Annotated in this window: 55 protein-coding genes and 1 tRNA gene; 38 read left to right on the forward strand and 18 right to left on the reverse strand. The window is 71.3% G+C overall.

Annotated elements, in window-relative coordinates; all coding sequences use genetic code 11:
* Window positions 1-73: 73 nt before the first annotated feature.
* Window positions 74-898 (reverse strand): IclR family transcriptional regulator, encoded by an 825-nt coding sequence (locus L2C96_RS37210; RefSeq protein ID WP_020417745.1) that lies wholly within the window; start codon window positions 896-898, stop codon window positions 74-76.
* A gap of 149 nt (window positions 899-1,047) precedes the next feature.
* On the opposite strand from L2C96_RS37210, the gene ligD reads away from it, so the two are divergent.
* The 3 genes from ligD to L2C96_RS37225 are packed head-to-tail and all read left to right on the forward strand — an operon-like array spanning window position 1,048 to window position 2,625.
* Complete coding sequence (gene ligD, locus L2C96_RS37215; protein WP_237339532.1) at window positions 1,048-1,977, forward strand: non-homologous end-joining DNA ligase; 930 nt, start codon at window positions 1,048-1,050, stop codon at window positions 1,975-1,977.
* 10 nt (window positions 1,978-1,987) lie between these two features.
* Window positions 1,988-2,344 carry a YidH family protein gene (locus tag L2C96_RS37220; RefSeq protein WP_020417747.1) on the forward strand — a complete coding sequence of 119 codons (357 nt, stop codon included), beginning with the start codon at window positions 1,988-1,990 and terminating at the stop codon, window positions 2,342-2,344.
* Window positions 2,341-2,625: a DUF202 domain-containing protein gene (locus tag L2C96_RS37225; protein ID WP_237339533.1), complete on the forward strand. Its 285-nt coding sequence runs from the start codon at window positions 2,341-2,343 to the stop codon at window positions 2,623-2,625. The genes L2C96_RS37220 and L2C96_RS37225 overlap by 4 nt, the downstream gene beginning before the upstream one ends.
* Here L2C96_RS37225 and pdxR (L2C96_RS37230) read toward each other — a convergent pair.
* The gene (gene pdxR / locus L2C96_RS37230; protein WP_237339534.1) at window positions 2,594-3,997 is read right to left on the reverse strand and encodes a MocR-like pyridoxine biosynthesis transcription factor PdxR; all 1,404 of its coding nucleotides are present in this window, start codon (window positions 3,995-3,997) and stop codon (window positions 2,594-2,596) included. The genes L2C96_RS37225 and pdxR (L2C96_RS37230) overlap by 32 nt on opposite strands.
* An 80-nt stretch (window positions 3,998-4,077) precedes the next feature.
* On the opposite strand from pdxR (L2C96_RS37230), the gene L2C96_RS37235 reads away from it, so the two are divergent.
* From L2C96_RS37235 to fdhA, 4 genes are read left to right on the forward strand one after another with little or no spacing between them, the layout of a single operon-like run.
* Window positions 4,078-4,692, forward strand: coding sequence for a mycothiol-dependent nitroreductase Rv2466c family protein (locus tag L2C96_RS37235; RefSeq protein ID WP_237339535.1), 615 nt, complete (start codon window positions 4,078-4,080; stop codon window positions 4,690-4,692).
* Entirely contained in the window at window positions 4,689-5,033 is a 345-nt protein-coding gene (locus tag L2C96_RS37240) for a hypothetical protein (protein ID WP_237339536.1), read from the forward strand. Before L2C96_RS37235 ends, L2C96_RS37240 begins: the two co-directional genes overlap by 4 nt.
* A complete protein-coding gene (locus tag L2C96_RS37245) occupies window positions 5,030-6,238 on the forward strand; it encodes an MFS transporter (protein ID WP_237339537.1) in 1,209 nt (402 codons plus the stop codon). Before L2C96_RS37240 ends, L2C96_RS37245 begins: the two co-directional genes overlap by 4 nt.
* Window positions 6,239-6,277: 39 nt before the next feature.
* Entirely contained in the window at window positions 6,278-7,498 is a 1,221-nt protein-coding gene (fdhA, locus tag L2C96_RS37250) for a formaldehyde dehydrogenase, glutathione-independent (RefSeq protein WP_020417753.1), read from the forward strand.
* A 42-nt stretch (window positions 7,499-7,540) separates the two neighbouring features.
* Here fdhA and L2C96_RS37255 read toward each other — a convergent pair whose 3' ends face one another.
* Window positions 7,541-8,155, reverse strand: coding sequence for a TetR/AcrR family transcriptional regulator C-terminal domain-containing protein (locus L2C96_RS37255; protein ID WP_020417754.1), 615 nt, complete (start codon window positions 8,153-8,155; stop codon window positions 7,541-7,543).
* Window positions 8,156-8,220: 65 nt separating this feature from the next.
* Here L2C96_RS37255 and L2C96_RS37260 point away from each other — a divergent pair, with 65 nt between their 5' ends.
* Both L2C96_RS37260 and L2C96_RS37265 read left to right on the forward strand, forming a co-directional pair.
* Window positions 8,221-9,603 carry a DHA2 family efflux MFS transporter permease subunit gene (locus L2C96_RS37260; RefSeq protein WP_020417755.1) on the forward strand — a complete coding sequence of 461 codons (1,383 nt, stop codon included), beginning with the start codon at window positions 8,221-8,223 and terminating at the stop codon, window positions 9,601-9,603.
* Window positions 9,600-10,409, forward strand: a complete 810-nt coding sequence (locus L2C96_RS37265) for an SDR family NAD(P)-dependent oxidoreductase (protein WP_237339538.1) — start codon at window positions 9,600-9,602, stop codon at window positions 10,407-10,409. Before L2C96_RS37260 ends, L2C96_RS37265 begins: the two co-directional genes overlap by 4 nt.
* Here the strand turns inward: L2C96_RS37265 and L2C96_RS37270 are convergent.
* Entirely contained in the window at window positions 10,369-11,046 is a 678-nt protein-coding gene (locus L2C96_RS37270) for a B3/B4 domain-containing protein (RefSeq protein WP_237339539.1), read from the reverse strand. The two genes, L2C96_RS37265 and L2C96_RS37270, sit on opposite strands and share 41 nt — an antisense overlap.
* Window positions 11,043-11,642 (reverse strand): LysE family translocator, encoded by a 600-nt coding sequence (locus L2C96_RS37275; RefSeq protein ID WP_237339540.1) that lies wholly within the window; start codon window positions 11,640-11,642, stop codon window positions 11,043-11,045. The genes L2C96_RS37270 and L2C96_RS37275 overlap by 4 nt, the downstream gene beginning before the upstream one ends.
* Window positions 11,643-11,670: 28 nt before the next feature.
* Here L2C96_RS37275 and pdxR (L2C96_RS37280) point away from each other — a divergent pair, with 28 nt between their 5' ends.
* Genes pdxR (L2C96_RS37280) through L2C96_RS37285 form a run of 3 tightly spaced genes read left to right on the forward strand, consistent with a single transcriptional unit; the run spans window position 11,671 to window position 14,299 of the window.
* The gene (gene pdxR, locus L2C96_RS37280; protein WP_237339541.1) at window positions 11,671-13,131 is read left to right on the forward strand and encodes a MocR-like pyridoxine biosynthesis transcription factor PdxR; all 1,461 of its coding nucleotides are present in this window, start codon (window positions 11,671-11,673) and stop codon (window positions 13,129-13,131) included.
* Window positions 13,128-13,250, forward strand: a complete 123-nt coding sequence (locus tag L2C96_RS44860) for a hypothetical protein (RefSeq protein ID WP_272883812.1) — start codon at window positions 13,128-13,130, stop codon at window positions 13,248-13,250. Before pdxR (L2C96_RS37280) ends, L2C96_RS44860 begins: the two co-directional genes overlap by 4 nt.
* Complete coding sequence (locus L2C96_RS37285) at window positions 13,247-14,299, forward strand: C45 family autoproteolytic acyltransferase/hydrolase (protein ID WP_237339542.1); 1,053 nt, start codon at window positions 13,247-13,249, stop codon at window positions 14,297-14,299. The genes L2C96_RS44860 and L2C96_RS37285 overlap by 4 nt, the downstream gene beginning before the upstream one ends.
* A 45-nt stretch (window positions 14,300-14,344) precedes the next feature.
* On the opposite strand, the gene L2C96_RS37290 is transcribed toward L2C96_RS37285, so the two are convergent.
* From L2C96_RS37290 to L2C96_RS37300, 3 genes are read right to left on the reverse strand one after another with little or no spacing between them, the layout of a single operon-like run.
* Window positions 14,345-14,791: a substrate-binding domain-containing protein gene (locus L2C96_RS37290; RefSeq protein ID WP_237339543.1), complete on the reverse strand. Its 447-nt coding sequence runs from the start codon at window positions 14,789-14,791 to the stop codon at window positions 14,345-14,347.
* Between the two features lie 44 nt (window positions 14,792-14,835).
* Window positions 14,836-14,952 (reverse strand): LacI family DNA-binding transcriptional regulator, encoded by a 117-nt coding sequence (locus L2C96_RS37295; RefSeq protein ID WP_237339544.1) that lies wholly within the window; start codon window positions 14,950-14,952, stop codon window positions 14,836-14,838.
* A 25-nt stretch (window positions 14,953-14,977) separates the two neighbouring features.
* Window positions 14,978-15,520 (reverse strand): hypothetical protein, encoded by a 543-nt coding sequence (locus tag L2C96_RS37300; protein ID WP_237339545.1) that lies wholly within the window; start codon window positions 15,518-15,520, stop codon window positions 14,978-14,980.
* A gap of 323 nt (window positions 15,521-15,843) precedes the next feature.
* Between L2C96_RS37300 and L2C96_RS37305 the strand changes: the two genes are divergently transcribed.
* A complete protein-coding gene (locus L2C96_RS37305) occupies window positions 15,844-16,749 on the forward strand; it encodes an NADP-dependent oxidoreductase (protein WP_237339546.1) in 906 nt (301 codons plus the stop codon).
* Window positions 16,750-16,911: 162 nt separating this feature from the next.
* Here the strand turns inward: L2C96_RS37305 and L2C96_RS37310 are convergent, their stop codons facing one another.
* Window positions 16,912-17,313 (reverse strand): VOC family protein, encoded by a 402-nt coding sequence (locus tag L2C96_RS37310; RefSeq protein WP_020417766.1) that lies wholly within the window; start codon window positions 17,311-17,313, stop codon window positions 16,912-16,914.
* A 55-nt stretch (window positions 17,314-17,368) separates the two neighbouring features.
* A complete protein-coding gene (locus tag L2C96_RS37315) occupies window positions 17,369-17,821 on the reverse strand; it encodes an iron chaperone (RefSeq protein ID WP_123683647.1) in 453 nt (150 codons plus the stop codon).
* 106 nt (window positions 17,822-17,927) lie between these two features.
* On the opposite strand from L2C96_RS37315, the gene L2C96_RS37320 reads away from it, so the two are divergent.
* A complete protein-coding gene (locus L2C96_RS37320; protein ID WP_237339547.1) occupies window positions 17,928-18,530 on the forward strand; it encodes a TetR/AcrR family transcriptional regulator in 603 nt (200 codons plus the stop codon).
* 349 nt (window positions 18,531-18,879) lie between these two features.
* On the opposite strand, the gene L2C96_RS37325 is transcribed toward L2C96_RS37320, so the two are convergent.
* Window positions 18,880-18,952 (reverse strand) — tRNA-Arg (locus tag L2C96_RS37325).
* A 189-nt stretch (window positions 18,953-19,141) separates the two neighbouring features.
* On the opposite strand from L2C96_RS37325, the gene L2C96_RS37330 reads away from it, so the two are divergent.
* Window positions 19,142-20,059, forward strand: coding sequence for a cation diffusion facilitator family transporter (locus L2C96_RS37330; protein WP_237339548.1), 918 nt, complete (start codon window positions 19,142-19,144; stop codon window positions 20,057-20,059).
* Window positions 20,060-20,959: 900 nt separating this feature from the next.
* On the opposite strand, the gene L2C96_RS37335 is transcribed toward L2C96_RS37330, so the two are convergent.
* Entirely contained in the window at window positions 20,960-21,667 is a 708-nt protein-coding gene (locus L2C96_RS37335; protein WP_237339549.1) for a DUF305 domain-containing protein, read from the reverse strand.
* A 5-nt stretch (window positions 21,668-21,672) separates the two neighbouring features.
* Window positions 21,673-22,467, reverse strand: coding sequence for a thioredoxin-like domain-containing protein (locus L2C96_RS37340; protein ID WP_020417772.1), 795 nt, complete (start codon window positions 22,465-22,467; stop codon window positions 21,673-21,675).
* 102 nt (window positions 22,468-22,569) lie between these two features.
* Here L2C96_RS37340 and argS point away from each other — a divergent pair, with 102 nt between their 5' ends.
* The 6 genes from argS (at window position 22,570) to rho (ending at window position 31,280) form a co-directional block, all read left to right on the forward strand.
* Complete coding sequence (gene argS, locus L2C96_RS37345; RefSeq protein WP_237339550.1) at window positions 22,570-24,225, forward strand: arginine--tRNA ligase; 1,656 nt, start codon at window positions 22,570-22,572, stop codon at window positions 24,223-24,225.
* Between the two features lie 6 nt (window positions 24,226-24,231).
* Entirely contained in the window at window positions 24,232-25,668 is a 1,437-nt protein-coding gene (gene lysA, locus L2C96_RS37350; protein ID WP_020417774.1) for a diaminopimelate decarboxylase, read from the forward strand.
* 5 nt (window positions 25,669-25,673) lie between these two features.
* Window positions 25,674-26,981 (forward strand): homoserine dehydrogenase, encoded by a 1,308-nt coding sequence (locus tag L2C96_RS37355; RefSeq protein ID WP_020417775.1) that lies wholly within the window; start codon window positions 25,674-25,676, stop codon window positions 26,979-26,981.
* The gene (thrC, locus tag L2C96_RS37360) at window positions 26,978-28,042 is read left to right on the forward strand and encodes a threonine synthase (RefSeq protein WP_123683642.1); all 1,065 of its coding nucleotides are present in this window, start codon (window positions 26,978-26,980) and stop codon (window positions 28,040-28,042) included. Before L2C96_RS37355 ends, thrC begins: the two co-directional genes overlap by 4 nt.
* A complete protein-coding gene (gene thrB / locus L2C96_RS37365) occupies window positions 28,039-28,920 on the forward strand; it encodes a homoserine kinase (RefSeq protein ID WP_237339551.1) in 882 nt (293 codons plus the stop codon). The genes thrC and thrB overlap by 4 nt, the downstream gene beginning before the upstream one ends.
* 392 nt (window positions 28,921-29,312) lie before the next feature.
* On the forward strand, window positions 29,313-31,280 hold the full coding sequence (gene rho / locus L2C96_RS37370) for a transcription termination factor Rho (RefSeq protein WP_237339552.1): 1,968 nt from the start codon (window positions 29,313-29,315) through the stop codon (window positions 31,278-31,280).
* 62 nt (window positions 31,281-31,342) lie between these two features.
* Here rho and L2C96_RS37375 read toward each other — a convergent pair whose 3' ends face one another.
* A complete protein-coding gene (locus L2C96_RS37375) occupies window positions 31,343-31,843 on the reverse strand; it encodes a CHAP domain-containing protein (RefSeq protein ID WP_237339553.1) in 501 nt (166 codons plus the stop codon).
* A 220-nt stretch (window positions 31,844-32,063) separates the two neighbouring features.
* On the opposite strand from L2C96_RS37375, the gene rpmE reads away from it, so the two are divergent.
* On the forward strand, window positions 32,064-32,294 hold the full coding sequence (gene rpmE, locus L2C96_RS37380; RefSeq protein WP_017987296.1) for a 50S ribosomal protein L31: 231 nt from the start codon (window positions 32,064-32,066) through the stop codon (window positions 32,292-32,294).
* 82 nt (window positions 32,295-32,376) lie between these two features.
* A complete protein-coding gene (prfA, locus tag L2C96_RS37385) occupies window positions 32,377-33,456 on the forward strand; it encodes a peptide chain release factor 1 (RefSeq protein ID WP_020417780.1) in 1,080 nt (359 codons plus the stop codon).
* A 3-nt stretch (window positions 33,457-33,459) separates the two neighbouring features.
* Here prfA and L2C96_RS37390 read toward each other — a convergent pair whose 3' ends face one another.
* Window positions 33,460-34,221, reverse strand: coding sequence for an alpha/beta fold hydrolase (locus L2C96_RS37390; RefSeq protein WP_237339554.1), 762 nt, complete (start codon window positions 34,219-34,221; stop codon window positions 33,460-33,462).
* A 59-nt stretch (window positions 34,222-34,280) separates the two neighbouring features.
* Here L2C96_RS37390 and L2C96_RS37395 point away from each other — a divergent pair, with 59 nt between their 5' ends.
* The 14 genes from L2C96_RS37395 to L2C96_RS37460 all read left to right on the forward strand — a co-directional run bounded on the left by L2C96_RS37395 (window position 34,281) and on the right by L2C96_RS37460 (window position 45,868).
* Entirely contained in the window at window positions 34,281-34,628 is a 348-nt protein-coding gene (locus tag L2C96_RS37395; RefSeq protein WP_237339555.1) for a MerR family transcriptional regulator, read from the forward strand.
* Between the two features lie 22 nt (window positions 34,629-34,650).
* Window positions 34,651-35,514, forward strand: coding sequence for a peptide chain release factor N(5)-glutamine methyltransferase (gene prmC, locus L2C96_RS37400; RefSeq protein WP_020417783.1), 864 nt, complete (start codon window positions 34,651-34,653; stop codon window positions 35,512-35,514).
* Between the two features lie 213 nt (window positions 35,515-35,727).
* The gene (locus L2C96_RS37405) at window positions 35,728-36,378 is read left to right on the forward strand and encodes an L-threonylcarbamoyladenylate synthase (RefSeq protein ID WP_237339556.1); all 651 of its coding nucleotides are present in this window, start codon (window positions 35,728-35,730) and stop codon (window positions 36,376-36,378) included.
* Window positions 36,378-37,538, forward strand: a complete 1,161-nt coding sequence (locus L2C96_RS37410) for a glycosyltransferase family 4 protein (RefSeq protein WP_020417785.1) — start codon at window positions 36,378-36,380, stop codon at window positions 37,536-37,538. Before L2C96_RS37405 ends, L2C96_RS37410 begins: the two co-directional genes overlap by 1 nt.
* A complete protein-coding gene (locus L2C96_RS37415) occupies window positions 37,535-37,966 on the forward strand; it encodes a Cg1360 family ATP-synthase-associated protein (RefSeq protein ID WP_020417786.1) in 432 nt (143 codons plus the stop codon). Before L2C96_RS37410 ends, L2C96_RS37415 begins: the two co-directional genes overlap by 4 nt.
* A gap of 371 nt (window positions 37,967-38,337) precedes the next feature.
* Window positions 38,338-39,120 carry a F0F1 ATP synthase subunit A gene (atpB, locus tag L2C96_RS37420; RefSeq protein ID WP_027935824.1) on the forward strand — a complete coding sequence of 261 codons (783 nt, stop codon included), beginning with the start codon at window positions 38,338-38,340 and terminating at the stop codon, window positions 39,118-39,120.
* A 63-nt stretch (window positions 39,121-39,183) separates the two neighbouring features.
* Entirely contained in the window at window positions 39,184-39,441 is a 258-nt protein-coding gene (locus L2C96_RS37425) for an ATP synthase subunit C-like protein (protein ID WP_020417788.1), read from the forward strand.
* A gap of 29 nt (window positions 39,442-39,470) precedes the next feature.
* Window positions 39,471-40,025: a F0F1 ATP synthase subunit B gene (locus tag L2C96_RS37430; RefSeq protein WP_017987306.1), complete on the forward strand. Its 555-nt coding sequence runs from the start codon at window positions 39,471-39,473 to the stop codon at window positions 40,023-40,025.
* Window positions 40,026-40,036: 11 nt separating this feature from the next.
* Window positions 40,037-40,855, forward strand: coding sequence for a F0F1 ATP synthase subunit delta (locus tag L2C96_RS37435; protein ID WP_027935825.1), 819 nt, complete (start codon window positions 40,037-40,039; stop codon window positions 40,853-40,855).
* Window positions 40,856-40,904: 49 nt separating this feature from the next.
* Entirely contained in the window at window positions 40,905-42,548 is a 1,644-nt protein-coding gene (gene atpA / locus L2C96_RS37440) for a F0F1 ATP synthase subunit alpha (RefSeq protein WP_020417790.1), read from the forward strand.
* Window positions 42,549-42,556: 8 nt separating this feature from the next.
* Window positions 42,557-43,504 carry a F0F1 ATP synthase subunit gamma gene (locus L2C96_RS37445; protein ID WP_237339559.1) on the forward strand — a complete coding sequence of 316 codons (948 nt, stop codon included), beginning with the start codon at window positions 42,557-42,559 and terminating at the stop codon, window positions 43,502-43,504.
* Window positions 43,505-44,929, forward strand: a complete 1,425-nt coding sequence (atpD, locus tag L2C96_RS37450; protein ID WP_017987310.1) for a F0F1 ATP synthase subunit beta — start codon at window positions 43,505-43,507, stop codon at window positions 44,927-44,929.
* A gap of 114 nt (window positions 44,930-45,043) precedes the next feature.
* Window positions 45,044-45,409 carry a F0F1 ATP synthase subunit epsilon gene (locus L2C96_RS37455; protein ID WP_027935827.1) on the forward strand — a complete coding sequence of 122 codons (366 nt, stop codon included), beginning with the start codon at window positions 45,044-45,046 and terminating at the stop codon, window positions 45,407-45,409.
* Between the two features lie 24 nt (window positions 45,410-45,433).
* Window positions 45,434-45,868, forward strand: coding sequence for a DUF2550 domain-containing protein (locus L2C96_RS37460; RefSeq protein ID WP_020417793.1), 435 nt, complete (start codon window positions 45,434-45,436; stop codon window positions 45,866-45,868).
* A gap of 1 nt (window position 45,869) precedes the next feature.
* Here L2C96_RS37460 and L2C96_RS37465 read toward each other — a convergent pair whose 3' ends face one another.
* From L2C96_RS37465 to L2C96_RS37475, 3 genes are all read right to left on the reverse strand, one after another.
* Window positions 45,870-46,316 (reverse strand): protein-tyrosine phosphatase family protein, encoded by a 447-nt coding sequence (locus tag L2C96_RS37465; RefSeq protein ID WP_020417794.1) that lies wholly within the window; start codon window positions 46,314-46,316, stop codon window positions 45,870-45,872.
* 71 nt (window positions 46,317-46,387) lie between these two features.
* Complete coding sequence (locus L2C96_RS37470) at window positions 46,388-46,960, reverse strand: cob(I)yrinic acid a,c-diamide adenosyltransferase (RefSeq protein ID WP_017987314.1); 573 nt, start codon at window positions 46,958-46,960, stop codon at window positions 46,388-46,390.
* 10 nt (window positions 46,961-46,970) lie between these two features.
* Window positions 46,971-48,476, reverse strand: coding sequence for a M16 family metallopeptidase (locus L2C96_RS37475; protein WP_237339557.1), 1,506 nt, complete (start codon window positions 48,474-48,476; stop codon window positions 46,971-46,973).
* Between the two features lie 153 nt (window positions 48,477-48,629).
* Between L2C96_RS37475 and murA the strand changes: the two genes are divergently transcribed.
* Window positions 48,630-49,904, forward strand: coding sequence for a UDP-N-acetylglucosamine 1-carboxyvinyltransferase (murA, locus tag L2C96_RS37480; protein ID WP_237339558.1), 1,275 nt, complete (start codon window positions 48,630-48,632; stop codon window positions 49,902-49,904).
* The last annotated feature ends 235 nt before the right edge of the window (window positions 49,905-50,139 follow it).

The raw sequence follows: 50,139 nt of genomic DNA on the forward strand, positions 1-50,139 counted from the left end.
TGGCTCAAGGTGATCGTTGCGTGTCAGGCGACGGGATGACCACCCAGCTTCGTTTTGTGTTCAGGGCGTTGCGCTACGCGCTGCCTGCTTCGCTGTCGCGCAGCCAGGTCCAGTTGTCCCGGATTTCTTCCGATGCTGCGCGGATCAGGGCCCGATAGCGGTCGATCGCCTCTGGCGTGAAGCGGTATTGCGGGCCGCAAATGCTGATCGAGCCGTGGACCTCGCCGTCGGGGCCGAACAGGGGGGCGGCGACCGAACCGGCTCCGGCTTGGCGTTCGCCGAGGGAGACCGCCACGCCTTCCCTCGCGGTTTCGGCCAGTGCGGTGCGCAGGGTGTCGACGTCGGTGATCGTCTTGTCCGTCAGCGGTTCCAGCGTTCGCCGCAGCACCGACTCCTGACGGTCCTCCGGCAGGAAGGCCAGGATGACCTTGCCCGACGAGCCCGCGTGCAGGGGAAAACGACGGCCGATCTCCACCGTCATCTTGATCTCGCGCGGGCTCTCGAACTGGTCCAGGTACACCCGCTCGTCGCCGACCAGGCCGGACAGCGTGGTGGTCTCGCCGGTTTCGTCCCGCAGCCGGCGCAGTATGGGCGTCGCGACCGTGCGGGCGTCGAACCGGCGCAGGGCGCTCGCGCCGAGCGCTGCCGCGGCCTGGCCCAGCCGGTAGCCGTTCACGCCAGGATCGGTCGCCAGCAGCTCCCGCGACACGAGCGACTGCAGGATCCGGAAGACGACGGCCTTCGACAGTCCCAGCTCGCGGCTGATCGCGCTCACCCCCAGGTAACGGGGACCGCCGGCGAAGAGCAGGAGCACGTCGGCGACCCGGGCCGCGGCCTCGGTGCCGGTGTTGTCGTTGGCCGGTGCGAGCTTGCGTCCGGCGGTACTCTTGGTGGTCAAAGCCGATGGTCCTCGGGGTAGCGTTCCGGTGAGAGGAACGGTATCGGTGCAGCTACTCCCATACTGTACCGGTTCCGAGCAAGATCTGTTCCGGCCAGCGAGACAATGCGCGGGATGCACGGCGCGCGACGCTGGGGCAGGCTGGGGGCATGGCCGAGGACAGGGTGACGGTGCAGGTCGACGGGCGCCGGCTGTCGTTGTCCAACCTGGACAAGGTGCTCTACCCCGAAGCCGGGTTCACCAAGGGGCAGGTGATCGACTACTACGCCCGCGTCGCCCCGGTGATCCTGCCGCACCTGCGCGACCGGGCGCTCACCTTCCGACGCTGGCCGGGCGGGGTGCAGTCGAACCCGTTCTACGAGAAGGACGCTGGACGGCACGCCCCCGACTGGGTGAAGACCGCGAAGATCGCGAGCGGCGGGCGCGGGCAGAGCTCGGACGTGAACGCGTATCCGCTGGTCAACGACGTGCCGACGTTGATATGGGCGGCCAACCTCGCCGCGTTGGAACTGCACGTGCCGCAGTGGACCGTCGGCCCGCGTGGCGCCCGGCGCAACCCCGACCTGCTGGTGTTCGACCTCGACCCGGGCGAGCCTGCGACGATCGTCGAGTGCTGCCGCGTCGCCGAGCGGCTGCGCGACCTGCTGGCGGCGGACGGGCTCCGGCTCTACCCGAAGACCAGCGGCTCGAAGGGCATGCAGCTGTACGCGGCGGTGAAGACCGCGACATCGGAGGACACCTCGGCCTACGCCAAGGCCGCCGCGAAGAAGCTCGCCGCCGAGACGCCGGGGGAGGTCACCGCGGCCATGACGAAGAGCCTGCGGCCCGGCAAGGTGTTCATCGACTGGAGCCAGAACAACCCGCACAAGACGACCGTCGCGCCGTACTCGCTGCGCGGCCGCCCGGAACCGACCGTGTCCACCCCGGTCACCTGGGACGAGGTCGAGGCGTGCCGCCGACCCGCGCAGTTGAAGTTCCTCAGCGACGACGTCCTCGACCGGGTCGAGGAGGTCGGCGACCTGTTCGAGGACCTGCACGACGACCCGGTCAAACTGCCCCGCGCCCGCGCCGGACAGTAACGTCACCCGCATGAGCCCACGCTGGTACGAAGAGGGGGAGGAGCCCGACTACCGCTTCACCCTGGCCAACGAGCGCACCTTCCTGGCGTGGCTGCGGACCGCGCTCGCGCTCATCGCCGGCGCCGTGGCGCTCATGCAGTTCGTCCCGCAGTTCTCGATCGCCGGGTTGCGTGGCGTCCTCGCCGCGCTGCTCGCCGTCACCGGCACCCTGCTCGCGGCGTTCGCCTACCGGCGCTGGGCCCGGGTGCAGCGCGCGATGCGCAACAAGCGGCCGCTGCCGATGACGTGGCTGCCGGTCGTCGTCGGGTGGGCGGCCGCGCTCGCCGGGACGGTCGTCCTCGTGGTCGCGCTGGCCACCATCCGATGAGGGACCCCGGGCTCCAGCCCGAGCGGACCGCGCTGGCCTGGCAGCGCACCGCCCTCGCCGCCGCCGTCGCGGCCGTTCTCCTGCTGCGCAGCGGCCTGGTCCGCGGCGCCCCGCTGGAGATCGCCGCCGCGGGGTGCGCCGCCGCGGTCGTGGTGCTGTGGTTCATCGCCGTGCGGCGCCCGCCGACGACCGGCAGCGCGCGGCACGTCCTCGGCGCGGCGACCATCGCGGTCGTTCTGGCCGGTCTCCTCACCGCGGTCCAGGTCGTCCTGCTGCCCTGAACGCGTCGCGCAGCAGGCGGAGACCGGCCACGATCCCGTCCGGCGACACGGCCCCGTAGCCGAGCGCGAGCCCCTGCTCGGGCGGCGAATCGGCGTAGTAGGTGTGCAGCCGGTCGAACGCGACTCCCGGCGCGTGCAGGGCCGACGTGTCGACCACCGACCTGGCGCACACGTGCAGGCCCGCGGCCGAGGGCACGAGCCGGAGCCAGTCGCCGAACTCCCGCTCCAGGGTGCGCACGATCAGCTCGTGCCGGGCCGCGTACTCGCGAGTGGCCTTCCGGACGTGCCGGGTCAGCAGGCCCTCGTCCAGGAACCGGGCGAGCGCGGCCTGCGTGGTGAGGTCACCGTGCCAGTCGGTGAGCTGTTTGGCCTTGAGCAGCGCGGGCCGCAGCGCGGCGGGGGCGATCAGGAAACCCAGCCGCAGCATCGGCAGCAGCGTCTTGGAGAACGACCCCACGTAGATGACCCGCCCGGCGCGGTCCAGGCTCTGCAACGGGTCGAGCGGCCGCCCGGCAAAGCGGAACTCGCTGTCGTAGTCGTCCTCGACGATCACCGCGTCCCGCCGCCCGGCCCACTCGAGCAGGGCGGCCCGGCGCGCCGGCGACATCGGTGTGCCCAGCGGGAACTGGTGCGACGGCGTCACGTACACCAACCGGGCGGTGTTCGGGATCCGGTCCACGACGATCCCCTCGCCGTCCACCGGCACTCCGGTGACCCGCGCGCCGAGCGATGCGAGCAGCCGCCGCGCCGGGGGATAACCGGGTTCCTCGACCGCGACGCACGCCCCCGGTTCGACCAGCACCCGGCCGACGAGGTCGAGCGCCTGCTGCGCGCCCTGCGTGACCAGCACGTCCTCGGCCGCCGCCCGCACCGACCGCGCGATGCCGAGGTGGCGCGCGATCGCCGCGCGCAGTTCACTGTGGCCGGACGGATCGCCGTAGCCGGCCGGGATCTCGTGGCTCCGCAGGCTCTGCGAGACCAGCCGCCGCCAGGTCTGCAGCGGGAACAGGCTCGCATCCGGGGCGCCGACGCGGAAGTCGTAGCGCACCGGCGGCGCCTCGACGGGGTCCGGCAGCGTGTCCCAGAACGGCCGCGCGGCCAGCACGCCCCGGGGCGCCCGGCGGGGCTGCCGCGGTGCGGTGCCCGCGACGAACGTCCCGGCCCCGACGCGGCCGGTCAGCAAACCCTCGGCGGTGAGCCGGTCGTAGGCGGCGGCGACCGTGTTGCGGGAGACGGCGAGGGTCCGCGCGAGCTCCCGCGACGGCGGCAGTCGCTCGCCTGGCCGGAGGCGTCCGTCGGCGATCGCGTCGCGGACCTGGCGGTAGATCTGCGCGACGAGGTCACCGCCGGTCAGGCTGATGTGCAGGTCCACCACGGCTCCGGAAATGGCCCAAACAAGCGGGTAGGAATTGGAGCTTACCCCAGGCCAATCGGCTGTCTAGCGTTTCCGCCATGACGACAGCCGACCTCTGGTTCGACCCGAAGTGCCCGTGGGCCTGGATCACCTCGCGCTGGCTGCTGGAGGTGGAGCTGGTGCGGGACGTGCGGGTCCGGTTCCACGTGCTGAGCCTGTCGCTGCTCAACGAGGGGCGTGCGGTGGAATCGTGGTACCGGGAGTGGCTGGACAGCGCCTGGGGCCCGGCGCGGGTCGCGATCGCCGCGGAGCGCAGGTGCGGCAACGAGGTGCTGCGTGACCTCTACACCGCCCTGGGCAGGCGGATCCACCTCGACCGCGCGCCGCTCGGGCACGACCTGTACCGCGACGCGCTGGCCTCGTGCGGCCTGCCGGTGGACCTCGCGGAGGCCGCCGCCACCACCGAGCACGACGAGGCGCTCCGCGAGAGCACTGCGGCGGGGCTCCGGCCGGTGGGGGAGGACCTGGGCACGCCGGCGATCCACGTGACCGGCCCCGACGGCGAGGTCAACGCCTTCTTCGGCCCGGTGGTCACGCCGGTCCCCCGCGGTGCCGCGGCGGGCCGGCTGTGGGACGGGGTGGTGCTGGTCGCGGGCACCGACGGTTTCTTCGAACTGAAGCGGGCCCGCACGCGCCGGCCGGTGGCGTCATGACCGCCGCGCGGGTGCTCGTTGTGGCGCTGCCGGTCAATTCGTTGGGCGGTGGCGTGTGTTGCGTCTGTCCCGGTGGTGTCATGACCGCCGCGCGGGTGCTCGCTGTGGCGCTGCTGGTCAACTCGTTGGGTGACGGCGCGTGTTGCGTCTGCCCCGGTGGTGTCATGACCGCCGCGGGGCTGCTCGCTGTGGCGCTGCTGGTCAATTCGTTGGGCGGTGGCGTGTGTTGCGTCTGTCCCGGTGGTGTCATGACCGCCGCGCGGGTGCTCGTTGTGGCGCAGCTGGTCAACTCGCTGGGTGACGGCGCGTATCGCGTCATGTCCGCTCCGGTCGTGTCATGACCGCCGCGCGGGTGCTCGCCACGGCGCAGCTGGTCAACTCGCTCGGCGACGGCGCCTACTACGTCACCTCAGCCCTGTACTTCACCCTCGTCATCGGTCTGCCGCCGGCCCAGGTGGGGCTCGGGCTGACGCTCGGCTGGGCGGCAGGCGCGATCGCCGGGGTGTGGGCCGGTCACCTCGCCGACCGGTACGGGCCGCGGCGGGTCGCGGTGCTGCTCGCGCTCGGCACGGCCGTCGCGCTCGGCGGGTTCGTCTTCGCCACCTCGTTCCCCGCCTTCCTCGCACTCGCGGGCGCCTACGCCTGTGGCCAGAGCGGGCTCGCCGCCGCACGGCAGGCGCTGCTCGCCGGTCTGGTCGAGCCCGCCGGCCGCACTCGGGTGCGCGCTCACCTGCAGGCGGCCACGAACGCCGGGCTCGCGATCGGCGCCGCGGCCGGGGGCGTCGCGCTGCAGGTCGGCACCGCGACCGCCTACCAGGTGGTGTTCGCCGCCGACGCCGCCGGGTTCGTGGTCGCGGCGGTGATCCTGTCGCGCGTGCCGGAAGTCGCCGTGGTCCGCGACAGCCCGCGACGGGCGGTGCTGCGGGACCGGCCGTACGCGGTGCTGGCCCTCCTGCACACGATCATGATGCTGAACATGCCGCTGCTCAGCCTGGTCATTCCACTGTGGATGGTCCAGCGGACGGACGCGCCTGCCTGGCTGGTGTCGGTCCTGCTGCTGGTCAACACGGTGAGCGTGGTGCTGTTCCAGGTCCGGGTCGCGCGCCGGGTGTCGGGGCTGCGCACCGCCGCCCGTGCCGCGCGCGGCGCCGGGATCCTGATGCTGCTCGCCTGCGCGGTGTACGCGTCGTCGGCGAGCCTCTGGGTGGTGCTGCTCGTCGCGGCCGTCATCCAGGTGGCGGGGGAGATGCTGCTCGCCGCGGGCGCCTGGGAGATCAGCTTCACGCTCGCGCCCGACGGGAAACAGGGCCAGTACCAGGGGTTCTTCGCCTCCGGCATGGCGATCGCCCGGATGGCGGGACCGGTGCTGCTGACGACGTTGGTCCTCGGCGGCGGTGTGGTGGGGTGGCTGGTCCTCGGCGCGCTGTTCCTGGTCACCGGTCTCGGGTTCGCGCCCGTGACGCGGTGGGCCGCTCGCGAGCGCTTCCCGGAATGGTCTTCCGGCCCTAGGCCCGGCGCCGCGGACGTTCCTAGCATCGGGTCCTGACCGTTCAACGGCGAACGAGGAATCGAGGCGGCAGAACTCATGGCGGGCAACAAAGCGGTCACCTATCTGGGACCAGGCAAGGTCGAGGTCGACACCATCGACTACCCGACCTTCTCGATGAAGGACGGCCCCGGCGTGCACCAGGCCAACGTGGGGCGGGAAACCCAGCACGGTGTCATTCTCAAGAACGTCGCGACCAACATCTGCGGCAGCGACCAGCACATGGTGCGTGGCCGCACGACCGCGCCGGAAGGGCTGGTGCTGGGCCACGAGATCACCGGCGAGGTGGTCGAGACGGGCCGGGACGTCGAGTTCATCAAGGAGGGCGACCTGGTCTCGGTGCCGTTCAACATCGCCTGCGGACGGTGCCGCAACTGCAAGGAGGGCAAGACCGGGATCTGCCTCAACGTCAACCCGGACCGGCCCGGGTCGGCATACGGTTACGTCGACATGGGCGGCTGGGTCGGCGGGCAGGCCGAGTACGTGATGGTGCCGTACGCGGACTGGAACCTGCTGAAGTTCCCGGACCGCGACCAGGCCATGGAGAAGATCCTCGACCTGGCCATGCTGTCGGACATCTTCCCGACCGGTTTCCACGGCTGCGTCAGCGCGGGCGTCGGCGTCGGGTCGACGGTGTACATCGCGGGCGCCGGACCGGTCGGGCTGGCCGCGGCGGCGTCGGCGCAGCTGCTCGGCGCGGCGGTGGTGATCGTCGGCGACCTCAACGCCGACCGGCTGGAGCAGGCCCGCAGCTTCGGCTGCGAGACGGTGGACGTGTCGAAGGGCGACCCGAAGGACCAGATCGCCGAGATCCTCGGCGTGCCCGAGGTCGACTGCGGTGTCGACGCGGTCGGGTTCGAGGCGCGCGGACACGGCAAGGAAGCGTCCGACGAGCACCCGGCGACCGTGCTGAACTCGCTGATGGACATCACCGCGGCGGGCGGCGCACTGGGCATCCCGGGCCTGTACGTGACCGGCGACCCGGGCGCGGCCGACGAAGCCGCGCGGCACGGCTCCCTGTCCATCCGGATCGGCCTGGGCTGGGCGAAGTCGCACGCGTTCACCACCGGACAGTGCCCGGTGATGCGCTACCACCGGCGCCTGATGATGGCGATCCTGCACGACCGGGTCCAGATCGCGAAGGCCGTCAACGCGACGCCGATCCCCCTGTCCGAGGCCCCGCGGGGCTACCAGGAATTCGACCACGGCGCGGCGCGCAAGTACGTGCTCGACCCGCACGGGTTGCTGGCCAACGCCTGAGGGGGTGCCGTGCCGGGGGCGCACTGCTCCCGGCACGGCCGGTCAGCCGTAGGCGCGCAGGAAGGTGTCGACAGCCGCGGCGGCGACGGCGTTCCGTTCGGCCGTCGGGAGCGCCCGCGTGCCCAGCCGGGTCCGCGACTCCAGGGGCGCGGTGAGCAGCGCCCCGAACTGCTCCGCCGCCCGCGCCGGGTCCGTGATCTTCAGCCGGCCCTCCAGGGCGAGGCGGGCCAGGCGGTCGGCGAGCGCGTCGGTCACGACGTTGGTTCCGGCGCGCGTCTGGACGGTGTCCAGTAGTTCCGGGAAGCGTGCCAGTTCGGCCTGCAGGAGCCGCCGGAACGCCCACGACCGGTCGTCGGTGTAGCAGTCGATCAGCCGGCGGCCCACCTGCTCCAGCGCGGCCCGCAGGTCCTCGCCCGCGTCGCGGAGCCGGTCCACCGCCGCCAGGTTGTCCGCGATCGCCTTGGCCGCCTCCGCCGTCATCGACTCGCGGAACAGGTTCGCCTTCTCGCTGAAGTGGTTGTAGACCGTCGGCTTCGCCACGCCGGCTTCGGCCGCGACCTCGGCGACGCACGCCTGCGCGTAGCCCTGCCGCGCGAACACCGTGAACGCCGCGTCCAGGATCGCCTGCCGTTTGTCGATGCGTCCACGCGTGGCCATACCCGCATGCTACTCGAATTGAACCCGTGGGTTCACTGTTCTGATGAGTAAGCTAACTTGAACCCATGAGTTCAATCAGCGCGGACGAACGCCTCGACCCGGCGCTCGTCCGGATGATCACCGCGGTCCTGCTCGGCGGGATCCTGGGCATCCTCAACAGCACGATGGTCGCCACCGGCACGGACGTCCTCGCCGCCGACTTCGGCGCCTCGCTGAGCACGATCGGCTGGGCCACCACCGGTTTCCTGCTCGCCGTCACCGTCGCCATCCCGTTCACGACGTGGGCCGTGGACCGCTTCGGCGGTCGCCGGATGTGGCTGTCCGGGCTGGCCGTGTTCCTGGCCGGCTCGCTGGCCGCCGGGTGCGCGTGGGACGTCGGCAGCCTCATCACCGCGCGGGTCGTGCAGGGTCTCGGCGCCGGCATCCTCGACCCGCTGGTCCTGACGCTGCTCGCGCGCGCCGCCGGACCCGCTCGCGCCGGGCGCGTGATGGGCCTGATGGGCGTGGTGCTCTCGCTCGGGCCGGTGCTCGGCCCGGTCGCCGGAGGCGCGGTGCTGGACGTGCTCCCGTGGCGGTGGATGTTCCTGCTCAACGTGCCGCTCGGGCTGGTCGCCGTGCTGCTCGCGCTGCGCTCCGTCCCGCGCGACGACGGTCCGGCGGCGGTCCCGGCGCCGCTCGACGTGCGTGGGCTCGCGCTGCTCGGGCCGGGGTTCGCTGCCCTCGTCCTGGCGCTGTCGCAAGCCGCGGAGCACACCGCGTTCGCCACCGCGTCCGTGCTCGTCCCGCTCGTCGCCGGTGTCGTCCTGCTGCTCGCGTACGGCGGGCACGCCAGGCGCGCCGCGGCGCCGCTCATCGATCTGCGCCTATTCGCGCGGGGCGGGTTCACCGCGAGCGTCGCCGTGATGGCGCTCGTCGGGCTCGGCACGTTCGCGAACCTGTTCGTCCTCCCGCTCTACTACCAGCAGGTGCACGGCCACGGCGTGCTCGCCGCCGGGCTGCTCGTCGCGCCGGTCGGCCTCGGCGGGGCACTGTCGATGCCGCTGGCCGGGCGGCTGTCCGACCGGATCGGGGCGCGGGTGCTGGTGCGCGCGGGCGCGGTCGTGGCCCTGCTCGCCGGGCTGGCGTTCACGTGGATGGGCCCGGACGCGGGTCAGGCGTGGCCCGCGGTGGCCGCGTTCGTCATGGGTCTGGGGCTCGGCTTCGTCGGCGCGCCCACGATGGGCTCGCTGTACCGGACGCTGCCCGCGGAGCTGGTGCCGCAGGGCAGTTCGGCGCTGTACATGCTCAACCAGCTCGGCGCGTCGATCGGCGTGGTCGTCGTGACGCTGATCCTGGAAACCGCGGGTGACGCGATGGCCGGTTTCCACGGCGTGTACTGGTTCGCGGTCGGCGCGCTCGTCGTGGTGCTGGCGGCGAGCCCGCTGCTGCCCGGGAGGGCGGAGCGGTGAAGACGGTGGTCATCACCGGCGGCACCGACGGGATCGGCGCGGGAGTGGCGCGCGAGCTGCTGGCGCGCGGCGACCGGGTGGTCGTCGTGGGCCGGAACCCGGCGAAGGCGCCGCCGGGCGCGGAATTCGTGCACGCCGACCTGAGCCTGGTGGCGGCGGCGCACGCGGCAGCCGACGAAATCACCGCGAAGCACCCGCGGATCGATGCGCTCGTGCTGTGCGCCCGGTTCTTCCGCGCCCGCAGGCACGTGACCACCGAGGGCTTCGAGGACAACTTCGCGCTGTTCTACCTGAGCCGGTTCGTGCTGGCGGAGCGGCTGGCCGGTGCACTGTCCGAAGCGGACACTCCCGTGATCGCCAACGTGGCCGGGCCGGGCGCCCCGTTGGACGTCGTGAACCGGGACGACCTCCAGTTCGCCCGGCACTACGATCCGGCCGGCGCGATGGTCCAGGGCGGCAAGCTCAACGACCTCCACGGTGTCTCGTTCGCCGAGCGGCACCCGCGGATCCGCTACGTGCTGGTGCACCCGGGCGTCACGGCGACCAGCTTCGCGGCTGAGTACGACGCCGCGAGCGCCCGGCAGCTGGACCGGATGAAGCGGTTCGGAAAACCGGTGGGTGAAGCGGTGGCCCCGATCGTGCGGGTGCTCGACTCGCCGCCCGCCGAACCGTTGAGCGCGTTCGTCGAGGGCAGGCGCATCGCCGTGGACGGGCCTGCCTTCGACGTCCAGGTGGCGCGGTGGTTGCACGCCGAAACGCTGCGGCTCAGCGGAGTTTCACCCGAAACTCCGGCGCGTCCGGGCTGAGCACCGTCGCCTCCGAGCCCGGCAGTTCGGCGCTCAGTGCGTCGAGCAGCCGGGGCACGTCGGCGGCCGCCGTGGTGTGCAGGGCTTCCGCGACGATCAGCACCGACCGCGTCGCCGGGGTGACGGCCGATCGCGCGCTCTGCCGGTGCGTCCACCGGCGGGCGTGCGCCCGGCCTTGCTCGTCCGCGAACACGATCTCCCCCGGGGCCGGGTGCTCGGTGTCGCCGGAGAACGCCGCGTACTCCTCGGTTCCCGTCGCGTACCGGACTTCCAGCAGACCGTCGAGCGCGTCCGCGTCGAACACGGCGACCGGGATCGCGAAGGCGAGCGAAACCGCGTTGCCCAGGTCGATCATCGGGTGGATCGACGGCAGCGACCCGTCCTTGCGGAACCGGCGCAGCAACGATTCCGCCGCGCACCGGTACTGCGTCGGTTTCAGGCCCATCCGCGCGAACGCCTGCCGCCACGCCTGAATCTCCGGCAGCGCGGACTCCGGGCCGTCCGCGAGCCGCTCCGCCGCGATCCGCCAGTAGCGCGACGGATCACTGGACGGCCGCGCGCTCTCCGCGTACAGCACACCCGGGACCAGCTGCGGGAAGTCCGACCAGATCGCGTCGGAGTGCCGGAAGCGGATCATTCGGCGGCCAGCCGGACGGCGAGGGCGGCGAACGTGCCCGCGAAGACCCGGCGCATCCACGCCCGCACCCGCGGCCGGGACAGCACGCGGTCGCGCATCGCCGCGGCGGCCACCCCGTAGGCGACGAACACGACCAGCGTCAGCGCCATGAACACCGCGCTCAGCTCGGCCATCGTCAGCAGCGAGCGCGGATCACCGGGGTGCACGAACTGCGGCAGGAACGCGAAGAAGAAGATCGTGAGCTTCGGGTTGAGCACGTTGACCAGCACCGCGGACATGATCACCCGGGCGGCCGACCGCGGCGCGGGCGCCTCCGGCGGCCGGTCCGGCTCCCGCAACGCCGACCACGCCAGGTAGAGCAGGTAGGCCACCCCGGCGTACTTGATCACCTGGAACGCCACGGCGCTGGCGTGCAGCAGCGCGGCGAGGCCGGTGATCGCGGCGATCGCGTGCGGAACGGTGCCCAGCGTGCAGCTGACCGCGGCGATGACGCTCGCCCGCGTGCCGTGCGCCAGGCCGGCGCTCATGGTCAGCAGCGCACCGGTGCCGGGCGTGGCCACGACGACCAGCGCGGTGAGCAGGAATTCGACGGACATGGAACCACCATGGCGGGATACTGGTCCGGTGGACAGATCCAAACCCGAGCCCGTCAAGCGGTCCATAACGGGATCGGACTTCCTCCAGCTCGACATCGGCGAGGCCCCGCCGGGCGGGCGGTCGGCATGGCTGGCGGCGCGCCTGCGGGACGCGATCGCCGACGGGCGCCTACCGGTGGGCAGCAGGCTGCCGCCGACGCGGACGCTGGCCGCCGAGCTCGGCGTGTCGCGCGGGGTGGTGACCGAGGCGTACCAGCGGCTCGTCGAGGACGGGCACGTCGCCGGGCGCGGCCGGGGTGGAACCGTCGTGGTGGCGGTGCCCGTCACCGCGTCGCCCGCACCGGCTCCCGCGCCGAGCGCGGACGTCGTGTTCGAGCCGCGGCCGGACGTCTTCGACCGGTTGCGCGCCGCGCCGGCCCGCATCGACCTCACCCCCGGCGTGCCGGACCTGGCCGCGTTCCCGCGGGTGGCGTGGCTGCGCGCGGAACGGGCGGTGCTCGGCGGGCTGTCGGCGGCCGACTTCGGGTACGGCGACCCGCGCGGCGCACCGGCGTTCCGGCTGGCGGTGGCGAACTGGCTGGCCCGCAACCGCGGCATCCGCGCCGATCCCGCCGACGTCGTCGTGGTCGCCGGGGTCGCGCAGGCGCTCGGCCTGCTCGCGACGGTGTTCCGCGCGCACGGCATCGGCGAGGTCGCGGTGGAGGACCCCGGTTCGCTCGGCGCGCGGCAGCACCTCCGCAACAGTGGCCTGGCCACCCCGCCGGTGCCGGTCGACGACGAGGGCGTCCGGGTGTCCGAACTGCGGTCGCCCGCGGTGTTGTTGACGCCCGCGCACCAGTTCCCGGCGGGCGTGGTGCTCGGCGGCGAGCGGCGGCGCGAGCTCATGCGCTGGGGCGGCCTGATCGTCGAGGACGACTACGACGCCGAGCACCGGTACGACCGCCCGCCGGTGCCCGCGCTGCGCGCGATGCTGCCGGAGCGGGTCTGCTACGCGGGCAGCATCTCGAAGCTGCTCGCCCCGGCGCTGCGGATCGGCTGGCTGCTGGTGCCGCCGCGGTACCAGCGGGACCTCGTGGACGCGAAGCGGTACGCCGACCTCGGCAACGCGGTGCTGCCGCAACTGGTGCTGGCGCACCTCATGACGTCCGGCGATCTGGAGCGGCACCTGCGCTTCGTGCGCCGACGCCACCGGCGCCGCCGGGACGCGATGATCGACGCGGTCCGACGGCACCTGCCCGGCGTGCGCGTGCACGGCGCGGCGGCCGGCCTGCACCTGATGATCACGTTCGACCGCGAACTGTCCGATGTGGACCTGGCGACCGCGGCGCTGTCCCGCGGCGTCAAGGTGCAGCCGCTGTCCTGGCACCGCCAGCTCCCGGGCGCGCCCGGCCTCGTGCTCGGCTACGGCGCCAGGCCGCCGGGCGAAATCGAGGAGGGTGTGCGGATCATCGCGGAGCTGGTGGCCCGGCCTCGAGGAACACGACGTTGACGGTCGTCATCACCAACGCGAAGCTGGGCGACGTGACACTGAAGCAGTTAGCGACGACCGGGCTGGGCGCGCCGGCCTCCGAGCCGGCGTGGGACACGGTACTGGCGAGCACCCGATGAAGGTCGTGGTGGCCGACGACCCGCGGACGCTGGGCGCGGAGTGCGCCGGCGAGATCCGGGCGGCCTTCGACGGTTACGCGCGGCTGTTCGCCGCCCACGGCATCGGGTTCGAGCAGGTGCGGGCGTTGGGCGCGGCGGCGCTGGCGGAAACGAGCGAATGGGCGCCGTCGCTGGGGGAGGAGCTGCTCGGGGTGGCCGAGGGCAGCGGGCTCGCCGGGTGGCAGCTCGGCGCGCTGAACGGGCGCACCGAAATCCTCGCCGCGGCGGCCGTTTCCGGCGAGGGGGAGTGCTCCACGTCGGTGGTGCTCGCGGACGGCTCGCCGCGCACGGTGCAGACCTGGGACTGGCACGACACCCTGCGCGACGGCATGACCGTCGTGTCCTGGCCGGGCGTGTGCACGTTCACCGAGGCCGGGGTGGCCGGCAAGATCGGCGTGAACTCCGCGGGGCTCGGCGTGCACTTCAACGTGCTGCGGCACGCCTCGGACCACGCGGACATCGGGGTGCCGGTGCACGTGGTGGCGCGGCGGATTCTGGACGAGGCGTCGACCGTCGAGGAGGCCACGGAACTGGCCCGCTCGGCGCGGTTGTCGGCGTCGTCGGTGATCACCGTCGTGACCGCCGACCGGGCGCGGTGCCTGGAACTGAGCCCGGCCGGGGTCGGCGTGGTAGACCCGGTGGGCGGAGTTCTGTGGCACGCCAACCACTTCCTCGACGCGGCGCTCGCTCCCGGAGAGCGGACGACGGTCGACGTGTCGACGACGCTCGCCCGCGGCTCGTGGCTGCGGTCGCACGCCGCGGAACTCGGCGCGGCGGACCTGACCGCGCGGGCGCGGGCGCTGTGCGCGCACACCGAGGACGGCGCGGCGGTCTGCGCGCACCCGGACATGTCGCTGCCCGCGCACGAGCGGTGGGAGAGCCTGGCGACGATCTCGCTGGACGTGGTGGCGGGGCGGATGCACGTGCACACCGGCGGGCCGTGCTCGGTGACGCCGGAGAGCTGGGCGGAGTTCGCGGTCAGGCCCGCCGTGTCGACGCCCGCTCGATGAGGCCGATCGCCTGGGTGCGCACGGTCCCGGGCGGCGCCTCGCCGGTCAGGATGCGAACAGCAGCCGCGCGCGGGAGTCGCCGGCGTCGCGGGGCCGCAGGTCGATCGCGGTGATCGGCGGGTGCGCCAGCGCGGTGCTGTCCACACAGGACGCGAGCAGCAGGTCCCTGCCGATCGTCCGGCCGGCGGCGCGGATCACCGGCAGCACCGCGGCCGCGGCGCCGTCCGGCGCGCACACCAGCGCATCGACGTCCGCGTCGGCGTTGAGCAGCGCGCGCACGTTGTCCTGCATGACTGTGCTGGGCGATCCGAACGCCATCTCCCACAGCCGCGGCCGGCGCCGGTGCCGCTCGGACCAGCCGAGGTAGGTGCGCTGCAGGGTGCGGCCCCAGTCGGTGACCGTGCTTGAGGCGAGCAGCGCGATGTGCTGCGCACCGGCCGTGGCAAGGTGGTCGAGGAGCTGTTCGAGCACCGCCGCGTGGTCGGACAGCACGACGCCCGCCGGTTCGCCGTTCGAGCGCGCGGCCGGTTCGGGGTTCAGCCGAGCCGCGGCACCACGGCGACCACGTGCTGCTTCGTCCGCTCCGACACCCGGCCGGAATCACGCAGCGCGTCCGACGCGGTCGTCTTGGACACCCCGGCGGCCTTCGCCACGGCGACGACGATATCCGTGCGCTGATCAGGGCTGCGGCGGGTAGGGGCCGGTGTTCAGGTCGATCTCGCTCTGCTCGCGGTCGGACAGCGACGCCTCCCGGTCGTCCCGCGACGCGGACCGGTCTTCCCGCGCGGACCTGCGGTCCCGCGCGGCCTGCTGCCGGGAAGTTCTCGCCGTGGCGTGGTCGTTCGCCGTCCGGTTCAGGTATTCCTGGAGGGCGTAGCGGTCCTCGGCCGCGGCGGCACGGTCGTCGGCCGCCGCCAGCCGGTCCGACTCGGCGTCCGCCATGAACGCGGCCACCGCATCCGGATCGTCCGCCGCCAGTTCCTTCTCCCGGCGGGTCGCCTCGGCTTCGCGCTGCAGGGCCACGCGCTCCCGGGCCTCGGCGTCGCGGAGGGCCTTCGAAATCGTGTGCCGTTCGTGCCGGTCCTGGGTCTCGCCCACGTCCGCCAGCCCGTCCCGCTCGACGGCCGCCCTGTCCCGGCGGTCGGCCGCCCGGTCGCGGGCGTCGGCCAGGTCGTCGCGCTCGTTGGCCGCGCGGTTCCGGTCCTCGGCTCCCTCCGTCATCTCCCCATGTTCACACGTCAGCGCGCCGGGCGCTGCCACTCCTCGCAAGACTCGTGACTCTTTTTTCAGCCGTTTCGCTTCGTCGCGGTGACGGGCGGCTGTCGCTCGCTCACCGGCTGCCTGGTCGCAGGTCGCGTTGGCGTGCAGCCGCGCGGCGGTGGCCGTGATGGTGATCTCGGTGCTGGTGCAGCACGCCCGGGCGGCGCCGGTCAAGACGGGGTCGTCCGGCCGTTCGGTGGCCATGTACGGGTGTGCCCGCGCACGAACCGGCGAAACTCGCCTGCGGTGGAATATCCCGTCGCGGGCCCGCCGTTGCGCCGGACATGAAGGCAATCGCACTGCAGGAGTACGGTTCGGCGGACGACCTCCGGCTGGCCGAGCTCCCGGATCCCAAGGTCGGTCCGGGGGAGGTCCTGGTCAGGGTCAAGGCCGCCGGTGTCAACCCGGTCGACTGGAAGCTCGCCGCGGGCGGGCTGGACGGCCTGATGGAGGTCCGATTCCCGCTGGTGCCCGGCTGGGACGTGGCCGGGGTGGTCGAGAAGGTGGGATTCGACTCCGGGGAGTTTTCCGTCGGCGACGAGGTTTTCGGCTACGTCCGCAAGGACTGGGTGCAGCAGGGCGCATACGCCGAGCTGGTGACCGCGAACGTGCGGATGCTCGCGAAGAAGCCGCGTTCGCTGGACTTCGCGCAGGCGGCCGGCGTGCCGCTGGCGGGGCAGACGGCGTACCGCTCGCTGAAGCGCGTCGGGCTGCGGGCCGGTGAGACGGTGCTGATCCACGCCGCGGCCGGTGGCGTCGGGTCGTTCGGCACGCAGATCGCGGTCGCGCTCGGCGCGCGGGTGATCGGCACGGCGAGCGAGCGCAACCACGACTACCTGCGTGAGCTGGGCGCGGAGCCGGTCACCTACGGCGAGGGCCTGGCGGACCGGCTTCGTGAACTGGGCCCGATCGACGCCGCGGTGGACTTCGTGGGCGGCGACGCGGTGGAGGTGTCCCGGGAGTTCGTGAGCCCGGACCGGATCGCGTCGATCGCCAACCCGGAGGTCGGCGCGCACGGCTACGTGTGGGTCCGCCCGGACGGCGCCGAGCTGGCCGAGCTGGCGAGCCTGGCGGACGAGGGCAAGCTGACGGTGCACGTCGAGCGGACGTTCCCGCTCGCCGAGGCCGCCGACGCGTGGCGCCTGAGCCAGCAGGGCCGCACGCGCGGGAAGATCGTGCTGACGGTCTAGCCGTAGGGATCATCGACGTTGTCGATCGAGGCGAAGACCTCCGTGTCGGGTGCTGCCACCTATTCCCGCCATCCTTGAACGACCGCACGGCAGCACTGCCCACACCGCCCTCAACGGCCAACCACCCATCACCGGCGTCATCAACCTCGCGGGGCACTACGGCTAGCCGACGAAGATGCAGAACGGGTGCCCGGCCGGATCGGCGTAGACGTACAACGGTTCGTCGGGGTCGTCGCTGCGGTCGCGGAGCAGCCGGGCGCCGAGGTGAAGGGCCCGCTCGTGCTGGGCTTCCAGTTCGGCCTTGGTGGGCACGGTGAGGTCGAGGTGCAGCTGCTGCGGCACGGGGCCGTCCGGCCACGTCGCCGCCGGCAGGGTGTCGACCTGCTGGAAGGCCAGCTGGGGGCGCCCGTCCGGGGTGCGGAGCACGAGCCAGTCGGCGTCGCCGTCCTCGTCGCCCGGCCGGTACACGAGCCCGAGCAGCTCGCGGTAGAACTCCGCGAGCCGCCGGGCGTCGGTGCAGTCGAGGACGACCTGGCAGAACGTCGGCAGGGTCATGCCGATCATCCTGCCGCAGCCCGTCCGCCGCGGCAGGACAACGTGATCCGGCCCGGCTCGCCGGTCAGCTCACCGCGCGCTCGACCAGCGCCGCGATCTTCTCCTCCACCTCGGAAGTGACACCGGTCAGGGCGAAACCGGTCGGCCACATCGGACCGTCGTCGAGCGACGCCTGGTCGCTGAACCCGAGCGTGGCGTAACGCGCCTTGAACTTCTCCGCGCTCTGGAAGAAGCACACGACCTTGCCGTCCAGAGCGTAGGCGGGCATGCCGTACCACAGCTTCGGTTCGAGGACCGGCGCGGCGGCCCGGACCACGGCGTGGACGCGCTCGGCCATCGCTCTGTCCGACGGCGTCATCGCGGCGATCTTCGCGAGCACGTCCTGCTCGGCCTGCGCCGCCTTGTCCGCCCGGGAGCCGCGACGGGCCGCGGCCTTCAGCTCCTTCGCGTGGTCCCGCATCGCGGCCCGTTCTTCGGCGGTGAAGCCCTCGTGCTTCGTGCCCGCACTGCTGCCCATGGTGACCTCCTTCAGGTTATCGGCACGCACCGTGCCGTTGCGCCTCATGATGTAGCGAGCCTGTCTGGCTGTCAACGGCACGCAGCGTGCCGATAGGATGCGGGACATGACCGACCAGCCTCGGCGCCGCGGCGCCGCCCGGACGGACGAACTGCTGCAGGTGACGCTCGACCTGGCCACGGAGGTCGGGTACGCGGGCCTCAACATCGAGGCGGTCGCGCGCCGGGCCGGCGTCGGGAAGCACACGATCTACCGGCGCTGGCCGTCGATGGCCGCGCTGCTGCTGGACGCGCTCAGTCGCGTGTGGACGACCGACCTGGACTACCACGACACCGGCGACGTCCGGGCCGACCTGCGTGAGCAGTTCCTGCGGTCCGCGCCCGCGCTCTCCCAGCCGCCGATCGGCCCGGTCTACCGCGCGGTGATCGCCGAAGCCCAGTCCGACGCCGCGTTGCGGGAGACCCTGCACGAGCGGTTCCTGGCGACCGTCGAACAGAGCACCTTCGACCGGATCGCCCGAGCCCAGCGTGCCGGCGAACTGGTCGCCGACGCGGATCTGCGCTTTCCGGCAGAGGTTCTCTGCGGCACCCTCTACTACCGCTGGTTGCTGTCCACGAAGCCGATCGACGAGGAGGCCGTGAACAGCCTGGTCGACATGTTCATGGCCGCCTACGGCGCGGGTTCACGCGTCTCCGGCGGACCCGCGTGATCTGGTCGTACGCCCGATGGGACTTGTCGGCACGGTGCCGAGCGCTCGGCGACGAGCGCATCCGTATCGACGCTCTTGCTTGAACGCTTCGGCTACGGCCCCGACGGGCGCCTGGTCGTCGACGAGCGCGGACCGCTCGCGCGGCGGCCCTGCGACTTCCGCCACGCTGCGGTGAGCACCTGGCTGGGGCGGGGGTTTTGCGGCCACGGTGGCGCAGTGGGCGGGGCAGTCGGTCTCCGTGCAGCGTGCACACAAATCCCCGATCTTGATCGGGGTCCGCCGGTGAACATGAATCGGCCCCTACCGCGTTCTCGCTGGTAGGGGCCGGTTTTGTGTGTAGGAACCTGGGTGCCCTCGGCAGGATTCGAACCTGCGACACCTGCCTCCGGAGGGCAGTGCTCTATCCCCTGAGCTACGAGGGCCCATCGCTGGGCGACGTGACACAGCCTAGCGCACCCGTGTTTCCGCCCCGTGAGCGGCTACCCCTTCGGAGGGGGCGGCGCGGTCGCCGCTCGGTTAGGCTGCGCGAAGAAGGCAAGCCTTACCTGCCATTGCATACATGCGCATATCACTATATATTCCGGGTGCGGGACAGAGGAGGACACCAGCGCATGGGACACGGCCACGGACACGGGCACCAGCCGCCCGGTAGCGCGTCCGCCCGCTACTTGCCACGGCTCGCCGCGGCGCTCGGGATCGGCCTCGCCTTCCTGTTGCTCGAAGTCGTCGTCGGGGTGGTCACCGGGTCGCTCGCGTTGATCTCCGACGCCGGGCACATGCTCACCGACGTCCTCGGGCTGGCGATGGCCCTCACGGCGATCGTCCTGGCGCGGCGGTCCGGGCCGACCTACCGGCGCACCTTCGGGCTCTACCGGGCCGAGGTGCTCGCCGCGCTGGCCAACGCCGTCCTGCTCTTCGGGGTGGCAGGCTACGTGATCTTCGAGGCCGTCGAGCGGCTCGCGAACCCGCCGGAGGTGCCCGGCCTGCCCGTGCTGCTCGTGGCGGTCGCCGGGCTCGCCGCGAACCTCGTCGCCTTCGCCCTGCTCCGCGACGGCTCCAAGGAGAGCCTCAACCTGCGCGGCGCGTACCTGGAGGTCCTCGCCGACCTGATCGGGTCGGTCGGCGTCCTCGTCAGCGGCGTGATCACCCTGACCACCGGCTGGCGCTACGCCGACGCCCTCATCGGTGTCGCGATCGGACTGTTCGTGCTGCCGCGCACCTTCACCCTCGCCCGGCGGGCGCTGCGCATCCTGTTCCAGCACGCCCCCGCCGAGGTGGACGTCGAACGCATCAGCGCGGACCTCGCCGAGCTCGCCGGCGTGTGCGACGTGCACGACCTGCACGTGTGGACGCTCACCTCGGGCATGGAGGTCGCCTCCGCGCACCTCACCCTGGAACGCACCGCGCAGCCGGCCGAGGTGCTCGCCGCCGCGCAGACGCTCCTCAAGGACCAGTACTCGATCGAGCACGCCACGCTGCAGTGCGAACCACGCGAATCGGCGGCGCGATGCCAGGAACTCAGCTGGTGACCACGGCTGGGCTTGCTCCGCTCTGCACCCTCAATCCGCCGTAGCAGCCGCCGGGTCTCCGTCTATCCACCAAGCCGGAGGCCACCCGGGCAGGGGAGGGGCCGCAGCCCCGAAAGCCGCGACTTTCCACTCCTCGCCGATCTTGTGCATCAGCAGATCCATCGAAACCGGCAGCACGGATGGGGTGTGCACCAAGTACCCGTCCGAGTGCGTGCCGAGTGGTGCCATGCGGACGAGTTCACAGCCCGGCCCCACACAACGTCGTCGGCTCGATACTCCTCAGCGCTGTGATGCTGCCTCTCCCCAAGCTCGCATGCGCTATGGCCGTCCTTCTTCGACGGCGAGAAATCGCAGTTTCTTCATGCCAGTTCGATTCACTGATAAGCCACGCTTCGGCATACCGTCCGTTGACGATGTGGTTTCGCCACTCGATCGCCCGTGCAACCGGCCCATCGATGTCAGCGACCCGCTGGAGGTCTTCCGGGGGCAAGTTGCTGAGGTTCTCCGGGGTCAGATCTTCGACCAGACGGCGGGTTACCTGCTCGACCTTCCTGGCCAGGAACCCTTCGCTCGACGAAGAAGAGAACAGCGAACACGATGAGGGCCGAGCCGAACTGCAACTCAGTTGATGACCAGATCGGATTCGAAGCCGGCCATAGCGGACTGGTGAGAATGGACAGGAGGGTAAGGAGCAGGCCCACCAGGCCCACTAGCCACAACCACCCCGGTCGAACCACTTCTTGAGGTTCTGACGGTGCATCCGGCAGCAGCGGGACGGGCTCCAGGCCGGACAATTCAGGAGTCATAGGGCGCGCTTCCTAACAGTCGCACCCAGCCAATTCACCGACAATTCACGCACCGTCGGTTTCCGGCCGCGGAGAGCGTCGACGAAACAGGGCGTCAGGGGAAGGGCAGCGGCTGCGCGCCCCGCGCGGTGAGCATGTTCCGCATCACCGTCATCTCCGCCCCCTGCGAGGTCAGGATGCTCTGCGTCAGCGCCTTCACCGCGGACACCGACGTGTGATCGTGCGCGTACTGCGCCATCTCGGTGCCGCCCTGGTGGTGCCTCAGCATCAGCTGCAGGAAGTACACGTCCAGCTCGGTGCCGGACAGCGAGCGCAGCTTCGCCAGCTCGTCGTTGGTCGCCATGCCCGGCATCGGCGCGCCCGCGGCCGCCGCGGCCGACGACGACGGCGCCATCGCCATGTGGTCGTGCCCGGCGTCGGCCGTCATCCACGTCATGTACTCGCCCGTGGCCTGCTCGGGCTGGCCCCACAGCATGAGCCAGCCCTTCATCCGGCCGACCTGCTCGCGCTGCGTGGACTCGATGTCGAACGCCAGCTGCTTCAGCTGCGGATCGCTCGTGTGGTCGCGCTCCCAGCTGGCCATGGTCACGGCCTGCAGGTGGTGCACCGACATGTCCTGCGCGAACCCGACCTCGACCGAACCCTCCGCGGGCGTGGCGGAGGTCCCCGGGCCCTTCGCCAGAGACGTCAGGAACATCCCGAGCACCGCGCCGACCAGCAGCACCACGACCACCGTCGCGCCGATGACGACCGGCCGGGGGCCCGGCCGGTCCGCCACCGGGGCGTCTTCTTCGTCCGCCATCAGGATCAGGACGTCGGCATCGTGCTGGTGTCCTGCTGCGTGCCCGCGGAACCCTGGTAGTCCATCGGCTTCGCGTCCGGGCCCGGCGGCGTCGGGTCGAACGGCGGCGGGTTGTCCGGGTCGAAGGCGCCCGCGCCGAGGGCGTCGCACGAGGCACCGACCTCCGGGTAGGTGTTCTGGTTGGTCCGCAGCGCGGTGATGAACTGGTCGATCCGCTCGTCGGTGGCCGAGTCGAGCTTCAGCTGGTGGCCCCACGACTGCAGCGAGATCGGCTTGTCCAGCCCGGGGTAGGGCGACATCATCGTGTACGGCTTGCCCTCGACCTTGGACTTGAGCGTGTTCAGCGCGTCACCGGTCACCTGGTCGGGGTTGTAGGCGATCCACACGGCCCCGTGCTCGAGCGAGTGCACCATGTTCTCCGTGCGCACCGCGACGGGGTAGACGACGCCGTTGCACGCCGCCCAGTAGCCGTCGTGCGGCCCGCCGTAGGGCGGCGAGTGGTCGTAGGCCACCCGCTCGGTCGGCAGGATGTGCACGCTGGCCTGGTACTGGCCGGTGACGATGCCGGGGATGCTCAGCGACGGGTCCGGGTTGTCCGCGGTGGGCGCCCAGCTCGCCAGCGCGCGCTTGGGCGCCGACTGGACCAGGTAGTAGGTGACCACCACGGCGGCGAGCGCGACCACCGCGACCACCGAGATGATCGTGCCCCAGGGCACACCCTTCTTGGACACCACCGAGCCGCGGGCCGCCTTCACGCTGCCCTTCTTCGGTGCGCCCTTCTTCTTAGTGCCGCTGGCCATGGCTCCCGCGTCTCCCGTCAAGTGGATATACCCGGGTAGAGTTTAGGGACCCCGTGTTCGGTCCCTGTCAACGGCCGAGGTCGCGGCCCTTACACTCGGCTGGTGACTCCCGAGGCCCTAGCTGACCTGGTCCGTACGTCCGCCGCGCAGGTGCTCACCGCCCGTGGCGCCGACCCCGCCGTGCTGCCCGCCACGGTGACCGTCGAGCGCCCGCGCAACCCGGAACACGGAGACTACGCCACCAACATCGCGCTGCAGGTGGCGAAGAAGGCCGGCCTGGCCCCGCGCGACTTCGCCCAGGAGCTGGCCGACGCGCTCGCCGCCACCGACGGCATCGACTCGGCCGAGATCGCCGGCCCCGGGTTCGTGAACCTCCGGCTGGCCGCCGACGCCCAGGGCGAGCAGATCCGCCAGGTCCTCACCCTCGGCGACGCCTACGGCCACGGCACCGCGCTGGCCGGCCGCAAGATCAACCTCGAGTTCGTGTCGGCGAACCCGACCGGCCCGATCCACCTCGGCGGCACCCGCTGGGCCGCGGTGGGCGACGCGCTGGGCCGCGTCCTGCAGGCGCAGGGCGCCGACGTCACGCGCGAGTACTACTTCAACGACGCCGGCGCGCAGATCGACCGGTTCGTCCGGTCGCTGATCGCCGCCGCGAAGGGCGACCCGGCGCCGGAGGACGGCTACGCGGGCGCCTACATCAGCGACATCGCCGCCGAGGTCCTGCGCCAGGAGCCGAGCGCGCTGTCGCTGCCGGAGGACGAGCGCAACGAGACGTTCCGCCGCATCGGCGTCGACCTGATGTTCGGCGAGATCAAGAAGAGCCTGCACGAGTTCGGCACCGACTTCGACGTCTACTTCCACGAGGACTCGCTGCACCAGTCCGGCGCGGTGGAGAAGGCCGTCGAGAGCCTCAAGGAGAACGGCAGCCTCTACCACGCCGACGGCGCCTGGTGGCTGCGCTCCACCGAGTTCGGCGACGACAAGGACCGCGTGGTCATCAAGAGCGACGGCGCGCCCGCCTACATCGCCGGTGACATCGCCTACCTGCAGGACAAGATCGGCCGCGGCTTCGACCTGTGCATCTACATGCTCGGCGCCGACCACCACGGCTACATCGCCCGGCTCAAGGCCGCCGCGGCGGCGATGGGCCACGACCCGTCCGTGGTCGAGGTGCTCATCGGCCAGCTGGTGAACCTGGTCAGCGAGGGCAAGCCGGTACGGATGAGCAAGCGCGCCGGCACGGTGATCACGCTGGAGGACCTCGTCGAGGCCGTCGGGGTGGACGCGGCGCGCTACGAGCTGAACCGGTACTCGGTGGACTCCAGCATCGACATCGACCTCGACCTGCTGCGCAAGCACAGCGACGAGAACCCGGTCTACTACGTGCAGTACGCGCACGCCCGGCTCGCCTCGCTGCAGCGCAACGCCGCCGACCTCGGACTGAAGTTCGACAACGACGCCGACTTCGGGCTGCTCACCCTCGACCGCGAGGGTGACCTCATCCGCACGATCGGGGAGTTCCCGACGATCGTGCAGCGCGCCGCCGAACTGCGTGAACCGCACCGCGTGGCGCGTTACCTGGAAAGCCTCGCCGGCGCGTTCCACAAGTTCTACGCCGTCGCGCAGGTCCTGCCCAAGGGCGACGAGGAAGCCACCCCGCTCACCTTCGCCCGCCTCGCCCTGTGCGAGGCGGCGCGCCAGGTGTTCGCGAACGGCCTCGCCCTGCTCGGTGTCTCAGCTCCGGAACGGATGTAATCCCCCATGGCTCACCCCGCCGGCCCGCGGCACGCGGAGGTCTACCCGCACGCCGACACCTCCGGTTTCCCCCCGTCCAGTTCCGAAGAGCTCGACCGGCTCTACCCGAAGGTCTGGCCCCGCAACTCCTACCGCGCCCCAGACGGCGTGGTGCGGATCGCGGGCGTCGACGTGCGGCAGCTGGCCGAGACCTACGGCACGCCGTTGTTCGTCGTCGACGAGGCCGACTTCAAGTCGCGCTGCGCCGAGTACGCCGAGGCGTTCGACGACCCGTCGCTGGTGCACTACGCGGCCAAGGCGTTCCTGTGCACCGAGGTGGCCCGCTGGGTCGCCGCGCAGGGCCTGAGCCTGGACGTCGCCAGCGGCGGCGAGCTCGCGGTCGCGCTGCGCGCCGGCTTCCCGCCGGAGCGGATCACCTTCCACGGCAACAACAAGTCGGTCGCCGAGCTGGAGACCGCGGTCGGCGCCGGGGTCGGCACGGTCGTGCTGGACTCCTACTACGAGATCGCGCGGCTGGCCGACGTGGCCGCGCGGCTCGACGTCGAGCAGAAGGTGCTGATCCGCGTCACGGTCGGCGTCGAGGCGCACACGCACGAGTTCATCGCGACCGCCCACGAGGACCAGAAGTTCGGTTTCTCCCTGGCCGCCGGCGACGCCGCGGAGGCGGTGCGCCGGGTGCTCAACGCGCCGTCGCTGCGCCTGGTCGGCCTGCACAGCCACATCGGGTCGCAGATCTTCGACGCCGACGGCTTCGAGGTCGCCGCGCGCCGGGTCATCGGGCTGATGGCCGAGCTGGTCAAGGAGCACGGCGAGCAGCTGCTGGAGCAGCTGTCGCTGGTGGACCTCGGCGGCGGTTTCGGCATCGCCTACACCGACAAGGACAACCCGCCGCCGCCTGCCCAGATGATCACGCAGATCCGCGAGATCGTCCGCAAGGAGTGCGAGTTCGCCGGGCTGCCGGTGCCGCGCATCGCGGGCGAGCCCGGCCGCGCCATCGCCGGCCCGGGCACCGTCACGCTGTACGAGGTGGGCACCATCAAGGACGTGTCGCTGGGGGACAACGAGTCCCGGCGCTACGTCAGCGTGGACGGCGGGATGAGCGACAACATCCGCACGCCGCTCTACGACGCGGTGTACGACGTCCGCCTGGTGTCGCGCGCGAGCGACGACGGGACGAGCGAGCAGGTCGGCGCGGCGCTGAGCCGCGTGGTGGGCAAGCACTGCGAGTCCGGCGACATCGTCGTGCGGGACTGCTGGCTGCCGGACACCCTCGCCCCCGGCGACCTCCTCGCCGTCGCGGCGACCGGCGCGTACTGCTACTCCATGGCCAGCAACTACAACCGGCAGCCGCGCCCCGCGGTCGTCGCGGTCCGCAACGGCAGCGCCCGGCTGCTCCTGCGCCGCGAGACGATCGACGACATGCTGCAGCTGGAGGTGTCGTGACTGCAATGTCCACTGTAGACGGCAAGACGGTGCGCGTCGCGCTGCTGGGCTGCGGCACGGTCGGCGCCGAGGTCGCGCGGCTGCTCACCGAGCAGGCCGACGAGCTCGCCGCCCGCGCCGGCGCCCCGGTCGAGCTGGCCGGCATCGCGGTGCGCCGCCCGGACAAGCACCCCGAGCTGCCGCAGCACCTGCTGACCAACGACGCCGCCGCGCTCGTGGAGTCCGATGTGGACGTCGTGGTCGAGCTGATCGGCGGCGTCGACCCGGTGCGCGAGTGGCTGCTCACCGCGCTGCGCAAGGGGAAGTCGGTCGTCACGGCGAACAAGGCGCTGCTGGCCGAGTACTCCGCGGAGCTGTTCGAGGCGGCCGATTCCAGCGGTGCCGACCTCTACTTCGAGGCGGCGGTGGCCGGTGCGATCCCGCTGCTGCGCCCGCTGCGCGAGTCGCTGGCCGGCGACCGCATCACCAAGGTGATGGGCATCGTCAACGGCACCACCAACTTCATCCTGTCCGCGATGGACTCCACGGGCGCCGGCTACGCCGAGACCCTGGACGAGGCCAGCCGCCTCGGCTACGCGGAGGCGGACCCGACGGCGGACGTGGACGGCTACGACGCCGCGTCCAAGGCGGCCATCCTCGCCTCGCTGGCGTTCCACACCCGCGTCACCGCGTCCGACGTGCACCGCGAGGGCATTTCGAACGTGTCCGCCTCGGACATCGCGGCGGCGAAGGCGCTGGGCCGCACGGTGAAGCTGCTCTCGATCTGCGAGCGCGTCGAGGGCGAGGACGGCACGGAGTCGGTCTCCGCCCGCGTGCACCCGGTGATGCTGCCGCGCACCCACCCGCTGGCGAACGTCGGCGGCGCGTTCAACGCCGTGTTCGTCGAGGCGGACGCGGCGGGCAGCCTGATGTTCTACGGCCAGGGCGCCGGTGGCGCGCCGACGGCCAGCGCGGTGCTCGGCGACCTGGTCGCGGTGGCCCGCAACCGGGTGGTCGGCGGCCGCGGCCCGCGCGAGTCGGCGCACGCCCAGCTGCCGGTGCGGCCGATGGGCCAGACCCCGACCCGCTACCACGTCAGCCTCGACGTGGCCGACAAGCCGGGTGTGCTCGCCCAGGTCGCGCAGGTGTTCGCGGCGCACGAGGTGAGCATCGCCGCGGTCCGGCAGCGTGACCGGCACGACACGGCCAGCCTCGTCATCGTGACGCACCTCGCACCGGACGCGGCGCTCGAGGCCACCGTCGAGGCCATCGGGAAAATGGACGTCGTCAACGAGGTCGTGAGCGTGATGCGGGTGGAAGGCGAGGATTCATGACTGCGAAGGCCGGCTGGCCCGGGATCATCGAGGCGTACGCCGACCGGGTACCGGTTCCGGCCGGGGCGGAGGTCATCACCCTCGGCGAGGGCAACACGCCGCTGATGCCAGCCCCGCACCTGTCCGAGCTGACCGGCTCGACCGTCTACCTCAAGGTGGAGGGCGCCAACCCGACCGGGTCGTTCAAGGACCGCGGCATGACGGTGGCGATCACCCACGCGAAGGCCAGCGGCCTGCAGGCGGTCATCTGCGCCTCCACCGGCAACACCTCGGCCTCGGCCGCGGCCTACGCCGCGCGCGCCGGACTGACCTGCGCGGTGCTCATCCCGCAGGGCAAGATCGCGATGGGCAAGCTCGCGCAGGCGATCCTGCACGGCGCGCGGATCCTGCAGATCGACGGCAACTTCGACGACTGCCTCGAACTCGCCCGCAAGACCGCGATCGACCACCCGGTCACGCTGGTCAACTCGGTCAACCCGGTGCGCCTGATCGGCCAGAAGACCGCGGCGTGGGAGATCTGCGACGTCCTCGGCCAGGCGCCGGACATCCACTGCCTGCCGGTCGGCAACGCGGGCAACATCACTGCCTACTGGGCCGGGTACTCCGAGTACGCCGCGGACGGTGTGGTGAAGAACACCCCGCGCATGTTCGGGTTCCAGGCGGCCGGCGCGGCCCCGCTGGTCAAGGGTGAGCCGGTCGCCGAGCCGGAGACGATCGCGACCGCGATCCGCGTCGGCAGCCCGGCCTCCTGGGAGGGCGCGGTAAAGGCGAAGAACGCCTCCGGCGGCCTGTTCGAGGCGGTCACCGACGAGAAGATCCTCGCCGCGTACCGCCTGCTGGCCAGCAAGGAGGGCGTGTTCGTGGAGCCGGCGTCGGCGACCAGCGTCGCGGGCCTGCTCGCCACCGCAGCCGACGGGCGCCTGCCCAAGGGCTCGACGGTCGTGTGCACCGTCACCGGACACGGCCTCAAGGACCCGGGCACCGCGCTGGAGGGCAACGTCGAGGTCGAGCCGCTGGCGGTGGACCCGCGGGCCGTGGCCGCCGCGCTGGAGCTGACGTGACCGCTCTGAAGGTGACTGTCCCGGCGTCGAGCGCGAATCTCGGCCCGGGCTTCGACGCGCTCGGGCTGGCGCTCGCGCTGCACGACGTCGTCGAGGTGCAGGTCACCGACGCCGGTCTCAAGGTCGAGGTGTTCGACGCGGGAGCCGGCGGGGTCGAGGACGTGCCCACCGACGAGACGCACCTGGTGGTGCGGGCGCTGCGGCGCGCGTGCGAGCACCTCGGCGTCACGCCGCCGGGGCTGCACCTGCGGTGCTTCAACAAGATCCCGCACGCGCGGGGGCTCGGTTCGTCGGCCGCGGCGGTGGTCTCCGGGATCGCCGCCGGGTACGCCCTCGCGGAGCGGCCGCTGGACGGCGACGCGGTCCAGCTGGCCGCCGAGTTCGAGGGGCACGCGGACAACGCCGCGGCGAGCCTGCTGGGCGGGTTCGTCCTGGCGTGGTGTGAGAAGGGCCGCTTTCACGCGGAACGGCTGACGCCGCACCCGTCGATCCGCCCGGTGGTGGCGGTGCCCTCGGTGAAGTCGTCCACCGAGGCGACGCGCGGGCTGCTGCCGGAGAAGGTGCCGCACTCCGACGCCGCGTTCTCGGCGGGCCGCGCGGCGCTCGCCGTGCACGCGCTGACCAGCGATCCGTCGCTGCTGCTGCCCGCGACCGAAGACCGCCTGCACCAGGACTACCGCGCCCCCGCCTACCCGGCGACCGGGCGCCTGGTGCACGACCTGCGTGCCGCCGGGGTCGCGGCGACGGTGTCCGGCGCGGGTCCGACCGTGCTGGCACTCACGGTCGACGGAATAATTCCGGCGCCGGTGGACGTTGCAGGATTCGAAGTCATCGAGCTGCCGGTCGACCAGACCGGGGTTCAGGTCACGAGCCGGTAGATTCCGTGCGGAGATTCGCGGCACGCCGGGGGGTGGTTGTTGCACCTCGTGCCCGGTCGGTCTACCCTCGGGGGCGTTCGATCACCGCGCGCAATCCGCACCCGGTGTCGGTCCCGGGGGTTTCGTCCCGGATCGCATTCTCTCGTTGAGTCGATAATTCCGCATAGCTGGTGCAGGGATTGACCTAGGCGGGTTTCCGGTAGCCACGGTGACACGAATTCGGCGCGTTCCACCTGGAGCACGCGAGAACCCCGTGTGGCGGCTCCGCCGCTGTGACCTGCGTGTCCCGGCCGGGGAAGCCACACCGGGCAGGAGCAGACCGCCTCGCGATCGGACGCGGGCGGTAGTCCGCTGATCCACCTGGAGGCGTGGATCGGTCAGGAAGGACATGTGTGAGCAACACCGATCTTTTGAGCGGCGACGTGGCGACCGCCGCGACGAACGCTGAGCCAGGGGAGAGCAACGGCACGGCCGCGCCGAAGCGCCGCAGCGGTGGCCTGTCCGGCATGGTGATCGCCGACCTGCGGGAACTCGCCACCCAGCTGGGCATCGGCGACACCAAGGGGATGCGCAAGGGCGATCTGATCGCCGCGATCCGCGAGCGCCAGGGCAAGGCCCCGCGCAAGCGCGCCGCCGACGAGACCCTGCCCCTCGACGGCATCGCCGCGAAGGTGGAGGCTCCGGCGCCCGCCAAGACCGCCGAGAAGGCGCCCCGGCAGGCCGCGGCCCCGGCCGACAACCCCGCCCCGGTGGTGGAGAAGGCCGAGAAGCCGGCCCAGGCCGAGAAGCCCGTGAACGGCGCCGAGGCGCCCCAGCAGGGTGAGGACGCTCCCCGTCGCGAGGGCGGCGCCCGCCGTCGCCGCGGCGCGAACCGCGCCGCCGGCAGCCCGGACAACCGCGGTGGCGGTGACCAGCGCGGTGGGGACCAGCGCGAGCAGCGCGGCGGCGACCAGCGCGAGCAGCGCGGTGGCGACCAGCGCGAGCAGCGCGGTGGTGACCAGGCCCAGCAGGGCGGTGGCGACCAGCGCAAGCAGAACAACCGCGACTCCGGCTCCGGTGGCGGCCAGTCCAAGCAGAACGCGGGCGGCGGCCAGAACTCCGGTGGCGGCCAGAACAACGCGGACGACGACGAAGGCGGCCGTCGCGGCCGCCGGTTCCGGGACCGCCGCCGCCGCGGCAACCGCGGCGAGGGCGGCACGGACACCGAGATCCGCGAGGACGACGTCCTGCTGCCGGTCGCCGGCATCCTCGACGTCCTGGACAACTACGCGTTCGTGCGCACCTCGGGCTACCTGCCCGGGCCGAACGACGTGTACGTGTCGCTGTCGCTGGTCCGCAAGCACGGCCTGCGCCGCGGTGACGCGATCACCGGTGTCGTCAAGCAGCCGCGCGAGGGCGAGCAGCAGCGCCAGAAGTTCAACCCGCTGGTGCGCGTCGACAGCGTCAACGGCCTGGACCCGGACGAGGCCAAGCGCCGCCCCGAGTTCACCAAGCTGACGCCGCTCTACCCGAACGAGCGGTTGCGCCTGGAGACCGAGCCGCACAAGCTGACCACCCGCGTGATCGACCTGGTCATGCCGGTCGGCAAGGGGCAGCGCGCCCTGATCGTGTCGCCGCCGAAGGCGGGCAAGACCACGATCATGCAGGACATCGCGAACGCGATCACCACGAACAACCCCGAGTGCCACCTGATGGTCGTCCTCGTCGACGAGCGTCCGGAAGAGGTCACCGACATGCAGCGGTCGGTGAAGGGCGAGGTCATCGCCTCGACCTTCGACCGCCCGCCGTCAGACCACACCTCGGTCGCCGAGCTGTCCATCGAGCGGGCCAAGCGCCTCGTGGAGATGGGCATGGACGTGGTGGTCCTGCTCGACTCGATCACCCGCCTCGGCCGCGCCTACAACCTGGCGGCCCCGGCGTCCGGCCGGATCCTCTCCGGTGGTGTCGACTCGACCGCGCTGTTCCCGCCGAAGCGCTTCCTCGGCGCGGCGCGCAACATCGAGAACGGCGGCTCGCTGACGATCTTCGCCACGGCGATGGTCGAGACCGGGTCGACCGGTGACACGGTGATCTTCGAGGAGTTCAAGGGCACCGGCAACGCCGAGCTCAAGCTCGACCGCAAGATCGCCGAGCGGCGCGTCTTCCCGGCGGTGGACGTCAACCCGTCCGGCACCCGCAAGGAGGAGCTGCTGCTCTCGCCGGACGAGCTGGCGGTCACGCACAAGCTGCACCGGGTCCTGCACGCGCTGGACTCGCAGCAGGCCATCGACCTGCTGCTGTCCCGCCTGCGCAAGACGAAGACCAACATCGAGTTCCTGATGCAGGTCAGCAAGACGGCGCTCGCCTCGGACGACGACTGACGTTCGTAGCACGCGAAACGGCCACCCTCCCCCAGGAAGGGTGGCCGTTTTCGTTGTGGTTCCTACTGGTGGGGGACAGCGGCCGGGGTCCAGCCGCGGTAGTTGCTGTAGTAGCTGTAGCCGCCCTGGGCCTTGGTGACGTGCCCGATCTTGCCGCCGACGCTGGTCGCGTAGAACCCGCCGGCGCCGTCGGAGATGCCGACGTGCCCGTAGTTGCTGATGTTCCAGTACACGAACGCGCCCAGTGGCGGGTTGCGGTCACCGGCGTGCTTGGGGCTGGCGCCGAACCAGTGCGCGTTGGCCGAGGCCCACACCCCGGTGGTGCCGTAGGCGTTCTCCACGGCCTTCTCGCACAGGCCCTGGTAGGCGGTGCTGCCGATGCGGGCCTTGAACCACGCGACGGCGCCCGCCGGCGTGCCGTCGCCGGCGGCGAGGATCGAGACGTCGCTGTTCGGGGCGACAGTGGCGAAGGTGGCGGCCTGGCTCGTGGCCGGCACGAGGGCGAGTGCCGTGGCGGCGAGCGCGGCGACGGCGGCGGACTTGGCGGTGCGCGAAAGTGACATCGGCTCCTCCTCACCCGGCGGGTCCGGGTCTCGGCCAGGAGCCTCGCGTGCGCCCGTACAAAACCCGTACACGCCCCGTACCCGGAATATGCGCCGCCCGGGGGGCGTTGACCTGCATGTCAGCGCGTCTGGCAGAATCAATCCGCTAACGTCCGGCTCCGGTTCACCCCACGTGTCGAAGAACGCCGCGGGGACCCGGCGGCCACCGAGAGAGGACTCCATGAAGAGCGGTATCCACCCCGAGTACGTGCCCACCACCGTCACGTGTGGTTGCGGCAACACCTTCACGACCCGCAGCACCAAGACCTCCGGCGCCATCACGGTCGAAATCTGCTCGAACTGCCACCCCTTCTACACCGGCAAGCAGAAGATCATGGACACCGGTGGCCGGGTCGCGCGCTTCGAGGCGCGCTACGGCAAGCGGGCCGGCAAGAAGGCCGACGCCAAGTAGCTCCACCGCCGGCGCCCACTCCCGACCATCGGGGGTGGGCGCCGCTTTTGTGTCCTGAGGCCATCAAGAGGAAGGTTCGGTCGTGGATTCGTCTTCCCTGCACGGGCTGCTCGCCGAGTACGCCGATCTGGAAAAGCAGCTGGCGGACCCGGCCGTGCACGCCGACCAGGGCCGGGCGCGCAAGCTCGGCCGCCGCTACGCCGAGCTGAGCCCGATCGTCAAGGTCATCAACGAGCTGGACCAGGCGCGGGACGACCTGGGCACCGCGCGTGAGCTGGCCGACGAGGACGCGGGCTTCGCGGCCGAGGCCGAGGAGATCGCGGCGCGCATCCCGCAGCTGGAGTCCCGGCTGACGGAGCTGCTGCTGCCGCGCGACCCGTACGACGGCTCGGACGTCCTGATGGAGATCAAGTCCGGTGAGGGCGGCGAGGAGTCGGCCCTGTTCGCCGGCGACCTGCTGCGCATGTACCTGCGCTACGCCGAGCGGCACGGCTGGAAGGCCGAGGTGCTCGACGCGGTGCACTCCGACCTCGGCGGCTACAAGGACGTCACGGTCGCGGTAAAAGGAAAGGGCGCCGTGACTTCAGCCGCCGACGGCGTGTGGGCGCGGCTGAAGTTCGAGGGCGGCGTGCACCGCGTGCAGCGCGTGCCTGCGACCGAGTCGCAGGGCCGCATCCACACCTCCGCCGCGGGCGTCCTGATCTACCCGGAGCCGGAGGAGGTCGAGGTCGAGATCGACCCGAACGACCTGCGGATCGACGTGTTCCGGTCGTCCGGCCCCGGCGGGCAGAGCGTCAACACCACCGACTCGGCCGTGCGCGTGACGCACCTGCCCACCGGGATCGTGGTGTCCTGCCAGAACGAGAAGTCGCAGATCCAGAACCGGGCCCGCGCCATCCAGGTGCTGCAGGCGCGGCTGCAGGCGATGGCGGAGGAAGAGGCCGCCGCCAAGGCCGCCGACGCGCGGAAGTCGCAGGTCCGGACGGTCGACCGCTCCGAGCGGGTGCGCACCTACAACTTCCCGGAGAACCGCATCTCGGACCACCGGGTGAACTACAAGGCGTACAACCTGGACCAGGTCCTGGACGGCGACCTGGACGCCGTGCTCGACGCCCTGGCCGCCGCCGACCGCGAGGAGCGCCTGGCCACCGCGGGCCAGTGACGCCTACCGGTCCAGGAAGTCCCTGATCCGGGCGAGCCACTCGTCGCGGGCCTCGGCCTGCATCGAGTGGCCGCTCGCGATCTCCACGTACTCCGCGCCCGGGATCCCGTCGGCCAGCTCGCGCTGCACGCCGATCGGCACCAGCACGTCCTGCCGCGTGCCGATGACCAGCGTCGGCACGCTGATCCGGCCCAGCTCCGGGCGGGTGTCCACCGACGCCACCAGGTCCACGTGCTCCGGCGTGCCCTCGGGGACGGCCAGCCCAGCCAGCGCGCCCTCCAGTTCCTGCGGCGACAGGGCGTTCAGATACCCGGCTCCCACCGCGGCGAAGGTCAGGAACTTCGCCAGCAGCTCCTTGTTCCCCAGGTCCAGCAGCTCCCGCCAGACGTCCACGGCGAGCCGCATCTGGTTCGTCGGGTGGGCGAACCCCGCAGTCAGCACCAGGCCGGTCACCCGCTCGGGGTGCCGCGTGGCCGCGCGCACCGCGACCGCCGTCCCGAGCGAGTAGCCGAGGATCGTGAAGCGCTCCACGCCTGCGGACACGGCGGTCGCCACCAGGGAGTCGGCCAGACCGTCCAGGGTCAGCGGCTCATCGCTGCGTGGTGTCGCCCCGCTGCCGGGGTAGTCCGGGCCGACCACGGTGTGCGTGCGGGCGAGGTCGTCCAGGATCGGGCCGAAGTTCGCCTCGATGCCGCCGCCACCGCCGTGGGCGAGCAGCAGGCCGGGGCCGGATCCGCGGACGACGTGCGAGAAATGTTCGGTCATGCGGCGACGTTAGGAACTGACACCGGTGTGAAGGTCAACTTTGGAGTGAGCGAGGTCGCATGCGGATCGGGGAGCTGTCCGCCCGGACCGGGGTCAGCCAGCGGTTGCTGCGGTACTACGAGGAGCAGGGGCTCCTGGTGCCGCGCCGGGACGCCAACGGTTACCGGGTCTACGACGACGACGCAATGGTCACCGTCCGGCAGATCCGCGCCCTGCTGGCGGCCGGGCTGTCGACGTGCGTGATCGCGAAGCTGCTGCCGTGCGCGCGGGGGGAGAAGCCGGACCTGGAGCTGTGCCCGGAGGTGGTGCGCACGCTGCGTGAGCAGCTCGACGCACTGGACGAGCGCATCGACGGTCTCCGCCAGACGCGCGGGGCGCTCGCGGCATACGTCCCCGCGAGCGGATGACCGCTGTGGAAAAGTTGGGTGCGTGAAGCGGCAACCGTTGCGACTGGCGATCCTCGAGGCGATGCGCATCCTGGAGGAGGCGGGGGTGGCGTCTCCGCGCGCCGACGCCGAACTCATCGCCGCGCACGTGCTCGGCGTCGACCGCGGTCGCCTGCCGCTCGTGCCCCTCGTCGACCCGCCCGTGGTCGAGGCGATCGGCAAGCTGGTGGCGCAGCGCGCCAAGCGGGTGCCGCTGCAGCACCTGACCGGGTGGGCCGGGTTCGCCGGCATCACGCTGGACGTCGGGCCCGGCGTCTTCATCCCGCGGCCGGAGACGGAACTGCTGGTCGAGTGGGGGTTGCGGCTCATCCACGGCCGCGAGTACCCGGTCGTGGTCGACCTGTGCACCGGTTCGGGCGCGCTGGCGCTGGCGATCGCGCACGAGCGGCCGGACGCGGTGGTCTACGCCGTGGACATCGACCCGAACGCGCTCGCGTGGGCGCGGCACAACGCGGACAAGCAGGCCGCGGCGGGTGACACGCCGATCCGCCTGTACTCCGGCGACGTCGGGGACAGCACGATCTTCGCCGAGCTGGACGGCCTGGTGGACCTGGTGGTGTGCAACCCGCCGTACGTCCCGCCGGGCGGCGATCTGCCGCCCGAGGTGGTCGACTTCGACCCGCCGCAGGCGGTCTTCGCCCCCGACGGCGGCCTCGCGGTGGTCCGGCAGGCCGTGGCGACCGCCTGCCGGCTCCTCAAGCGCGGCGGCGGAGTGGCCATCGAACACGACGACACGCACGGATCGGCCGCCCCGGCGCTGGTCGCGTCCCGCAAGGTGCTGACGGACGTCCAGGACCACCGCGACCTCGCCGGACGCCCCCGTTTCGTCACCGCCCTCCGCGGCTGACCCAACCACCGCTCACCACCCCACCCACACCGCCACCCCAGCCACGCTCGCCTGCAGCAGCCAACACGCCACCCGGAGCGGCCACACGCGCGTGACGGCGTCTTGGCCGGTGGGTGCGGTGAGCCGGCTGGTCGCGGTGGCGTGCCGCGCGGGCGGTGCGGTGAGCGCCACCCGCAACCAAGCCGTTACCCGACCGGGAATAGTCTTCACCCCATGAGCGCGGTGTACGACTGCAGCCGTCCGGAGACGCGGGCCGAGGGGCTGGCCGCGGCGGCGAGCGCGGTCCGTTCGGGGCGGCTGGTCGTGCTGCCCACGGACACGGTCTACGGCATCGGGGCGGACGCCTTCGACTCCGCCGCCGTGCGTGCGCTGCTCCGGGCGAAGAACCGCGGCCCGGACCTGCCGGTCGGCGTCCTCGTCGGCTCCTGGTCCACAGTAGACGGTCTGGTGCTCGGCGTTCCGCCGCAGGCACGGGCCCTCATCGAGGCCTTCTGGCCCGGCGATCTGTCCATTGTGCTCCCACACGCGCCGAGCCTGCGCTGGGACCTGGGCACCACCCGCGGCACCGTGATGCTCCGGATGCCGCTGCACCCGGTCGCGCTGGAGCTGCTCCGCGACGTCGGCCCGATGGCCGTCTCCAGCGCCAACGTCGCCGGGCGGTCTCCGGCGTCCAGCGCGGAGGAGGCGCGGGAGCAGCTCGGCGAGTCGGTCTCGGTCTACCTCGACGGCGGGCCCAGTGGGCAGCCGGTGCCCTCGTCGATCGTCGACCTGACCGGCGACGAGCCCGTGCTGCTGCGGGCGGGCGCGGTGAGCGCGGAAGCGGTGAGCGAGGTGCTCGGCGCACCGGTGAAGACCGCGGCCTGATGACCCCCGTAACCACCGCAGGCCTCCCGATCCGGGAGTACATCCTCGTCGGCCTCATCGCCGCGACCCTGACGTTCCTGCTCACCGGCGTCATCCGGCGCCTGGCGATCCGCCTCGGCGCCATCGCCAACCCGCGCGCCCGCGACGTGCACGTCATCCCGATCCCGCGCATGGGCGGCGTCGGCATGTACCTGGGCGTCGTCGGCGGCATGGCGATGGCCCACCAGCTGCCGGTGCTGCGCCGCGCGTTCGACTTCTCCCTCGACCCGGTCGGCGTGCTGATCGGCGGCGGCGTCATCGTGCTGATCGGCGCGCTGGACGACCGCTTCGAGATCGACGCCTGGACCAAGCTCGCAGGCCAGGTGATGTGCGCGGGCATCCTGGTCATCTTCGGCGTGCAGTGGAACGTCTTCTGGGTGCCGTGGGGCGGCAACGGCGACGCGCTCGGCTCGGTGGTCACCCTGGACAACAACCAGGGCGGGCTGCTGATGGTGCTGCTCGTCGTGCTGCTGGTGAACGCGCTGAACTTCGTCGACGGGCTGGACGGCCTCGCCGCGGGGCTCGGGTTCATCGCGGCGGCCGCCACCTGCGCGTTCTCGCTCGGCCTGCTCAACTCCCAGGGCGGCGACGTCGGCGTCTACCCGCCGGCGCTGATCGCCGCCACGCTGGCCGGCGCGTGCCTCGGCTTCCTGCCGCACAACTTCCAGCCCGCGAAGATCTTCATGGGCGACTCCGGCTCGATGATGATCGGCCTGATGCTGGCCGGCGCCACCACCTCGGCCTCCGGCAAGATCAACTACACCCGGTTCGGCGGCTCGGACGCGCTGGCGCTGCTGTCCCCGCTGCTGGTCGTCGTCGCGGTGCTGTTCCTGCCGGTCCTGGACCTGCTGATGGCGGTCGTCCGGCGCACGCGGCGCGGCGAGAGCCCGTTCGCGGCCGACAAGATGCACCTGCACCACCGCCTGCTGGAGATCGGCCACTCGCAGCGCCGCGCGGTGCTGCTGATCTACCTGTGGGCGGGCCTGCTCGGCTTCGGCGCGGTCTCGGTGACGCTGTTCGACACGACGGCGGTACTCTGGATCGTCGGCGCGGGACTCGTCCTCGCCGCGATCGTGTCCGTCATTCCGCGCCTGAGGTCGCGGAACCAGGGAGTGTCATGACCGACAACACCGAGAACCCGCACGCGCAGTCGGTGCTCAAGCTGGCCGACGCGATGCTGCGCTTCGCGCTGTGGCCGGGGCTGGCCACGGTCGTGATCGGCGTGGTCGTGTCGACGATCCTGTCCGGCGTGCCGGGTCTGCTGGGCTCGCTGGTCGGCGGCGCGATCGCGTTCGCGTCGTCCCTGGTCACGCTGTTCATGATGCGCAAGTCGGCCGCGCTGGACCCGTTCATGGTGATGGCGGTGGCGATCGGCGGCTACATCCTCAAGGTGCTGGTGCTGTTCGGCGTCATGACCGCCCTCAAGGGCGTCGACGCGTTCAACCGCTACGCGCTGGCGTTCACCACGCTGGCGGTGATCCTGGTCTGGGCCGCGGCGGAGTTCCTGGCCTTCCGCAAGACCAAGATCCCGACGATCATCCCGAGCTGACTTCCGCAGGTCAGCGCCGGATTCCGGCGGTACTCCGACGGGTGGGAACCCATTAAGGAGTACGCCCGTACGGTGTCGATTTACCGGCTGGTATCGTCCGCACTGTGGAGGTGGGGCCTTCGGGCCGCGCTCCCGATGCGGAACCCGACCGGCAACGTGGCGATCGAGACGGATTGGCCCCTGAGCTGGCTCGGCCGATTCTGCCGTCGGAGATCGTAGTGCCGAAACCCCCAGGTGGCTGAAAGTACACGCGTTGTTCACTGAGGGGATCCGCCTCCAAGCACCCGAAACGTATCGGGTACGTTAAGTCCAGATCGTGACGATTCCCCCGGCGGAGTGAACGCCGGCCGGGAGAACCGGAAGGAGCCCAGTTGGGCGCGCTGGTATTGGCCGAGGGCGAAACGTTCGCGCCCCCGGGTGCCGGAGACTTCGACCTGCCGCCGATCTTCCTCGGCGTCACCAAGCCGATGATCCTGGTCGTGCTGTCGGTGATCATCATCGCGGCCTTCTTCCTGCTGACCTCGCGCAAGCTGAAGGTCGTGCCGGGCAAGGCGCAGTTCGCCGCCGAGTACGTCTACGACTTCGCGCGCAACGGCATCGCGCGTGAGCAGATCGGGTCGAAGGACTTCAAGCCGTTCATCCCGCTGGTGCTGACGCTGTTCAGCTTCGTGCTGATCAACAACCTGTTCGGGATCATCCCGATCTTCCAGTTCCCGACGTTCTCGCACATCGGTTTCCCGATCGCGCTGTCGCTGCTGGTGGTCTACCCGGTGTACCACTACGTCGGGTTCAAGCGGCACGGCTTCGTGGGCTACCTCAAGCACGCGACCGTCCCGCCGGGCGCGCCAGGCCCGATCTACATCCTGCTGACGCCGATCGAGTTCCTGCAGAAGTTCGTCCTCAACCCGCTCACCCTGGCGGTCCGGGTGTTCGCCGCGATGTTCGCAGGCCACCTGATCCTGCTGGTGTTCACGCTCGCGGGCGAGTTCCTGCTGCTCCACGCGGGCGGGGTCTTCAAGCCCATCTCGCTGGTCTCGTGGGCGTTCGCCATCCTGATGACCTTCGTGGAAGCGCTGATCCAGGTGATCCAGGCGTATGTGTTCGCCGTGCTGTCGGCGAACTACATCGGCGCCGCGCTCGCCGAAGACCACTAGAAGAAAACGAACCGAAAAGCCCCCGATCCGCGTGGTAGCGGACCGAGTGAAAGGGAAACGCAAGTGAGCAACATCGTTCTTGCCCAGGCCGCCGAGACCGCTGTCAACCTCAACCCGGGTCTCGCCGCCATCGGCTACGGTCTGGGCGCGATCGGCCCGGGCATCGGTGTGGGTCTGATCTGGGCCGCCGTCATCAACGGCACCGCCCGTCAGCCGGAGGCCCAGGGCAAGCTCATGGGTATCGCCTGGACCACCTTCGTGCTTACCGAGGTGCTCGCCCTGATCGGTCTGGTCGTCTACTTCATCGCCTCCGCCGCCTGAGTTAACCGCTCACCGCTGAAGGAGTCGTTGTGGTGAAGACCCAGATCGTGCTGGCCGCGGAAGAGGCGCCGAACCCGGTGCTGCCGCATCTCAGCGAGATCATCCTCGGCCTGGTGGCCTTCCTGATCCTGCTGTGGCTGCTCAAGAAGTTCGCCGTGCCGCGCTTCGAGAAGATGTACGAAGAGCGCACGGCGGCCATCGAGGGTGGCATCGCCAAGGCGGAGAAGGCACAGGCCGAAGCCGAAGAGGCGCTCGCGAAGTACCAGGCACAGCTCAAGGACGCCTACTCCGAGGCCGCCAAGATCCGTGACGACGCTCGCCTCGAGGCGGAGCGGATCAAGGAGGAGCTGCGGGCCGAGGCCCAGGACGAGGCCGCCCGGATCATCGCCCAGGGCCACGCCGCGCTGCAGGCCCAGAAGGCACAGATCGTCACGGAGCTGCGCAACGAGCTGGGCCGCAACTCGATCGAGCTGGCGAGCCGGATCGTCGGGGAGCACCTCGAGGACGAGGTCCGTCGCCGTGGCACGGTCGACCGGTTCCTCGCCGAGCTCGGCAGCAGCGCCGGTAACGGAGCAGGAAAGTAGTCCAGATGACGCTGACGCTGCACGCCGCGAGCCGCGAAGCGCTCGCCTCCGCCGAGACCCGGCTCGCCGAGGTCAGCGGCGAGGCCGGCGCGGACTCGGCCGCCCTCGGCAACGAGCTGCTGGCCGTGGTCGACCTGCTCGGCAGGGAGATCGGGCTGCGCCGCGCGGTCGCCGACGCCTCGTCCGACCCGGAGGCCCGCACCCGGCTGGTCCGCGCGCTGCTGACCGGCAAGGTGTCCGAGCAGGCCCTGCGCGTGCTCGACGCCGTGGTCGCGGCCCGCTGGTCCAGCCCGCGGGAACTGGTCGACGGGGTCGAGTCGCTCGGCCGCAACGCGCTGCTCACCAGCGCGGAGAAGGCCGGGAAGCTCGACGCCGTCGAGGACCAGTTGTTCCGGATCGCCCGTATCGTGGTGAGCAACCCGGAGCTGGAGCAGACGCTGTCCGACCAGACGGCACCCGGTGACGCGAAGCGCAGGCTGGTGCGCGAGCTGCTGCAGAGCAAGGTGGACGACATCACCCTTGCCCTGGTGGAGCAGGTCGTGGGCCGGTCGGCGGGCCGCAGCGTCGGGTTCAACCTGGACCAGCTGGTCAAGCTGGCCGCGCAGCGCCGCGAGCGCTCGGTCGCGTACGTCACGAGCGCGAGCGAGCTGTCCGCGGAGCAGCGGGAGCGGCTGGCCGAGCAGCTGCGCCGGATCTACGGGCGTCCGATCGGGCTGCACGTCGAGGTCGACGCCCGCCTCGGTGGCGGGCTCGTCGTCCGGGTGGGCGACGAGGTCATCGACGGCAGCACCGCCGGCCGGATCGCCGAGCTGCGCAGGCAGCTGGCCTGACACCACACAAGACTTTGCACACCTGCAGGAACGAGAGAGCGGGAACGACATGGCGGAGCTGACGATCTCCTCGGACGAGATCCGTAGCGCGATCGAGAACTACGTCTCGAGTTACTCACCCGAAGTCAACCGGGAAGAGGTCGGCGTCGTCGTGGACACCGGCGACGGCGTTGCCCACGTCGAGGGTCTGCCCTCGACCATGGCCAACGAGCTGCTGGAGTTCCCCGGCGGGATCCTCGGCGTGGCCCAGAACCTGGAGCCGCGCCAGATCGGTGTCGTCATCCTCGGCAACTACGAGAAGATCGAAGAGGGTCAGGAGGTCAAGCGGACCGGCCAGATCCTCTCGATCCCGGTCGGCGAGGGCTTCCTGGGCCGCGTCATCGACCCGCTCGGCAAGCCGATCGACGGGCTCGGCGACATCGTTGCCGAGGACCGCCGCGCGCTCGAGCTGCAGGCCGCCTCGGTCGTGCAGCGCCAGCCGGTGTCCGAGCCGCTGCAGACCGGCATCACCGCGATCGACGCGATGACCCCGATCGGCCGCGGCCAGCGCCAGCTGATCATCGGTGACCGCAAGACCGGCAAGACCGCGGTCTGCGTCGACACGATCATCAACCAGAAGGCCAACTGGGCGACCGGCGACCCGAGCAAGCAGGTCCGCTGCATCTACGTCGCGGTCGGCCAGAAGGGCTCCACCATCGCCGGTGTCCGCAAGTCCCTCGAGGACGCGGGAGCGCTGGAGTACACCACGATCGTCGCGGCCCCCGCGTCGGACTCCGCAGGCTTCAAGTGGCTGGCCCCCTACACCGGTTCGGCGCTGGGCCAGCACTGGATGTACCAGGGCAAGCACGTCCTGATCGTGTTCGACGACCTGAGCAAGCAGGCCGACGCCTACCGCGCCCTGTCGCTGCTGCTGCGCCGCCCGCCGGGCCGCGAGGCGTTCCCCGGCGACGTCTTCTACTTGCACTCCCGGCTGCTCGAGCGCTGCGCGAAGCTGTCGGACGAGCTGGGCGGCGGCTCGCTGACCGGTCTGCCGGTCATCGAGACCAAGGCCAACGACATCTCGGCCTACATCCCCACCAACGTCATCTCGATCACCGACGGGCAGTGCTTCTTCCAGTCCGACCTGTTCAACTCGGGCCAGCGCCCCGCGGTCGACGTGACCACCTCGGTTTCCCGAGTCGGTGGTGACGCGCAGATCAAGGCGATGAAGACGGTGTCCGGTTCGCTGCGGATCGACCTGTCCCAGTACCAGGAGCTGCAGGCGTTCGCCGCCTTCGCCTCCGACCTGGACCCGACCTCGCGCGCCCAGCTGGACCGCGGTGCCCGCCTGTACGAGGTGCTCAAGCAGCCGCAGTACTCGCCGGTCCCGGTCGAGCAGCAGGTCGTCACCGTGTTCCTCGGCACCAAGGGGCACTTCGACGACGTGCCGGTGGAGGACGTGGCTCGCTTCAACACCGAGCTGCTGGAGAACATCCGCCACAAGCACGACGACATCCTCGCCGAGATCCGCGACAAGGGTAAGTGGACCGACGAGCTCGCCGAGCGCGTCGCCGCCGCGGCCGCCGAGTTCAAGAAGGGCTTCACCACCTCTTCCGGTGAGCAGCTCGTGAACGAGGCCGAGGCCGAGGCGATGGACGCCGACAAGGTCGGGCAGGAGACCGTCAAGGTCAACAAGCCCGCCCCGACGAAGTGACCGGATAGCTGATGGCGCAACTTCGCGAGCTCCGGGCAAAGATCCGGGCGACGAAATCGATCGGCAAGATCACCAAGGCGATGGAACTGATCGCCACCTCGCGGATCGGCCGTGCCCAGGCGCGGGTCGAGGCTTCGCGCCCGTACGCCGAGGAGATCACCAAGGTGCTCTCCGCGCTGGCGGGCGGGGCCGCGAGCCTCGACGACCCGTTCCTCGTCGAGCGGCCCAACTCCAAGCGGGCGGCCGTGCTGGTGGTGACCAGTGACAAGGGCCTGTGCGGTGGTTACAACACCAACGTGCTGCGGGCCACCGAGGAGCTGCTCTCGCTGCTGCGCTCCGAGGGCAAGGAGCCGCAGGTCTACGTCATCGGCGGCAAGGGCCTGAACTACTACCGGTTCCGCAACCGCGAGGTCGTCGACAGCTGGACCGGCTTCTCGGACCAGCCGCACTACGAGAACGCCGCCGCCGCGGGCGAGACGCTGACCAAGGCGTTCCTCGCCGGCGCGGACGACGACGCGAACGGGCCGGGCGAGGACGGCATCCTCGGCGTGGACGAGGTGCACATCGTGTACACCCAGTTCAAGTCGATGCTGACCCAGACCCCGGTCGCCAAGCGGATGGCGCCCCTCGAGGTCGAGTACACCGAGGAGGGTGCCGAGCCCGCCGCTGGCGAGATCCTCCCGGCGTACGAGTTCGAGCCCAGCGCGGACCGGCTGCTGTCGGCCCTGCTGCCGAAGTACATCAACACGCGGATCTTTTCGGCTCTGCTCGAGTCGGCCGCTTCCGAGCTGGCCGCCCGGCGCACCGCCATGAAGTCGGCGTCGGACAACGCCAGCGAGCTGGTGGAGACCTACACCCGGCTGGCGAACCAGGCGCGGCAGGCCCAGATCACGCAGGAGATCAGCGAAATCGTCGGTGGGGCCGATGCGCTCGCCGCTGTAGGAAGTGATGAGTAGATGACCACCACTGAAACCCGGACCAAGGGCCGGATCGTCTCGGTGACCGGCCCGGTCGTCGACGTGGAGTTCCCGCGCGGCGCCGTGCCCGAGCTGTTCAACGCGCTGAAGGTCGAGGTCGAGTTCGAGCAGCTGCGCAAGACGATCACCCTCGAGGTCGCGCAGCACCTCGGCGACAACCTCGTCCGCACGATCTCGCTGGCCCCGCAGGACGGTCTCGTCCGCGGCGCCGAGGTGATCGACACCGGCGCCCCGATCTCGGTGCCGGTCGGCGACGAGGTCAAGGGCCACGTCTACAACGCGCTCGGCGACTGCCTCGACCAGCCGGGCTACGGCGCGGACCTGGAGCGCTGGAGCATCCACCGCAAGCCCCCGGCGTTCGACCAGCTCGAGGGCAAGACCGAGATGCTGGAGACCGGCCTCAAGGTCATCGACCTGCTCACCCCGTACGTGCAGGGTGGCAAGATCGGCCTGTTCGGCGGTGCCGGCGTGGGCAAGACGGTGCTGATCAAGGAGATGATCACCCGTGTCGCCCGGAACTTCGGTGGCACCTCGGTGTTCGCCGGCGTCGGCGAGCGCACCCGTGAGGGCACCGACCTGTTCCTGGAGATGAGCGAGGACGGCGTCATCAACGACACCGCGCTCGTCTTCGGCCAGATGGACGAGCCGCCGGGCACCCGTATGCGCGTCGCGCTGTCCGCGCTGACGATGGCGGAGTACTTCCGCGACGTCAAGAACCAGGACGTGCTGCTGTTCATCGACAACATCTTCCGGTTCACCCAGGCCGGTTCCGAGGTGTCGACCCTGCTGGGCCGCATGCCCTCGGCGGTGGGTTACCAGCCGACGCTGGCCGACGAGATGGGTGAGCTGCAGGAGCGGATCACCTCGACCAAGGGCCGTTCGATCACCTCGATGCAGGCGATCTACGTGCCGGCGGACGACTACACCGACCCGGCCCCGGCCACCACGTTCGCCCACCTGGACGCCACCACCGAGCTTTCCCGGTCGGTGTTCCAGAAGGGCATCTTCCCGGCGGTGGACCCGCTGGCCTCCACCTCGACGATCCTCGACCCGGCCATCGTCGGCGAGGACCACTACCGGGTGGCCTCCGAGGTCATCCGGATCCTGCAGAAGTACAAGGAGCTGCAGGACATCATCGCGATCCTCGGTATGGACGAGCTGTCCGAAGAGGACAAGCTGACCGTGCAGCGGGCCCGTCGGATCGAGCGGTTCCTGTCGCAGAACATGCTCGTCGCCGAGCAGTTCACCGGCCAGCCGGGCTCGACCGTGCCGCGCGCGGAGACCGTCGAGGCGTTCGACAAGATCAGCAAGGGTGAGTTCGACCACTACCCGGAGCAGGCGTTCCTGGGCATCGGTGGCCTCGAGGACCTCGAGAAGAAGTACAAGGAACTCACCGGCAAGTGATGTCGGGACGACGGCGGGGCGGGTGTCCTTTATGGACTCTCACCCCGCCGTTGTCGTAACCGGTCGCGAACCTATTAGACTGCGCTCATCGGCGCGGGAACGAAGGAGAACCACGTGGCTGAGATGACCGTCGAGCTTGTCGCCGTCGAACGCCGTCTCTGGTCCGGTCAGGCGACGTTCGTGGTCGCGCAGACCACCGAGGGTGAGATCGGCCTGATGCCGGGTCACGAGCCGGTACTCGGTCAGCTCGTCGAGGGTGGTGTCGTCAAGGTGACGACCACGGACGGTGAGACCGTCCGCGCCGCGGTCCACGGTGGCTTCCTGTCCGTGACCGCCGAGCGGGTGAGCATCCTCGCCGAGTCGGCCGAGCTCGCCGACGAGATCGACGTCGAGGCCGCCCGGTCCGCGCTGAGCGGTGAGGACGAGGCCGAGCGGGCCAGAGCAACCGCCCGGCTCCGCGCGGCCGGCCAGTCGGTCTGACCCGGCGACGAGCAGGAGCCGGCCGTGGAAATCACCCTCGTTGTCCTGGTCGTCCTGCTCGGTCTTGCCGTCGTCGCGTTCTGGTACAGCTTCCGCTGGGGGCGGATGCGGCGGCAGGGCGGCGTGAGCGTCGCGTTGCGCTGGGACCCGGACAACGCCCGTGCGGGCTGGCACCTGGGTCTGGGGCGCTACGAGGGTGAGGTGTTCGCCTGGTACCGGGTGTGGAGCTTGCGCACCGGCCCGGACCGGGTGTTCGAACGTGAGACGTTGATGATCGCGGACCGCCGCGACCCGGTCGGCACCGAGGCGTATGCGGTGCCCTCGGACGCGACGGTCCTGCGCTGCGAGTCGGCCCTCCAGGAGCCCATCGAGATCGCGATGGGCCCGGACGCGCTGACCGGGTTCCTGTCCTGGCTGGAGTCCGCTCCGCCGGGCCGCCAGATCCCGCGCGCTTCTTGATCTAGCCCGGGGTGAACCGGCGTACCCATCGGCGTTGCCCCGGCGTTTCGACCGCGCGGGGGTGGTGGTGCTGCCGCGTCCAGGCAACAGCCTCAGCGGGGTCCACGCCGCTCAGAACGGCGAGGCAGGCGATGACCGTGCCGGTTCGCCCGACCCCACCCGCACAGGCGACCTCGACCGCTTCGCCGCCGCGTGCCCGCTCGTGCAGGGCGCGGATCTCCCGGACAGCGGCGTCCTCGTCGCGGGGCAGCCGGAAGTCCGGCCAGTCCAGCCAGGTGTGCGGCCACCCCAGATTGGCGTCGTGTTCGCGGCGCAGCCGCGCGGAGCCCAGGTAGAGGCCGAATTGGGGCGCCGGGCCGGTCGGCTGGGGGCGGCGCAGGCCGCGTCCGCGGACCCAGGACCCGTCCGGCAGCCGGATGCTGCCCGGCAGGGGTGCGTTGTCGCTCATGGCACGGACCTAGATCGCCGTGCGGGCGGCGGACATGCGGATGACCGCAGGCTCGCCGCGAATCGGACCGGTCAGGCCTCTCCGCCGGGCTTCCAGAGCACGTCGCCGTCCGGGTTGGCCAGCCGGGCCAGGATGAAGAGCAGGTCGGAGAGCCGGTTGAGGTACTTCACGGCCAGCACGTTCGTGCGGTCCGCGTCCGCCTCCACCAGCGCCCACCCGGCCCGTTCGGCCCGCCGGCTCACCGTGCGCGCCTGGTGCAGGAACGCCGCGCCCGGGGTGCCGCCCGGCAGGATGAACGACGTCAGCTTCGGCAGGCGCTCGTTGAACTCGTCGCACCAGCCTTCGAGCCGCTCGATGTAGGCCTCGGTGATGCGCAGCGGCGGGAACTCCGGGTCCGGCACCACCGGCGAGCACAGGTCGGCGCCGACGTCGAACAGGTCGTTCTGCACGCGGCGCAGCACCACCGCGATCTCCTCGTCGAGACCGCCCATCGCGAGCGCCAGCCCGACCACCGAGTTCGTCTCGTCGACGTCGGCGTAGGCCGCCAGCCGCGGGTCGGTCTTCGGCACGCGCGAGCCGTCGCCGAGCGCGGTCGTGCCGTTGTCGCCGACCCTGGTGTACACGCGGTTGATCCGTACCGGCATACCGAGAACCTTACGACTGCTCGAACAACCGCATGGCCTCCGGCGCTTCGAAACACACCGCGGAATCGATTCGCGCCCGCAGGTCCCGCACCAGCGCCCGGCCGCCGCGCCAGTCGCCCGGCCGCACGGTGATCGCCCCGCCGTGCGTGCCGAACAGGTGCAGGATCGGCAGCTGCCCGTCGGTGTGCTCGATGCCGACCCCGGCGAGGTCGTCGAACCGCACGACGGCCGCCGGTGACGGGTTCTGCCCGAAGTACGTGGACAGGCCCTCGTCGCCGACCACGAGCCGGTAGCCGCGCGGCGCGGTCGAACCGACCAGCGCCCGCTTCATTTCCCGGCCGGGCGGCGCGGGCAGCGGGCTGCCCGGCAGTTCCGGCAGGTCACGCGGCACGTGCCGCTCCGGCGCGCACAGCACCAGCCGTCCGGCCAGCTCGCGGGCCGCTGCCGCGACCGCAGCCGGGTCGAGCCCGGCCAGCACGCGCTGCTGGTGCTCCGCGGCCGACGGCCAGCCGGTCAGCTCGCTCATCGCCGCGTCGAACGCCCGGTAGACCGCGAAATCCCGCTCGGCGACCTCCTCGGCGAGCCCGGCCCGGTCGACGGCCAGTTCCTCCGCCGTCGGACCGCTGCGGCCCAGCTCGGCCAGCTCGGTGCGGATGGCGTCGACGACCCGGGCGGCCTGCTTGTCCGGCACGTCGGTGCCGAAGCCGAGGACGGCCCGGCGCGCGTCGACCATCTGGTGGTCGAAGGCGATGTCGTAGACCAGGCCCTCGAGGTGCCGCAGGCGGTCGGTGAGGCGGTGGATGAGGATGCCGGCCGCGCACGCGACCTCCGCGGTCCACTCGACCAGCGCGCAGCCCACGACGCCGTTGGGGATGCTCGTCTGCGCCGGGGTGGGCAGGTCGAACGGCTCGGCGGTCACCGGCTGCCGCGGCGGGCCCGGGGGCAGCGGGAGCTTCAGACCGGCCGGGGGAGGGCCGGACAGCACGAGCGCGGCGTTGCCGCGGTGGAACCAGCGCGCGCACCACTCGCGCGCCTGCTCGGGGCCGGCGTGAACGGCGGCCAGCTGGACGTTGCCGGTCAGGCCGAACGCCCGGTTGCCGAACCACAGCGCCGACGGCAGCCACGCGGTCACGCCCGGGCCGTCGTTGCCGCGCTCCTCGGCCAGCAGCACGCCGCGCTCCAGCCGCAACGGCCCGGTGTCCAGGTCCGCCAGCGACTCGCACACGCGCCGCAAGTGCTCCGCCACGGTCTCCGGGCTGCTCGTGACGTCGAAACTGGTGTGCAGGGCCTCGGTGGAGGCGTTGTTGTCGTAACGGCTCGTGCGCACGCGCCGCATCGCCAGGTGCTCGACGAGGTGCGTGATCCCGGTCTGCAGGAACGACTCGTGGGCGAGCCCGACCCCGAACAGCAGGCTCGCGCTGAGCCTGCCCGGCTGGTCGGTCCAGAAGACCGGCACGCCGTCGATCTCGGCCCGGTGCACCTCGGGCAGGGACGGAGGCGCGGGCGGGGTCAACATTTCGCTCAAGGTTCCCCCAGTCGAGTGGGACGCACGGGCGCGTTATCGCCGCGAGGGAGCACAGTGTTTCACACGATAGTGCGAACTCGGTCGCCCTCTGTTATGTCCCGCCCCTCCGTTCGAGTGCCTGAACCGGAAGGCATGATGACGGCCATGAGCGAGCACTTCGACGTGCACGGTGGTGCGCGGCTGGTGGGCGAGGTCGAGGTCGTCGGAGCCAAGAACAGTGTTCTGAAGCTGATGGCGGCCGCACTCCTCGCCGAGGGCACCACCACCATCACCAACTGCCCGCAGATCCTGGACGTCCCGCTGATGGCGGACGTGCTGCGCAGCGTCGGGTGCGAGGTGGTCCTGGACGGCGACACCGCGAAGATCACGACCCCGTCCGAGCTGTCCCACCGGGCCGACTCGCCCGCGATGGGCAAGCTGCGTGCGTCCGTGTGCGTGCTCGGCCCGCTGGTCGGCCGTCTGAAGCAGGCCGTGGTCGCGTTGCCCGGCGGTGACGCGATCGGGTCCCGGCCGCTGGACATGCACCAGAACGGGCTGCGCGCGCTGGGCGCGACGAGCACCATCGAGCACGGCTGCGTCGTCGCCACCGCCGACCACCTCAAGGGCGCCCAGATCTGGCTGGACTTCCCGAGCGTGGGCGCGACCGAGAACATCCTGATGGCCGCGGTGCTGGCCGAGGGCACGACGGTGATCGACAACGCCGCGCGCGAGCCGGAGATCGTCGACATCTGCGTGATGCTGAACCAGATGGGCGCGAAGATCGAGGGCGCCGGGACGTCGACGCTGACCGTGCACGGCGTCACCGAGCTGCACCCCACCGAGCACCGCGTGATCGGCGACCGGATCGTGGGCGCGACGTGGGCCTTCGCGGCCGCGATGACCCGCGGTGACCTGACGGTGAAGGGCGTCAACCCGCACCACCTGGACCTGGTGCTGGAGAAGCTGCGGATGGCCGGCGCCGAGATCACGACGTTCGACGAGAGCGGTTTCCGGGTGGTGCAGCACGACCGGCCCAAGGCGGTCGACTTCGTGACGCTGCCCTACCCGGGGTTCGCCACGGACCTGCAGCCGTTCGCCGTCGCGTTGTCCGCGGTGTCCGAGGGCACCTCGATGATCACGGAGAACGTGTACGAGGCGCGGTTCCGGTTCATCGAGGAGATGGTGCGCCTGGGCGCCGACGCCCGCACGGACGGCCACCACGCGGTGGTCCGCGGGGTCGAGAAGCTGTCCTCCGCGCCGGTCTGGGCGTCCGACATCCGGGCGGGCGCGGGCCTGGTGCTGGCCGGCCTGTGCGCCGACGGGGTCACCGAGATCTGGGACGTGTTCCACATCGACCGCGGATACCCGTACTTCGTCGAGAACCTGAACCGGCTGGGCGCGCGCGTGGAGCGGGTCGTCGGCGCGGCGGAGCGCTGCTGACCGCGCTGCCCGGATGGCTGGCGCTGCCGCCGGAAGGGCTGACACACGAGGAGCACCAGGCGCTGCCCGAGGAAGTGCGCGCCCGGCTCGAAATCGTCGACGGCGCTGTGGTGGTGCGGCCCGCGCCGCCGAGGGCGCACGAGCAGGTCGTGCGCAACCTCGTGTCCGTGCTGACCGCGGCTAGCTGTAGGGAGCATGGACGTTGTTGACGGTGTGGTCGGTGTGTCGGGTTGAT

The sequence above is a fragment of the Amycolatopsis tucumanensis genome (assembly GCF_021654135.1).
In the GTDB taxonomy this organism is placed as follows: Bacteria; Actinomycetota; Actinomycetes; order Mycobacteriales; family Pseudonocardiaceae; genus Amycolatopsis_E; species Amycolatopsis_E tucumanensis.

Coding starts and splice junctions, on each gene's coding strand:
- ligD (WP_237339532.1), top strand. CDS start 1,048: ATGGCCGAGGACAGGGTGACGGTGCAGGTCGACGGGCGCCGGCTGTCG.
- L2C96_RS37220 (WP_020417747.1), top strand. CDS start 1,988: ATGAGCCCACGCTGGTACGAAGAGGGGGAGGAGCCCGACTACCGCTTC.
- L2C96_RS37225 (WP_237339533.1), top strand. CDS start 2,341: ATGAGGGACCCCGGGCTCCAGCCCGAGCGGACCGCGCTGGCCTGGCAG.
- L2C96_RS37235 (WP_237339535.1), top strand. CDS start 4,078: ATGACGACAGCCGACCTCTGGTTCGACCCGAAGTGCCCGTGGGCCTGG.
- L2C96_RS37240 (WP_237339536.1), top strand. CDS start 4,689: ATGACCGCCGCGCGGGTGCTCGTTGTGGCGCTGCCGGTCAATTCGTTG.
- L2C96_RS37245 (WP_237339537.1), top strand. CDS start 5,030: ATGACCGCCGCGCGGGTGCTCGCCACGGCGCAGCTGGTCAACTCGCTC.
- fdhA (WP_020417753.1), top strand. CDS start 6,278: ATGGCGGGCAACAAAGCGGTCACCTATCTGGGACCAGGCAAGGTCGAG.
- L2C96_RS37255 (WP_020417754.1), bottom strand. CDS start 8,155: ATGGCCACGCGTGGACGCATCGACAAACGGCAGGCGATCCTGGACGCG.
- L2C96_RS37260 (WP_020417755.1), top strand. CDS start 8,221: ATGAGTTCAATCAGCGCGGACGAACGCCTCGACCCGGCGCTCGTCCGG.
- L2C96_RS37270 (WP_237339539.1), bottom strand. CDS start 11,046: ATGATCCGCTTCCGGCACTCCGACGCGATCTGGTCGGACTTCCCGCAG.
- L2C96_RS37275 (WP_237339540.1), bottom strand. CDS start 11,642: ATGTCCGTCGAATTCCTGCTCACCGCGCTGGTCGTCGTGGCCACGCCC.
- L2C96_RS37285 (WP_237339542.1), top strand. CDS start 13,247: ATGAAGGTCGTGGTGGCCGACGACCCGCGGACGCTGGGCGCGGAGTGC.
- L2C96_RS37300 (WP_237339545.1), bottom strand. CDS start 15,520: ATGACGGAGGGAGCCGAGGACCGGAACCGCGCGGCCAACGAGCGCGAC.
- L2C96_RS37305 (WP_237339546.1), top strand. CDS start 15,844: ATGAAGGCAATCGCACTGCAGGAGTACGGTTCGGCGGACGACCTCCGG.
- L2C96_RS37310 (WP_020417766.1), bottom strand. CDS start 17,313: ATGATCGGCATGACCCTGCCGACGTTCTGCCAGGTCGTCCTCGACTGC.
- L2C96_RS37315 (WP_123683647.1), bottom strand. CDS start 17,821: ATGGGCAGCAGTGCGGGCACGAAGCACGAGGGCTTCACCGCCGAAGAA.
- L2C96_RS37320 (WP_237339547.1), top strand. CDS start 17,928: ATGACCGACCAGCCTCGGCGCCGCGGCGCCGCCCGGACGGACGAACTG.
- L2C96_RS37330 (WP_237339548.1), top strand. CDS start 19,142: ATGGGACACGGCCACGGACACGGGCACCAGCCGCCCGGTAGCGCGTCC.
- L2C96_RS37335 (WP_237339549.1), bottom strand. CDS start 21,667: ATGGCGGACGAAGAAGACGCCCCGGTGGCGGACCGGCCGGGCCCCCGG.
- L2C96_RS37340 (WP_020417772.1), bottom strand. CDS start 22,467: ATGGCCAGCGGCACTAAGAAGAAGGGCGCACCGAAGAAGGGCAGCGTG.
- lysA (WP_020417774.1), top strand. CDS start 24,232: ATGGCTCACCCCGCCGGCCCGCGGCACGCGGAGGTCTACCCGCACGCC.
- L2C96_RS37355 (WP_020417775.1), top strand. CDS start 25,674: ATGTCCACTGTAGACGGCAAGACGGTGCGCGTCGCGCTGCTGGGCTGC.
- thrC (WP_123683642.1), top strand. CDS start 26,978: ATGACTGCGAAGGCCGGCTGGCCCGGGATCATCGAGGCGTACGCCGAC.
- L2C96_RS37375 (WP_237339553.1), bottom strand. CDS start 31,843: ATGTCACTTTCGCGCACCGCCAAGTCCGCCGCCGTCGCCGCGCTCGCC.
- rpmE (WP_017987296.1), top strand. CDS start 32,064: ATGAAGAGCGGTATCCACCCCGAGTACGTGCCCACCACCGTCACGTGT.
- L2C96_RS37390 (WP_237339554.1), bottom strand. CDS start 34,221: ATGACCGAACATTTCTCGCACGTCGTCCGCGGATCCGGCCCCGGCCTG.
- L2C96_RS37395 (WP_237339555.1), top strand. CDS start 34,281: ATGCGGATCGGGGAGCTGTCCGCCCGGACCGGGGTCAGCCAGCGGTTG.
- L2C96_RS37405 (WP_237339556.1), top strand. CDS start 35,728: ATGAGCGCGGTGTACGACTGCAGCCGTCCGGAGACGCGGGCCGAGGGG.
- L2C96_RS37410 (WP_020417785.1), top strand. CDS start 36,378: ATGACCCCCGTAACCACCGCAGGCCTCCCGATCCGGGAGTACATCCTC.
- L2C96_RS37415 (WP_020417786.1), top strand. CDS start 37,535: ATGACCGACAACACCGAGAACCCGCACGCGCAGTCGGTGCTCAAGCTG.
- atpA (WP_020417790.1), top strand. CDS start 40,905: ATGGCGGAGCTGACGATCTCCTCGGACGAGATCCGTAGCGCGATCGAG.
- atpD (WP_017987310.1), top strand. CDS start 43,505: ATGACCACCACTGAAACCCGGACCAAGGGCCGGATCGTCTCGGTGACC.
- L2C96_RS37465 (WP_020417794.1), bottom strand. CDS start 46,316: ATGAGCGACAACGCACCCCTGCCGGGCAGCATCCGGCTGCCGGACGGG.
- L2C96_RS37470 (WP_017987314.1), bottom strand. CDS start 46,960: ATGCCGGTACGGATCAACCGCGTGTACACCAGGGTCGGCGACAACGGC.
- L2C96_RS37475 (WP_237339557.1), bottom strand. CDS start 48,476: ATGTTGACCCCGCCCGCGCCTCCGTCCCTGCCCGAGGTGCACCGGGCC.
- murA (WP_237339558.1), top strand. CDS start 48,630: ATGAGCGAGCACTTCGACGTGCACGGTGGTGCGCGGCTGGTGGGCGAG.